Raw genomic sequence first — 57,671 nt, 5'->3', positions numbered from 1 at the left:
TCAATTAGCTGACGTGCAACCTCTTTTGGAATGCTGAATTCATCCCAACCGTTGTTCATCTTTTCCCAGAAGGCCGGGTTTTTCAGATAATCTTCGCTTTCTGGCGAGAATATTTTCTTGCCGCGCCAGAATCCGGGGCTGGAAAACAGAACCGTGTCATCAATATCGAACCCAACCGCCATTGGTGGACGCCCTGCGAGGCTATTTTCAATTTGTGCGACCGATACCCAATGGACAGGTGCCTGTTCAGCAAGTCTGGCAACGTTAGTGCCGGGATTAAGCGGTGAAGGTGAAGAGGCCAGTGCAACAGCGGAACTGTTTAGAGCGAACAATAAGCAAACGGCACTCAATGCCTGTGTGATCTTGCGCATATTTTTCCCTAAATAGTCAGTAAGTTGAAACTTTTTATTGTGATATTTGTTGAAAAAACCATCTGACCATAACGCCAGCAGTGTGAGAAAGGAAGGATTATCTGCGGCTTTTGTGAAGAAAGGGAGCAGGATCACATGAGACCAGCCCATGTTTGTTAATATTTAATAACTTAATGTATTTCCATAGAATAATAGAGCAGGCGGCTATTCAACCGCCTGCTGGCGAACCTTACATCACCGCAGCAAATGCCTTTGCCACACGCTGCACGTTTGCAGAGTTAAGCCCCGCCACGCACATACGCCCGCTGGCGATCAGGTAAACACCAAACTCTTCACGCAGTCGGTCAACCTGGGCGGCGCTTAAACCGGTATAGCTGAACATACCGCGTTGCTTAAGCAGATAATCGAAATTACGCCCCGGCATCTCAGTACTCAGCACCTGCACCAGTTGCTGACGCATTGCCAGAATACGGGTACGCATTTCTTCTACTTCTGCCAGCCAGTTGGCTTTCAACGCCTCATCATTCAGCACCGTTGCCACCACCTGCGCACCAAAATTCGGCGGACTGGAGTAAATACGGCGCACAGTGGCTTTCAATTGCCCCAGCACGCGGCCTGCGGCTTCGGCATCTTCACACACTACCGAAAGACCGCCGACACGTTCGCCGTACAGCGAGAAAATTTTCGAGAATGAATTGCTCACCAGAGCGGGCAATCCGGCACTGGCAATGGCGCGAATGGCATAGGCATCCTCGTCCATACCAGCACCAAATCCTTGATAGGCGATATCAAGGAATGGGATAAGCTCACGTGTCTTGAGGATTTCAATCACCGCATCCCACTGGTCATTGTTGAGATCGGCGCCTGTTGGGTTATGGCAACACGGATGCAACAGCACAATACTGCGGGCGGGCAGTGTTTTCAGCGTCGCCAGCAAGTCGCTAAAACGCACACCGTTGGTCGCTTCGTCATACCAGGGGTAAGTGCTCACTTCGAATCCAGCACCGGCGAATATTGCTACGTGGTTTTCCCAGGTAGGATCGCTGACCCAGACGCCTGATTCAGGGAAATAGCGTTTCAGGAAGTCAGCGCCCACTTTTAATGCCCCCGAGCCGCCGAGGGTTTGAATGGTCGCCACACGCTGTTGTTGCAACACCGGATGGTCCGCACCGAACAACAGCGGCGCAAGAGCATGGCGATAGCTGTTAAGCCCTTCCATCGGCAAATAAAGCGAAGCGCCGTGAGGCTGCGCATTCAGGCGCGCTTCCGCTTCTGCGACGGCTTTTAGTTGCGGGATAATCCCGTCTTCGTTGTAGTACAGGCCGATACTTAAATTCACTTTGTCGCCGCGAGGATCTTCTTTAAAACGCTCCATAAGCGAAAGAATCGGGTCGCCAGCGTAGGCGTCAACTTTTTGAAACACGCGATGGTTCTCCAGGTTTACAGGCAGGTGGTTAAAACACAATAAACCGGAAGATGGGGAAGATCGAGAGGATGTTTAGCAATGAGCGGCAATTAATAACGTAGCGCGGCTGATGAAAAACGCAAAACCTCCAGTGGCAAAACGACAAGAGTGTATCAATTTATTGAATTTACATTGCGTTGCTGGCCGGATAAGGCTTTCACACCACACCCGGCACAGACAATCAAATATTGCTGAACGATTAATCGACGTATTTCATCGCTACCCTTGACGTCAGGCGCGTGATAAGTTCGTAAGCACTTACTTTTGTCATTGCAGCGATTCGCTCAACCGGCAGACCTTCACCCCACAGAATCACCGGATCACCCGCTTTATCCTGCGCCTCTGGGCCTAAGTCTACGCAGATCATATCCATCGCAACTCGCCCGACGATTGGCACTTCGCGGCCATTGACCAGCACTGGCGTACCGGACGGAGCTGCGCGAGGGTAGCCATCGCCATAACCCATCGCCACAACGCCAAGACGGGTATCACGTTCGCTGATCCATGTTCCGCCATAACCTACAGGCTCCCCGGCTTTATGCCCACGCACAGCAATCAGACTGGAGGTCAGAGACATCACTGGCTGGCAACCGAAATCAGCACCGGTGGAGCCATCTTCCAGCGGCGATACACCGTAAAGAATGATGCCGGGGCGCACCCAGTCAAAATGCGACTGTGGCCATAACAAGATTCCACCCGATGCGGCGATTGAACGCTTGCCGGGCCTGCCTTCGCAAAAGGTATTGAAGATATCGAGTTGTTTCTCAGTCGCGCCGCATTTTGGCTCATCAGCGCGAGCAAAGTGGCTGACAATATTCACCGGCTGACGGACGTTTTTGCATTGCGTAAGTCGTTGATAAAACGCCTCAGCTTGTTCCGGTAACACGCCCAGTCGGTGCATACCGGTGTCGAGTTTCATCCAGACGGTAACTGGCTCCTCCAGATTAGCCTCTTCCAGAGCAGCAAGCTGTTCTTCGTTATGCACGGCGGTATGCAGATGTTCAGCGGAGATCGTCGACAAATCGTCTGCTTCAAAAAAACCTTCCAGTAACAAAATAGGTTGCGTGATGCCCCCCGCTCTAAGCCGCAGAGCTTCTTCGAGACGGGCGACGCCAAAAGCGTCAGCATCGGGGAGCGTTCGCGCGGTCTCAATCAGACCGTGACCGTAGGCGTTCGCTTTCACCACCGCAACCAGTTTACTGGCAGGTGCCAGTTCACGCAGACGTTGCAGGTTGTGTCGCAGAGCGCGGCGGTTAATCACAACAGTTGCCGCTTGCATTTGTGTTCCTTGATAAGTGTTTGCTTTAATTACCTGATTTATAAAATAATTATTACTCGTCGTCGTATTGCGGCCCTGCGTAATTATCAAAGCGCGACCATTGACCGTTAAAGGTCAGCCGTACCGTCCCGATTGGGCCGTTACGTTGTTTACCGATAATAATTTCCGCGATGCCTTTTAAATCACTGTTTTCGTGATAAACCTCATCACGATAGATAAACATGATCAAGTCCGCATCCTGCTCGATGGAGCCGGATTCACGCAGGTCAGAGTTGACCGGGCGTTTGTCGGCACGTTGTTCCAGAGAGCGGTTCAACTGCGAGAGTGCCACCACCGGCACGTTCAGCTCTTTTGCCAGCGCTTTTAGCGAGCGGGAGATTTCTGCAATTTCCAGCGTACGGTTATCGGAAAGCGCCGGTACGCGCATCAATTGCAGGTAGTCGATCATGATAAGCCCGATGCCGCCGTGCTCACGGGCAATACGGCGCGCGCGGGAACGCACTTCCGTTGGCGTCAGGCCGGAGGAATCATCGATATAGATATTACGTTTTTCGAGCAAAATGCCCATCGTGCCGGAAATGCGCGCCCAGTCTTCATCATCAAGCTGCCCGGTACGGATTTTGGTCTGGTCAACACGTGACAGTGACGCCAGAGAACGCATCATAATCTGTTCTGATGGCATCTCCAGCGAGAAGATCAATACCGGTTTATCCTGCAACATCGCCGCATTTTCAACGAGGTTCATCGCAAATGTCGTTTTACCCATCGACGGACGTGCCGCGACGATGATCAAATCCGACGGCTGCAAACCCGCGGTTTTTTTGTTGAGATCGTCGTAGCCGGTATTAACACCGGTTACACCATCGTGCGGCTGCTGGAAAAGTTGCTCAATACGCGCCACCGTGGCGTCGAGCACATCAGCGATGTTCTTCGGTCCTTCGTCTTTATTGGCACGACTTTCGGCAATTTTAAAGACGCGAGACTCAGCAAGGTCGAGCAGGTCTTCACTGGTGCGTCCTTGCGGATCAAAACCGGCTTCGGCAATCTCATTAGCAACCGAGATCATCTCACGGACAACGGCACGTTCGCGCACGATGTCGGCATATGCACTGATGTTTGCCGCACTTGGCGTATTTTTTGACAGTTCCGCCAGATAGGCAAAACCACCAACGCTGTCGAGTTGCCCCTGGCGCTCCAGCGATTCTGCCAGGGTGATCAGGTCGATGGGGCTACCGCTTTCCTGCAAACGCGCCATTTCGGTAAAGATATGACGGTGCGGACGGGTGTAGAAATCGTCTGCCACCACACGCTCGGCCACATCATCCCAGCGTTCGTTATCCAGCATTAAACCGCCCAACACCGACTGCTCCGCTTCGATCGAGTGCGGAGGCACTTTCAGCCCGGCAACTTGTGGATCGCGTTCGCGGGGTTCAGTTTGTTGTTTGTTGAAGGGTTTATTGCCTGCCATAACGAATGGTGTTACCTGATGTTGAACGGGGGACAAGAGAGTATAGCGAGAAACGGTTTCTCGCTACAGCATTTAACGCCCCTGCTTTCCGGTGGAAGCGCGAATTTGCAGGGTTGGGCGATAAACGTAATGGCTGAGCGGCGCATCAGGTTGCGCGATACGCCGTAGAATTTGCTGCGCCGCTTGTTTCCCCAGCGCCAGTGGTTCTACCGCAATGGTGGTTAACGGCGGGTTACTGTAAGCGCAAGCCGCCACGCCGTCATTACCAATCAGCGAAATATCTTTTCCGGCAAGCACCCCTCTTTCGCCTAACGCCGATTCCGCGCCAAAAGCCATGAGATCGTTATAACAAATTACTGCTGTCGGTGGCGAAGGCATATCTAACAGTTGTTGCATCAACTGGTAGCCGTTGGCCTGAGTCGGTTCAGCACGCAGCGAAAAAGCATCAGTACTCCACGGTTGTAAACCATGATGGTTCATCGCCTCCAGATATCCCTGATAACGCATATGGTGCGTAAGCCCCCCAATAAACACGATGTCCCGGTGTCCTTGTTGAATGAGATATTCCGTAGCTTCCCGGACACCTGCGTGGCTGTCCACGCCAACGTAATCGACGGGCAATTGTTGCCAGTCAAGAGGGCGCATCGTGATTAATAAGGGTGTGGAACTGTTGGCATAACGCTGTAAATCGGCTTCTGAGGTGCTGTTTACTGGACAGAGGACAATGCCCGCGACGTGGTGTTCCAGCAAGGTATCAAGTACCTGTTTTTGCCGATCGCTACGCTGGGAGGTATTGGACATTACGGTGATAAAACCGTGCTCCGCCAGCGTCATCTCAAGGCCCATTGTAAATTCAGCGAAGAAAGGGTTGGTCAAATCATCAATCACCACGCCGATAGTCAGTGATTTTTGCGAACGTAAATTGGCGGCAAAACGGTTATAGACATAGCCTAATTGCTCAATGGCTTGTTGGACTTTTTGTTGAGTCTCTTTTTTGATCAACGGACTGTCGTTGAGTACCAGCGACACGGTCGATTTCGAAACGCCAGCCGCACGAGCAACATCGGTTAATGTTACCCGCTTTCTTCCTGTATCCGACTTCGCCATGACTACTCCAATCCCCCATAAGATCAAGGCATTTACTTTATCATAATCTCCTTTTGCTCATGCGATCCGTTACCCCCGGGATCGCAGGAGATCGTCGTTTCGATCACAGATTCACACTTCGCTTATTGTTTTTTTTGCACACCAATCGTACAAATTACGCATAAATTAGATCGTTCCAATTAATTTATAATCACTATTACATTGTTATACATGCATATTTTTAATTATTTTTATATCGAAATAAGGAAATTATTATGTGCTCTGTACGCACGATCACTGCATCGGAAGCTGCAGATTTGATTGCTGATGGCGCAGTTGTCACCGTCTCCTCCTCCAGTGGAATGGGTTGCCCGGATGTCGTGCTGGCGGCAATAGGTGAACGCTTTCAACGTGCCGGACATCCGCAAAACATCACTACCATCCACCCTATCGCTGCAGGTGATATGTATGGCGTAAAAGGTGTCGATCATCTGGCGCAACCGGGCTTACTGGCAAAAGTGATCGCAGGCTCCTACCCCTCCGGGCCATCATCAATGACGCCTCCGTTAATCTGGCAAATGATCAATGACAACGCGATCCCCGCCTGGAATCTGCCTTCCGGGATCTTATTTGATATGCACCGGGAAGCCGCGGCTCATCGCCCTGGCGTGCTGACACAAACAGGTATGGATACTTATGTAGATCCCCTGTTGCAGGGCGGTGCAATGAATGAAAAAGCGGCGCAACAATCTCTGGTTGAACGTGTTCGATTTGCTAACGACGACTGGCTGTTTTTCCCCAGTATCGTGCCCCAGGTGGCTATCATTCGCGCTACTACTGCCGATGAACGCGGCAATCTGACTTATGAACATGAAGGGGCTTATCTTGGGCCACTGGAACAAGCCACCGCCGTTCGCAATAACGGTGGAATCGTAATTGCGCAAGTAAAACGGCAGGTTGCTGCCGGAAGCCTGAAACCAAAAGAGGTGCGTATTCCTGGTGTATTGGTGGATTACATCGTAATTGCACCGGAACAAACACAAACCACGCAAACGCAATACGAACCTGCTATTTCCGGCGAAATCAGTCGTCCGCTGTCAGACTTTAGTTATATGGAACATAGCCCGGCGCGGGTTATTGCCCAGCGAGTCGCGCAAGAACTACAACGTGGCGATGCGGTAAATATTGGCTTTGGTATTTCTGCCAACGTGCCGCGTATTTTGCTGGAACAAGGTCGCCACGGTGACGTCACCTGGCTGCTGGAACAAGGGGCGATTGGCGGAGTTCCACTGCTGGAATTTCAGTTCGGCTGCGCTTCTAATGCGGAAGCATTTTTGCCCTCTCCCCAGCAATTCACCTATTTCCAGGGCGGTGGCTTTGATCTCACTCTGATGTCATTTTTACAAATCGGCGCAGATGGCTCAGTAAACGTCTCGCATCTGCCCGCTCGTCCACATGTGACTGCCGGATGCGGTGGTTTTATTGATATCACTTCACATGCGAAGCGGATTATTTTCTCTGGCTTTTTCAATGCAGGTGCACAGCTACAACTGGAAGATGGCCAACTACGTATCATTAAAGAAGGCAAAGCCAAAAAACTGGTGCAAGAAGTCGCCCACGTGACGTTCTCTGGCAAACGCGCGATGGCGCGAGGTCAACAAGTGCAATACATCACTGAACGCTGCGTGTTGGAATTAACACCAGACGGGTTACTGGTCACGGAAATTGCCCCGGGTATTGAGCCTGAACGCGACATTCTCTCCCAAAGCGATGCCCCACTCCGTCTGGCAGACGATCTCAAGTTAATGAATCCCCTCTATTTTCAACAAGGAAGTGACCATGAGTAACGGCACCATTGACCTCCTGCGCAACGATTTCGTTGCCACACTGGTGATTAACCGCCCGGCGAAACTCAACGCATTAACTCCGGAGATGCTTGAACAGCTACTGACACATTGCCATACGCTGGAAACTGATTCGGAGATCCGCGTGGTACTACTGACCAGTGCCAGTGAAAAAGCATTTTGTGTCGGCGCGGATATTCATCGCTGGTCCTCTCTTTCTGCGCTCGATATGTGGCGCAACTGGATCCGTCGCGGTCATCAGGCATTTGACGCACTGGCACAACTGCCACAGCCCGTAATTGCTCTGATGCACGGCCTCGCCTATGGCGGTGGCCTGGAACTGGCTGCTACCGCCGATATCCGTATTTGTAGCGACGAAGCACGGATGGCGCTACCAGAAACCGGGCTGGCGACAGTGCCTGGCTGGTCAGGTACTCAGCGGCTGACGGCACTGATTGGGCGCTCACTGGTGAAAGAATTGATATTTACGGGCGAACCACTGGATGCGCAACGTGCACTGTCCTGCGGACTGGTAAATCGTGTTGTCGCCAGAGAAGCGTTACACGATGCCGGGCAGCAACTGGCACAACGTATCGCCCAGCGCGCTCCCATTGCTGTGCAGCTAGCCAAACAGGTTATTGATGCCGGTGAAGGTATTGCCGTGGCCTCAACGCTTGAAGCACTGGCTGGCGCTTTTTCCTCCACTACTCAAGATGCTCGTGAAGGCAGTCAGGCATTTGCCGAGAAGCGTCAACCGAACTTTAGCGCCCGATAACTTAACGTTTCATTTTGGATTTTAACAACAACGCAGAATCCCATTGATTTTGGGCGGTTCTCTTTTATCCGTCTGAAAGGAGATACATCATGCAACCTACACAACTAGCTGAAAAAACGAATGTTTCATCAGCAGATCTACGTCGCGCGGCGTGGACCTGCTCTCTCGGCAGCGCACTGGAATACTACGATTTCGCACTTTACAGCCTGGCCTCCGCCATTATTTTTGGGCCACTCTTTTTTCCTAATCAGGAACCGGGAATGGCGCTTATCGCCAGTTTTGGTACTTACTTTCTCGGGTTTGCCGTCAGACCGGTAGGCGGCATTCTCTTCGGCTCATTAGGTGATCGTCTGGGACGTAAATTTGTCCTGCTCGCAACGGTGTTGTTAATGGGGATCGCCAGCACGTTGATTGGGGTTTTACCCACCTACGAAACAGCAGGGATCTGGGCACCGATCATGCTTATCGCATTACGCCTGTTACAAGGGCTTGGCACGGGTGCGGAACAGGCTGGAGCGGCTGTACTGATGACCGAATATGCCCCCAACGGCAAACGGGGTTATTACGCTGCGCTGCCGTTCCTTGGTATTCAGATTGGCACGTTTATGGCATCTGCCGTTTACTTCATCCTGCTCCACAATGTGACAAATCTTGCCGAAACCTGGTGGTGGCGTCTGCCCTTCCTCTCCAGCGTGGTGATTATCGCGGTGGCCATTTATATTCGTCTGCATCTTAAAGAGTCACCGTCATTCGCCAAACTTGAAGCTCGCCAACAAGTTACAGAATCACCTTTACGCAATTTGCTGAAAACGTCACGCCGCAACGTCTTCGTGGGGATTGGTTTGCGCCTGGCAGAAAACGGCGGCTCTTCGATTTATCAGGCTTTAGCTATTAGCTATATCGTTGGTGTGGTTGGGCTGGATAAATCGGTCGGCACACTGTGTCTAATGTCCGCGGTGGTGGTAGGCGCAATTATGGTGCCCGTTGCTGGTTGGCTGACAGACCGCTTCGGCAGGGTTATTGTCTATCGCAGCCTGGCAATTTTTCAGCTATTGATCACCTTTCCGGTATGGTGGTCTTTCAGCCACGGCAATGTTCCGGTCACGATTGTCTCTCTTTCTCTGGCGTTGGGTGTTGGGGCATGGGGGATGTTCGGCGCTCAGGGCGCTTTCCTGCCGGAATTGTTTGGTGCCCGCCATCGTTATATTGGCGTAGCACTGGCAAGGGAAGTTTCTGCAGTTATCGCGGGTGGGATCGCCCCGCTGGTTGGCTCAGCCATCATCTCCTGGGTAATTCACACCAACGATCCAAGCGGTATTGCCGCCTGGATGCCAATTGCGATTTACCTCAGTCTGTTGACCGTTGGCACGATCATTGCGACCTTTTTTGCGCCAGAAACACGCGATCGTGATCTTGATGATCTGGCCGATGCAAGCGTGATCACCGTCTCCCGACGCAATCAAACTACGGGGTCATACCATGACGCATAATGTCTCTGAATCCATTATCGATTCCCTGATAGACGTGAAAATGCCCCATTACGCACCGCTGGCTCAGACCAGCGGGTATATCGACCTCAACGGTTCACTATTGCCAGAGTACCTTTGCAACACTCTGGTTTTGGGAAGCGGTGCCGCCGGGTGGCGTGCCGCAGTTGAGCTCAAGCGACAGAATGTCGATGTGATGGTAGCCTCCAGCAAAGCCTTCTGGGGCACTTCCGCCTGTTCTGGTTCTGATAAACAAACGCTTCACACCGCCAATACTCGTGCAAATGGTGACCATTTTCTGGCATTAAGTGACTCTCTGGCGGCGGGTGGTTCGATGGATTATGACACTGCATATGTTGAGGCCGTCGGATCAGTGAACACCTGTGAAGTACTGAAATATCTGGGTCTGGATCTGCCAGAAGATCTCTTTGGCGCAACGTTGCGTTATCAAACCGATCACGATGAGTTTGGCCGCGCAACCAGTTGCGGCCCACGCACATCGCGCCTGATGGTTAAGGTGCTGGCTCAGGAGGCAATGCGCCTTAATATCCCTCTTTGCGATCACACAACAGCGATTCGTATCCTGACCAGTGATGAAGGAGAAAATAGACGAGTCGCAGGGGTGATCGCAATCGATAAAGCCTGTCGGGATAATCCCTGGCGAATGGTAGTGATTCGCTGCCAACATCTGGTTTTAGCCACGGGCGGGCCTGGTGAACTTTATCGTGACAGTGTCTATCCGGTGAACTGCTTTAGTGCGTTGGGCATGGCACTGGAAGCAGGTATAACCCTGGTGAATCTTACGGAAAGTCAGTTTGGTATCGGTACACCGCGCAGCCAGTTTCCGTGGAATCTTTCCGGTACTTACATGCAAGCAATGCCGCGCATCTACTCGCAGGACCACTCCGGACGTCAGTATAATTTTCTGGCAGCTTATTACCCCACGACTCGTATGCTGGCCTCCGCTATATTTCGCAAAGGTTACCAATGGCCGTTTCACGCGGAACGAATGCTGGACTATGGCTCCAGCCTGCTAGATGTCGCGGTATATGAGGAGACACAAAAAGGGCGCGATGTTTTCCTCGATTTTCTGCAGGAACCGGCCCCCGCAGCGGACGGAACGCCATTCAACCTGCAGGAACTGGATGATGATGTCATCGGCTATCTGCAAGAAAATCACGCTCTGTTAGCGCAACCACTGGCTCGATTAACACAGATGAATCCACTGGCTCTTCGTTTGTATCAGATGCATGGTCATGACCTGACTGCCTCACCACTAAAATTTACGTTAAACAATCAACATCTTAATGGCGGAATTGATGTTGATATTTGGGGGCGTACCTCGCTAATTGGTTGTTATGCTGTCGGAGAAAATGCCGGAACACATGGTGTCACGCGCCCTGGTGGATCAGCGCTCAATGCCGGGCAAGTTTTTGCCCGCCGCTGTGCATTGCATATTGCTCATCAGAAAAGCCAAAACCTCCCTCTCGAGAGGCAACAAATTCTCAGTACGATTAACGAGGCGCAACAGTACCTGAATCAGGGACTGCTGCGCGACGACGTGCGAGAAGCGATACAAAATACCATGAGCCACCATGCCGCAATTTTGTGTCATACACAGGGGCTCAACGCTGCCACGCAAACCATAGCAACACTCTGTGAAGATATTCGCCGGGAAGGTATTCAAAGCGATGAAAACAGCCTCGCCCAATCTTTCCAGTGGCGGCAAAGTGCGCAACTGGCGCTGGCGGTACTGCGCTCTTTACAATGCTATATCGAAAACGGTGGAGGAAGTCGTGGTGCCAGAGCGATCTATGATGGTGAAGCCGGTATCGCACCGCAAACACCCGGTGGGCCACTCCTGACCTGGCGTTTTCGGCCTGAAAATCAGGATGCCCGGCAATTTATGATTTGTGTTTGTCTGGATGCTAATAGTTACCAAACCTGGACTCGCCCGTGCCGTGAGCGAGGCGTATTAACGCTAACCAACTTTGAGCACCAGTGGCAAAACTGGATTTTGGCGACGCTGTTTCATACTGACCAGAGATATTCCGGGTTGTGACCGCAGACCGGAAAAAATCCCCGCGTGGCCTGGCGACTACTGTTAGGCTTAAAACAGATATGTCGCTCAGTAAAGGAGTTTAAATGGCAACGCGCATCGAATTTCACAAGCATGGTGGCCCGGAAGTACTGCAAGCCGTGGAGTTTACTCCTGCCGATCCAGCAGAGAATGAAATCCAGGTCGAAAATAAAGCGATTGGCATCAATTTTATCGACACGTATATCCGCAGCGGCCTTTATCCGCCGCCATCACTGCCCAGTGGATTAGGCACCGAAGCGGCTGGCATAGTAAGTAAAGTCGGCAGTAGTGTGAAACATATTAAAGCAGGCGATCGCGTGGTCTATGCGCAGGCGGCATTAGGGGCTTACAGTTCTGTGCATAACGTCAATGCTGATAAAGCAGCGATTCTGCCAGCAGCGATCTCTTTTGAGCAAGCTGCCGCCTCGTTCCTGAAAGGCTTAACGGTTTATTATCTGCTGCGTAAAACCTATGAAATCAAACCTGACGAGCAATTCCTGTTTCATGCCGCGGCGGGTGGTGTGGGCCTGATAGCCTGTCAGTGGGCGAAAGCCTTAGGGGCGAAACTTATTGGCACCGTGAGCACCGCGCAAAAAGCACAAAGTGCCATAAAAGCCGGGGCATGGCAGGTGATTAACTATCGCGACGAAAATCTGGTCGAGCGATTAAAAGAGATCACCGACGGCAAGAAAGTGCGCGTGGTATACGATTCCGTAGGCAAAGATACCTGGGAACGGTCGCTGGATTGTCTGCAACGTCGCGGTTTAATGGTCAGTTTTGGCAACTCATCAGGCGCGGTTACCGGTGTGAACTTAGGCATTCTCAATCAGAAAGGCTCGCTGTATGTGACGCGCCCTTCCTTGCAAGGCTATATCACTACGCGAGATGAGTTAACCGAAGCCAGTAATGAACTGTTTTCATTAATTGCCAGCGGCGTGATTAAGGTCGATGTCGCGGAGCAACAAAAATATCCGCTGAAGGATGCGCGGCGCGCGCATGAGATTCTGGAAAGCCGGGCAACGCAGGGTTCCAGTCTACTGATCCCATAAAGAAATTGGGCTTCCACCTGGGAAGCCCTTTCTTTTATAGTTCGGCTGTATGTAGGGTACAGCTCGATGAATTTGTTTGACGCGCAATAGTGACAGATTTGATTATCAATTCCTATTTTGTTCTAAGGATAAAACCTTAGGTTGTGATCATCCGCACAATCCCTTAGTAACGCCAGCGGTCATAGCGCTGATATTTCGGCACTTTTGGTGCTTTAATCGTCTTGATTACCCACACTACTGCAATCGCCAACAACAGCCACGGCAACAACTTGATCATCAATGCCAGCATACCGCCGAGGAACATAATGGCCGTCGCCACAACCAGCGCGGCGATAATACCCAGCAACGAAACACCAGTGACCATCAACATGACAAAAAAGCCAATAACGAAAAGTAGTTCCAGCATGATGTTCTCCCAAAAATGAAATCTCTTGCTGCCATTACAAGAATCATGCCAAAAACTAATATATTGATTTATCAAAGAAAACGCCCCGCGACCGTGCGCAGGGCGTAGTGAATTTGACTACTTTATGGTGAAAAATTAACGCTTGTCCGCCACCAGTTTGAGCGCGTGTTCCAGCACGTTAATATCGGCACCTGCTTTATGGGCATTTTCACTTAAATAACGCCGCCACTGCCGCGCGCCAGGGATCCCCTGGAACAACCCCAACATATGGCGGGTGATATGACCGAGATACGTACCCTGGCTAAGCTCGCGTTCAATGTACGGATACATGGCTCGTACCACCGCCACCGGATCGGCATCGGTATCCGAGGAACCAAAAATCTCACGATCCACCGCCGCCAGAATGCCGGGGTTTTGATACGCCTCGCGCCCGACCATCACACCATCCATATGTTGCAAATGCGCTTTAGCCTCTTCCAGCGACTTAATACCACCGTTAATCGACATCGTCAGATGCGGGAAATCACGCTTCAGTTGATAGACGCGCGGGTAATCGAGCGGCGGGATTTCACGGTTTTCTTTCGGACTTAAACCAGAAAGCCAGGCTTTACGCGCGTGGATGATAAACATCTCGCATTCGCCTTTGCCGGAAACGGTGTTGATGAAATCACAGAGAAATTCATAACTGTCCTGATCATCAATGCCAATACGCGTTTTCACCGTCACCGGAATCGACACCACATCGCGCATCGCTTTCACGCAGTCGGCTACCAATTGCGCATTGCCCATCAGGCACGCGCCAAACATCCCGTTCTGCACCCGGTCAGATGGGCAGCCAACATTCAGGTTGATCTCATCGTATCCGCGCGCTTGTGCCAACTTCGCACATTGCGCCAGCGCCGCCGGATCGCTTCCACCCAACTGCAACGCCACCGGATGCTCTTCTTCACTGTACGCCAGGTAATCACCTTTACCGTGAATAATCGCCCCGGTGGTCACCATTTCGGTATAGAGCAACGTATTGCGGGAAAGCAGACGCAGGAAATAGCGGCAGTGTCTGTCCGTCCAGTCGAGCATAGGAGCAATCGAGAAACGGTGTGCGGGATAAGCGGTTTGTGATTCTGCTGACATGGCGATTTTTTAAGCATCCGGTGAATTTGGGGCGCTACTATAGCATAACGAATATGCGATCAGGCAATGTGACAGCTATGTCCCCTGTTCTCGGCGTTTAAGTGAGAACTATGGTAAAGTAAGGACATTCTTAACCCCACTTTGAGGTGCCCAATGGAAAAGACCACAACGCAGGAGTTATTAGCGCAGGCTGAGAAACTCTGTGCGCAGCGAAATGTGCGCCTGACCCCGCAGCGCCTGGAAGTGTTGCGTTTGATGAGTCTGCAGGAAGGGGCAATCAGCGCCTACGATCTGCTTGATTTGCTGCGTGAAGCCGAGCCGCAAGCCAAGCCGCCAACGGTTTATCGCGCACTAGATTTTCTGCTTGAGCAGGGTTTTGTACATAAGGTGGAATCCACCAACAGCTATGTGCTCTGCCATCTGTTCGATCAGCCAACTCATACCTCCGCAATGTTTATTTGCGATCGCTGCGGCGCAGTGAAAGAAGAGTGTGCGGAAGGTGTAGAAGACATCATGCATACACTGGCGGCAAAAATGGGTTTTGCCCTGCGGCATAATGTGATTGAAGCGCACGGATTATGTGCAGCGTGCGTGGAAGTAGAAGCGTGTCGCCATCATGATCAGTGCCAGCATGACCACTCTGTACAGGTGAAAAAGAAACCACGTTAAGAGGGCGTACGTCCTTGTACACATCGGGCAGGAGGGATTAATTACCAGCGGTAATCATGGCGTTTTTCCCAGCTATCAACCTCTTTCTCTGCCTGATCTTTCTGGTAACCGTAACGTTCCTGGATTTTACCCACTAACTGGTCACGTTTACCTTCAATGACCGTCATATCATCATCGGTCAGTTTTCCCCATTGCTCTTTCACTTTACCTTTGAACTGTTTCCAGTTACCGCCGACTTCGTCTTTATTCATATTCAAGTCCTCATCGTTAGGTGGTGAATGAGAGTACGCTCGCTTTTCTTCTGAACGTGGGATTAAGTGTAGTCAGGAATTTGGCTCAGGATTATTTATTCAGAATTTTTAACCATCACGTTTCAGCAAACCAGGTTCCATTGCGCCAGTGACGCCGCCAGATAGCCGCCAGAGAAAGCCCGCGCAGAGCCAGAAAGACGGTTAATGCCAACCACAACCCATGATTACCCAACCACGGCAATGTAAGTAACGTAAGTGCAAAACCTGCCGCTGCCACTGCCATGCTGTTTCGCATTTCGGCGGCGCGCGTTGCGCCAATAAACATGCCATCCAGCAGATAACACCAGACTCCCACCAGCGGCAAAATGACCTGCCAGATAAGGTAACGATCGGCCAGATTCTGAATTTGGGTTAACGAGGTCAGCAACGCGATAATGTGTTCCCCTGCCAGCAGATAAACTACAGAAAACAACAGTGCCACGACACCTGACTGGCGGCACGCTGCGCGCCAGATATCCAGCAATTGACTACCGTCACGCGCGCCATACGCCTGACCAGAATGCGCTTCAACGGCGTAGGCAAAGCCATCCAACGCATAGGCGGTGAAGGTGAGTAACGTCATCAGAACCGCGTTAACAGCGATAATATCGCTCCCCAGCCGCGCGCCAATAACCGTTATTGCACCAAAGCAGAGTTGCAACAGCAATGAGCGAAGCATGATGTCGCGGTTAAGCGCCAGTAAGCGACGGAAATTTCCTCGCCAGGCTGTTTTCAGCATTTCGCCGGAGATACCGCGCAGTTTGAGGATTTTACGTACCATGAGCAGACCAATCAGCAACGTCGCATATTCTGCAACAACCGTCGCCAGCGCTGCGCCCTGCACGTTCATATGCAGTCCCATCACCAGCCAGATATCCAGCACAATGTTGAGGATATTGCCAACCACTAACAAAATCACTGGCGCACGGGCATATTGCACACCGAGCAACCAGCCAAGCAGCACCAGATTCGCCAGCGACGCCGGGGTGCTTAGCCAACGGATTTCAAGAAAGCGCCGCGCCTGTTCCAGCACTGCTTCGCTACCGCCAACAATATGCAGCGCCAGATCGATAATCGGCGTACGCAGTAGAGCAATCAACGCCCCAGCCCCCAACGCCAACAGCAACGGCTGCACCAGCGCCCGCGCTAATGCCTGAGGATTTTGAGCACCAAAAGCCTGTGCAGTAAGCCCGGTAGTACTCATACGCAAAAACAGCAACAGCATAAAGAGAAAGCTGGTCGCCGTTGCACCAACCGCCACGCCGCCCAGATAAACCGGACTATCAAGATGACCAATAACCGCCGTATCAACCAACCCCAGCAAGGGAACGGTAATATTGGAGAAGATCATGGGTAAGGCGAGATGCCAGAGCGCTTTATCAGATGAAGTGAGGAATGCCATGCCGACAAGCCTGATGAAGAGAGATGAAAAACAAACCGCGACGCCAGGCGGCATCGCGGTATCAGAGATATATTACAGCCAGTCGCCGTTGCGAATAACCCCAACTGCCAGCCCTTCAATAGTGAAGCTCTGCTGACGAAGGTCAACGACAATCGGTTTAAACTCACTGTTTTCTGGCAGCAGTTCGACTTTATTACCCTGCTTTTTCAGACGTTTAACGGTAACTTCGTCATCAATACGCGCGACAACGACCTGACCATTACGTACATCCTGGGTTTTATGCACTGCCAGCAGATCGCCATCCATAATGCCGATATCTTTCATCGACATCCCGCTGACGCGCAGCAGGAAATCGGCATTCGGTTTGAACAGGGAAGGATCGACCTGATAATGACCTTCAATATGCTGTTGCGCCAGAAGCGGTTCACCAGCAGCCACACGGCCTACCAGCGGCAGCCCTTCTTCCTCTTCATGCAACAGACGGATCCCGCGCGATGCGCCGGAAACAATTTCAATAACGCCTTTGCGTGCCAGCGCCTTCAGATGTTCTTCAGCCGCATTTGGGGAACGGAACCCCAAACGCTGCGCGATTTCCGCACGCGTCGGCGGCATACCTGTCTGGCTGATGTGATCACGAATGAGATCAAACACCTCTTGCTGCCTGGCCGTTAACGCTTTCATTCCGCCCCCTGGGTGTATATACAGTTATGCTGTGAGTATATACAGCAAAAGGTGATTTTGGAACCATAAACTGCACAATAAACCAGAGATTTATCGAATTCTGGAAGGGTTATCCAAAATGCGACCATAACAGGATGCACCAGGTAATCACTGCGACGATAATCGCGATCAACACCGCCGCGGACCCCATATCTTTCGCTCGCCCGGAAAGCTCATGGTATTCGGAGCCAATACGGTCAACTACGGCCTCGATGGCGCTATTGAGAATTTCTACGATCATGACCAACATGACGGAGCTAATAAGCAGTACGCGGGTTATCGCGTCCACATCCAGCCAGCAGGCGATGATCACCGCCAACAATACCGCAACGCCTTCCTGACGGAATGCCGCTTCGTTGATCCATGCTGCGCGTAACCCTTTCCAGGAATAGCCAGCAGCTTTGATAATTCGAGTGAATCCAGTGGTATTATTGGCCATTGAAAGAACCTTTTTACATTATGAGCGTCAATATCAGTGTACCGTTAAATCCGATGACTCGGGTTTGCATAACGCCGCGCGAAACATGAGCGGATACCACAGAATTTCCCATGACTTTCTGCTATCCTTGCCGCGCATTTGCATTATTAACCAGAGGCTTTACATCGTTTATGTCCGGCTGGCCACGAATTTACTACAAATTACTGAATTTACCATTAAGCATCCTGGTAAAAAGCAAGTCTATTCCGGCAGATCCTGCCCCGGAACTGGGACTCGATACCTCTCGTCCAATTATGTACGTTTTACCGTACAACTCAAAAGCGGATTTGCTGACGTTGCGCGCCCAGTGTCTGGCACATGATCTGCCCGACCCATTAGAGCCGCTGGAGATCGACGGCACGCTGCTGCCACGCTATGTGTTTATTCACGGCGGGCCGCGTGTTTTCACCTATTACACGCCAAAAGAAGAATCCATTAAGCTGTTCCACGATTATCTCGACCTGCACCGCAGCAACCCGAATCTGGATGTGCAGATGGTGCCGGTATCGGTGATGTTTGGTCGTGCACCGGGGCGCGAAAAAGGCGAAGTAAACCCACCGTTGCGTATACTCAACGGCGTGCAGAAATTTTTCGCCGTACTGTGGCTTGGTCGCGACAGTTTTGTGCGTTTCTCGCCGTCAGTTTCGCTGCGTCGCATGGCTGATGAACACGGCACGGATAAAATTATCGCCCAGAAACTGGCGCGCGTGGCACGTATGCACTTTGCCCGCCAGCGCCTTGCTGCCGTGGGTCCACGCCTGCCTGCCCGTCAGGACTTGTTCAATAAGCTACTTGCCTCCCGCGCCATTGCCAAAGCGGTAGAAGATGAAGCCCGCAGCAAAAAAATCTCCCATGAAAAAGCGCAACAAAACGCTATTGCGCTGATGGAAGAGATTGCGGCGAACTTCTCTTACGAGATGATCCGCCTGACTGACCGTATTCTGGGCTTCACCTGGAACCGGCTTTATCAGGGCATCAACGTCCATAACGCCGAGCGCGTTCGCCAGTTGGCCCACGACGGTCATGAGCTGGTATATGTGCCTTGCCATCGCAGTCACATGGACTACCTGCTGCTCTCTTACGTGCTTTATCACCAGGGGCTGGTGCCGCCGCATATCGCCGCTGGGATCAACCTGAACTTCTGGCCTGCCGGGCCGATTTTCCGCCGTCTGGGTGCGTTCTTTATTCGCCGTACGTTTAAAGGCAATAAACTCTACTCCACAGTTTTCCGCGAATATCTCGGTGAACTGTTCAGCCGTGGTTATTCCGTTGAGTACTTTGTGGAGGGTGGGCGTTCGCGAACGGGGCGTCTGCTTGATCCAAAAACCGGCACCCTGTCGATGACCATTCAGGCGATGCTGCGTGGCGGTACACGCCCGATTACGCTGATTCCGATCTACATCGGTTATGAGCACGTCATGGAAGTGGGGACTTACGCCAAAGAACTGCGCGGCGCGACGAAAGAGAAAGAGAGCCTGCCACAGATGCTGCGCGGCTTAAGCAAACTGCGTAATCTTGGACAGGGCTATGTCAACTTCGGTGAACCAATGCCGTTGATGACCTATCTCAACCAGCATGTGCCGGACTGGCGCGAATCAATCGACCCCATCGAAGCGGTGCGTCCAGCCTGGTTAACGCCGACGGTGAATAACATTGCCGCCGATCTGATGGTACGCATTAACAACGCAGGGGCGGCAAACGCCATGAACCTGTGCTGTACTGCGCTTCTGGCGTCACGTCAGCGCTCACTCACCCGCGAGCAGTTAACCGAGCAACTCAACTGTTATCTCGATTTGATGCGCAACGTGCCTTACTCCGCGGATTCAACGGTGCCTTCAGCCAGCGCCAGTGAGCTTATCGATCACGCGCTGCAGATGAACAAGTTTGAAGTCGAGAAAGACACCATCGGTGACATCATCATTCTGCCGCGTGAGCAAGCGGTGCTGATGACCTACTATCGCAACAATATTGCGCATATGTTGGTTCTGCCTTCACTGATGGCGGCAATTGTAACGCAGCATCGCCACATCTCCCGCGACGTATTGATGGAGCACGTTAACGTGCTGTATCCAATGCTGAAAGCAGAGCTGTTCTTGCGCTGGGATCGCGACGAATTACCGGGTGTGATTGATGCGCTGGCGAATGAGATGCAACGTCAGGGGCTGATTACGCTGCAAGATGATGAATTGCATATCAACCCGGCGCATTCCCGCACGCTTCAGTTGCTTGCCGCAGGTGCGCGCGAAACGCTGCAACGTTATGCCATCACTTTCTGGCTGCTGAGCGCCAACCCGTCAATCAACCGCGGTACGCTGGAAAAAGAGAGCCGCACCGTGGCACAACGTCTCTCTGTGCTACACGGCATCAACGCACCGGAGTTCTTCGACAAAGCGGTGTTCAGTTCTCTGGTGCTGACGCTGCGTGATGAAGGGTATATCAGCGACAGCGGCGACGCCGAACCGGCAGAGACGATGAAGGTGTACCAGTTGCTGGCGGAGTTGATTACATCCGATGTGCGTTTGACGATTGAGAGTGCGACGCAGGGCGAAGGGTAATTGGTGAGCGTTGCCGGATGCGGCGAAACCGCCTTATCTGGCCTACCATGACCTGCAAATTCAATAAATTGCGATGTGTTATGTAGAGCTGATAAGCGCAGCGCATCAGGCAGCTTTTCACAGAAAAAAGCCGGATAATGGACTGCACCCCAAAAGTTGGACACCCAACTGATTAAGGTGCAGTCCATAATCATCCGACTTTTTTTACATCATCAGAAATGCCAGTAACTCATTGCCAGCCCTAAAAATAGTACCAGGCCAACATAGTTATTATTCATAAACGCTTTAAAGCAGGCTTCACGCTCGCGGTTGGCAATCAGTTTTTGTTGATAAACAAACAGCGCGCCCGCTACCAGAATTGACCAGTAATATCCCCAGCCTAAGCCATTTAACTCGCCAATAATCGCCATCAGTACCAGTACGCCGACCTGCAAAATGCCGATAATCAACTTATCGTATTGACCAAACAAGATTGCCGTGGACTTAATGCCAATCTTTACGTCGTCGTCACGGTCAACCATCGCGTACTGAGTATCGTAAGCCACCGCCCAGAGAATATTGGCGAGGAACATCAACCAGCAGCTTAACGGTACTGACTCACTCACTGCGGCAAAAGCCATTGGAATCGACCAGCCAAACGCCGCGCCCAGCACCACTTGCGGTAGATGGGTATAACGTTTCATAAATGGGTAAACCCATGCCAGCACCAGCGCAGCAATCGACAACAGAATGGTCATCGTATTCAGCGTCAGCACCAGTAAGAACGAAATTAGCACCAGCACCACAAACAGTGTGCGCGCCTCTTTCTCAGTCACCGCGCCACTGGGAAGCGGTCGGTTTGCCGTGCGCTTAACATGACCGTCAAACTTACGGTCAGCATAGTCATTCACTACACAACCGGCGGCGCGCATTAGCCAGACGCCAGCAACAAACACCGCCAGGATCCAGAGCTGGGGAACACCTGGTGTCGCCACCCATAGCGCCCACAAAGTTGGCCAGAGCAGCAGTAACGCGCCAATTGGCTTATCCGTACGCATTAAGCGGTGAAACGCCAGCAGCTTATTTTGCGTCAGACTCCACTCCATATTTTTTTCCTCTTAGTACAACGGTGATGCCGGTAAAAACAGTTCGGTCAGCAGCAGCGGCTTACCGCTTAATCGCAGGCGGGAACGTCGTCCCCACAGTCCGGCATCACGGCCTATCTCAATAAAGTCCCGGGTTAATGTCGATGATGTGAACAGATAGCGTCCTAACGGCGTTTTACCCAATTTTTGTAACGCCAGCTCAGGGCCACTTAACGTTGACACAGGAACGACGGTACGCCCGGCAAGCCAAGGTTCACCATCAGCACATAACAAAATTTCACGTAACCAGTAACGAGACTCTTTCGGCAGCAGCGGCAATTCTTCGGGGATTTCATTCTGCTCGACAAACCCTTCGCGGATCATCGTCACACTCACCGTTTTTCCCTGCTGTTCAAAACGTTTGGTCATGGAATCTTCCAGCAACAACCAGTCGAGCAGTTGCGGTTCCAGCGCAGGGATCTCTGCAAAATAGCGCAGCGCACGCAGTTGCGTTAACGCGGGGTGTGACATGCCGAACTCTCCGTTACATAACGTAAAGGCATTGTATCGCAGAAAAGCGTTAACGGGAGATGTAAAGCATATTAAGTGATCTAATACGCAACAATAACGCAACAATCACCAAGGGAGAGAAAAAAAGGTGCATCAGAAGACGCACCAGTTGTTGCAAAATCAGCACTGTGGGGCGTAATTACCCCTTGCCTTTTACACTGCTGATAAAGGTGGAACGGGCAGATGTCGATCCCAGACGTTCAGCTTCATCAAGCAGTTTTAACGCCTTATCAACATCACCTTTCGCGACAGCGTTTTTGATCGCGGTATTAAAATAACTTTCCGTGTCGTTGAGCATAGGTTCGCTTTTCTTCGCTGACACTGGAGCAGGCGCAGCTACGGCTGGCGCTGCCGTGTTGCCTACCGTAACCGGAGCAGGAGCGGAAGAACCAAACAGCGGCCCTACCAACACGCTGGAGCTGGAGTTGGTCTTCACTTTCAGCTTCAGCAAGCCATCAGTGGTATGACGGGCAACCGGATCTGGAATATCCGGTACCGAGTTACCAACGCCTTTGGCATAGGCTTTTGCCGGGTCGAGCAGTTGGGTCGTCTGCTGGAGATCTTTTTCAGTGGTAAAGACCAGAACATAAAGTTTTTGCTGCCCCAGTGCTGGCGTCAGGCGCATAACCCCTTCCAGGCGATCGGCACTCATGACGCCGGGTTCCTGATAGGTGAAATAACTGCTGGGGAAGAAGGCCGATGGCGTCATGTTTTGATCAAGAATCAGCACATTCGGCGCAAATACGCTGGTTTGTTTGTTCACTTCACTGGTCAGCGTCAGAGTAAGCTCGCCAATATTGGCCGGAACGCTGTATGCGGCAACCGGGCCACTGATACCAGGGATGTTCAGTTGTTGGCCGCCGGTCGCCAGTTGGGTCGTCTGAGTCTTAGATTGGTCGACCGGTGTCCAGGTTAATTGTTGCAGCGCGGCAGATGGAATGGCTGGCGCGTCGCTGGTGTTTTGCGGTACGTAGTTGACGTTGGCCAGGCTGATTCCAGGCGCACTCGCCAGCACCCCTGCTGATAAACAGAGGGCGATGAGACTTTTATTCATTTTCATTGTTTTCACCTCAAAATCTGGAGTTCAGCGGTGGCCAGGCAATAGCGCGCTAAACCCGATAAACAGAGGGGCTTACGCCCTTTATAGATAATGACAACCTGTTTTTATGCCGGATGCGGTGCAAGCACCTTATCCGGCCTACATTCGACAGCGGTTGTAGGCCTGATAAGACGCGACAGCGTCGCATCAGGCGTTGGTTGCCGGATGCGGTGCAAGCACTTTATCCGGCCTACATTCGACAGCGGTTGTAGGCCTGATAAGACGCGACAGCGTCGCATCAGGCGTTGGTTGCCGGATGCGGTGCAAGCACTTTATCCGGCCTACATTCGGCTGCGGTTGTAGGCCTGATAAGACGCGACAGCGTCGCATCAGGCGTTGGTTGCCGGATGCGGTGCAAGCACCTTATCCGGCCTACATTCGGCAGCGGTTGTAGGCCTGATAGGACACGACAGCGTCGCATCAGGCATTGGTTGCCGGATGCGGTGCAAACACTTTATCCGGCCTACATTCGGCAGCGGTTGTAGGCCTGATAAGACACGACAGCGTCGCATCAGGCGTTGGTTGCCGGATGCGGTGCAAGCACTTTATCCGGCCTACATTCGGCAGCGGTTGTAGGCCTGATAAGACGCGACAGCGTCGCATCAGGCGTTGGTTGCCGGATGCGGTGCAAGCACTTTATCCGGCCTACATTCGACAGCGGTTGTAGGCCTGATAAGACACGACAGCGTCGCATCAGGCGTTGGTTGCCGGATGCGGCGTAAACGCCTTATCCGGCCCAGGTTTTGCTATTACCACCAGATTTCCATCTGGGCACCGAAGGTCCACTCATCGCTATCGCCACGACCGAAGCTACCGCCTTCGAAGTTCGCCGGAACAGCTTTGCCGTAGTTCGGGTTAGAAGAGGAACTACCGTTGTAGTCATAACCCCATTTCTCATCCCACTTGGCGTAGGTTGCGAAGACACGAATAGCCGGGCGTGACCAGATGCTGTCGCCAGCCTGCCATTGTTGTGCGAGGGTGATTTTGTACTGGTTGTTCTTGTCGCCAGTGCGCTGGGATTCGACGTTGTCGTAGCCGATCTCCATCAAGGTACTCATGATAGGCGTCCACTTGTACATCGGACGAATACCGACGGTCCACCATTTGGTGCCGTTGTCGTTATCCCAGTTGATGTCCTGATACATACCCACGTACATCATGTCCCAATTGTCACCCATAGAAATCGCACCGTGATCCAGGATACGCAGCAGGTGACCGTTGTTGTTGATGTTGTAAGCAAAGTGTTCGTTATCAAATGCGACGCCAGACCCTTGCGACAGCCCTTTGCCCTGTGAGGTCATAGAGTCTGTTGCGTACTGAACAACAAACTTGTTAAAGCCTTTCAGGATGCTCTGGGTATGCTCGGCAGTGAACATCCAGCCATCTTTCGATGCGCCATCAACCAGACGATAGTTATCACGCAGGTTGGCACGACCGTAGTCGACACCCAGCTCTAAGGTTCCGCCCGGGTTAATTTCCATCTGCGCTAAACGCACGTCAAAGACGTCGTTCGCAGTTTCGTTGGTATAGTCATAAATATTGTTGCTGGCGAAAGAGGAAGAACCGCCCGCTTCAGAAGAACGCGTTGCTGCCAGGGAAAGTTTACCGAAACCAACGTCGATGTTTTCCAGACCGGCACCAGGACCAGAAATATCCCAGTAGTAGAAGTCGATCATATGAACGTCATGACGCTGATAGAAACGCTTACCAGCCCAAATGGTGGCACCTGGCAGCCATTCAATCAGGTTTTTCCCCTGCACATTCGCTTCACGGAAAGCCGGATCGGTGGCCTCCCAGTCATTCTGTTGTGCTACGGAATAGGCCACGTTAGTGTCGAAATAGAAGCTCTTATCGCCTTCTTTCCACACTTCCTGACCCAATTTTAATTCAGCATAAGTTTCACATTCGTTGCCAAGACGGTATTTACTTTGAGCGCCAGTGGTCTGGAAACACTGTTGTTCACCGCCGCTCCCTGTCCAGCCGATACCGGAACGAGCGTAACCGTGGAAATCCACAGCCATTGCCTGAGCAGACATTACGCCCGCTGCGACGGCAACCGCCAGAGGAAGTTTGCGCAGAGTAATCATCATTCTATCTCCTGAGTCATTGCTTTTCTTTTTTCACATCACCTGTCACAGGCTCTGTGTCTTTTGTAGGATGCTTAAACGCCCGGTTCCTGATGCAGTCGACGACATGCAGTGCCATCCTCACGGAACAGATGGCAACGCTCTGGCGGCAGGCCGATAGCGAATGTGGCACCTTCTTCTACCAACACCACGTCAGACTGGCGGTACACCAGGTTTTGACGAATAGAAGGGATCTGGATATGAATTTGCGTTTCGTTGCCAAGCTGTTCGACCACCTGAACCTCACCCTCAAGGATGACGTCAGCGATATCGCTTGGCAGTAAATGTTCCGGGCGAATGCCCAGCGACATGTTGGCACCGACCTGAACATCGCGGCTTTCAACCGGAAGCCAGACTTGCTGGAGGTTTGGCATCGGCAGCTCAACCTGGACCTGATCGATTGCGGTAGCGGTTACTTTCACCGGCAGGAAGTTCATCTTCGGTGAACCAATAAAACCGGCGACAAAGCGGTCTGCCGGATAGTGATACAGTTCAAGAGGCTTCCCGACTTGCGCCACGCGACCAGCGTCCAGCACCACGATTTTGTCGGCCAGCGTCATCGCTTCGACCTGATCGTGAGTGACGTAAATCATTGTGCGACCCAACCGTTTATGCAGACGGGAAATTTCGATACGCATCTGTACGCGCAGCGCTGCATCGAGGTTGGAAAGTGGTTCATCGAGTAAAAACACGCTTGGCTCGGCCACCAACGTACGACCAATCGCCACACGTTGACGCTGGCCACCGGAGAGCGCCTTCGGTTTGCGATCCAGCAAGTGCGCCAGTTGCAGCACTTCCGCTACCTGGTTAACACGCTGGTTGATGACCTCTTTCTTTGCGCCTGCTAATTTCAGGCCAAACGACATATTTTCTGCCACAGACAGATGGGGATAGAGCGCATAGGACTGGAACACCATGCCGACGCCGCGTTCTGCTGGCGGGGTGTCGTTCATTCGTTTTTCATCGATGAACAGGTCGCCGCTGGTGATCGTCTCAAGACCGGCAATCATGCGCAGTAAAGTGGATTTACCGCAGCCAGATGGTCCGACAAACACCACGAACTCACCTTCGTGGATGTCGAGATTGATATCTTTCGATACCACCACATCCCCCCAGGCCTTCGTTACATTTTGTAGCTGTACGCTCGCCATGCCCTTCTCCCTTCGTTACAACCTGTCATCGACAGCAACATTCATGATGCAGTGACTATGCGTCATCGGAAGATGGCTTAAATCCTCCACCCCCTGGCTTTTTTATGGGGGAGGAGGCGGGAGGATGAGAAGATGGTGTCTGCATACTAATCCGAGGAGAAGTAAGGAAATTCGTGATATTGCTTGCAAAAAACATGGCAACTTTGTGTGCGCCTCCCCGCAATACGGCTATTTCTGCGACGCAGATCACACAAAACGAGGGTGGGGCGTAGGGGCAAGGAGGATGGAAAGAGGTTGCCGTATAAAGAAACTAGAGTCCGTTCAGGCGTTTTCACAAGCACTTCACCAACAAGGACCAGAGATTATGAAAATAAAAACAGGTGCACGCATCCTCGCATTATCTGTTTTAACGACGATGATGTTTTCCGCCTCGGCTCTCGCCAAAATCGAAGAAGGTAAACTGGTAATCTGGATCAACGGCGATAAAGGCTACAACGGCCTCGCAGAAGTGGGTAAGAAATTCGAGAAAGATACCGGAATTAAAGTTACCGTTGAGCATCCAGATAAGTTGGAAGAGAAATTCCCCCAGGTTGCGGCAACTGGCGATGGTCCGGACATTATTTTCTGGGCGCACGACCGCTTTGGCGGCTATGCCCAATCTGGTCTGTTGGCTGAAATCTCCCCAGACAAAGCGTTACAGGACAAACTGTATCCTTTCACCTGGGATGCTGTTCGTTATAACGGCAAACTGATTGCTTATCCGATCGCAGTTGAAGCGTTATCGCTGATTTATAACAAAGACCTGCTGCCGAACCCACCGAAAACCTGGGAAGAAATCCCGGCTCTGGATAAAGAACTGAAAGCGAAAGGTAAGAGCGCGCTGATGTTCAACCTGCAAGAACCGTACTTCACCTGGCCACTGATTGCCGCCGACGGTGGTTATGCGTTCAAGTATGAAAACGATAAATACAACGTGAAAGACGTTGGTGTGGATAACGCTGGCGCGAAAGCGGGTCTGACCTTCCTGGTTGATCTGGTTAAAAACAAACACATGAATGCGGATACTGATTACTCCATCGCAGAGGCAGCCTTTAACAAAGGTGAAACTGCGATGACCATCAACGGTCCGTGGGCATGGTCCAACATCGATACCAGCAAAGTGAACTACGGCGTGACGCTGCTGCCGACCTTCAAGGGACAACCTTCCAAACCATTCGTTGGTGTTCTGAGTGCAGGCATTAACGCTGCCAGCCCGAACAAAGAACTGGCGAAAGAGTTCCTCGAAAACTACCTGCTGACCGACGAAGGTCTGGAAGCGGTAAATAAAGATAAACCGCTGGGTGCCGTGGCGCTGAAGTCTTACCAGGATCAGTTGGCGAAAGATCAACGCATTGCCGCCACCATGGATAACGCCAAAAACGGCGAAATCATGCCGAACATCCCGCAGATGTCCGCCTTCTGGTATGCCGTGCGTACCGCAGTGATCAACGCTGCCAGCGGTCGCCAGACTGTTGATGCCGCGCTGAAAGATGCACAGGGTCGTATCACCAAGTAATGCCGTTAAATGCCGGATGCGGCGTAAACGCCTTATCCGGCCTGGAAAACGAAACCTATGTAGGCCTGATAAGACGCACCAGCGTCGCATCAGGCATTGATTGCCGGATGCGGCGTAAACGCCTTATCCGGCCTACGAAACCGAAACCTATGTAGGCCTGATAAGACGCCTCAGCGTCGCATCAGGCAGTTGTTGTCGGATGCGGCGTAAACGCCTTATCCGGCCTACGAAACCGAAACCTATGTAGGCCTGATAAGACGCCTTAGCGTCGCATCAGGCAGTTGTTGCCGGATGCGGCGTAAACGCCTTATCCGACCTACGAAGCCGAAGCGTATGTAGGCCTGATAAGACGCGCCAGCGTCGCATCAGGCATTGATTGCCGGATGCGGCGTGAACGCCTTATCCGGCCTGGAAAACGAAACCTATGTAGGCCTGATAAGACGCACCAGCGTCGCATCAGGCAGTTGTTGCCGGATGCGGCGTAAACGCCTTATCCGACCGAAAAAACGAAACCTATGTAGGCCTGATAAGACGCCTCAGCGTCGCATCAGGCAGTTGTTGCCGGATGCGGCGTAAACGCCTTATCCGACCGAAAAAACGAAACGTATGTAGGCCTGATAAGACGCGCCAGCGTCGCATCAGGCAGTTGTTGCCGGATGCGGTGTAATCATTTATCCGTCCTGGAATGAGGAAGAACCCCATGGATGTCATTAAAAAGAAACATTGGTGGCAAAGCGACGCGCTGAAATGGTCAGTGTTAGGTCTGCTTGGCCTGCTGGTGGGTTACCTTGTAGTTTTAATGTACGCACAAGGGGAATACCTGTTCGCCATTACCACGCTGATTTTGAGTTCAGCGGGGCTGTATATTTTCGCCAACCGTAAAGCCTATGCCTGGCGCTATGTCTATCCGGGAATGGCCGGAATGGGCTTATTCGTCCTCTTCCCTCTGGTCTGCACCATCGCCATCGCCTTCACCAACTACAGCAGCACCAACCAGCTTACTTTTGAACGCGCCCAGGAAGTTCTGTTGGATCGTTCCTGGCAAGCGGGAAAAACCTATAACTTCGGTCTTTATCCGGCAGGTGATGAGTGGCAACTGGCGCTTACCGATGGTGAAACCGGCAAGAATTATCTCTCCGACGCCTTTAAATTTGGCGGCGAGCAAAAGCTACAGTTGAAAGAAAGCGTCACACTGCCTGAAGGCGAGCGCGCAAATCTGCGCGTGATTACCCAAAATCGTCAGGCACTGAGCAACATTACCGCCATTCTCCCGGATGACAACAAAGTGATGATGAGCTCCCTGCGCCAGTTCTCCGGTACGCAGCCGCTCTACACGCTGGGCGATGATGGTACGCTGACCAATAACCAGAGTGGTGTAAAGTATCGCCCTAATGACCAGACAGGCTTTTACCAGTCCATTACCGCCGACGGCAACTGGGGCGACGAAAAGTTAAGTCCGGGTTATACCGTAACCACCGGCTGGAAAAACTTTACCCGCGTCTTCACCGACGAAGGCATTCAGAAACCGTTCCTCGCGATTTTCGTCTGGACCGTGATGTTCTCACTGATCACTGTCTTTTTAACGGTGGCAGTCGGCATGGTGCTGGCTTGTCTGGTGCAATGGGAAGCGTTGCGCGGCAAAGCTATCTACCGCGTACTGCTGATTCTGCCCTACGCCGTCCCCTCATTTATTTCAATTTTGATTTTCAAAGGGTTGTTCAACCAGAGCTTCGGTGAAATCAACATGATGTTGAGCGCACTGTTTGGCGTGAAGCCCGCATGGTTCAGCGATCCAACCACTGCGCGGACGATGCTGATTATCGTCAACACCTGGCTGGGTTATCCGTACATGATGATCCTCTGCATGGGCTTGCTGAAAGCGATTCCAGACGATCTGTATGAAGCCTCTGCGATGGATGGCGCAGGCCCATTCCAGAACTTCTTTAAAATCACGCTGCCGCTGCTGATCAAGCCGCTAACACCGCTGATGATCGCCAGCTTCGCCTTTAACTTTAACAACTTCGTACTGATTCAACTGTTGACCAATGGCGGCCCGGATCGTCTTGGCACCACCACACCAGCCGGTTATACCGACCTGCTCGTTAACTACACCTACCGTATCGCCTTTGAAGGCGGCGGTGGTCAGGACTTCGGTCTGGCGGCAGCGATTGCCACGCTGATCTTCCTGCTGGTGGGTGCGTTGGCGATAGTGAACCTGAAAGCCACGCGAATGAAGTTTGATTAAGGGAGATAACAAAAATGGCAATGGTCCAACCGAAATCGCAAAAAGTACGTTTATTTATTACTCACCTGCTACTGCTACTTTTTATCGCGGCGATTATGTTCCCGCTGCTAATGGTCGTCGCCATCTCGCTGCGCCAGGGGAACTTCGCGACCGGCAGCCTGATCCCGGAGCAAATCTCGTGGGATCACTGGAAACTGGCGTTAGGTTTTAGCGTTGAACAGGCGGATGGTCGCGTTACGCCACCGCCGTTCCCGGTACTGCTGTGGCTGTGGAACTCGGTGAAAGTCGCGGGGATTTCTGCGATTGGTATTGTGGCGCTCTCCACTACCTGCGCCTACGCCTTTGCCCGTATGCGCTTCCCTGGCAAAGCGACGCTGCTGAAAGGGATGCTGATTTTCCAGATGTTCCCGGCGGTACTCTCACTGGTCGCGTTGTATGCGTTATTTGACCGCCTGGGTGAGTACATTCCGTTCATCGGCCTGAATACCCACGGCGGCGTTATCTTTGCTTACCTGGGGGGGATTGCGCTGCACGTCTGGACGATCAAAGGTTATTTCGAAACTATCGATGGCTCGCTGGAAGAAGCGGCGGCGCTGGATGGCGCGACGCCGTGGCAGGCCTTCCGCCTCGTCCTGCTGCCGCTGTCAGTACCGATTCTGGCAGTGGTGTTCATCCTGTCATTTATCGCTGCTATTACTGAAGTTCCGGTCGCGTCGCTGTTACTGCGTGATGTGAACAGTTACACCCTGGCCGTGGGTATGCAGCAATACCTCAACCCACAAAACTACCTGTGGGGTGACTTTGCTGCCGCTGCTGTGATGTCTGCATTACCGATCACCCTCGTCTTCTTGCTGGCTCAACGCTGGCTGGTCAACGGCCTGACGGCGGGTGGTGTGAAAGGTTAAAGATGTTGTTATGCCAATGTTATGCCGCTGCACCCTCAACTTACGTTATCCTAACTTGTGACTGTTATTCGGCGCTCTTCGGAGCGCCTCTTTTTTACTCCCGCTTCAGCCGTTTCGAATTACACAGCCATAGAGTGATCACCAGTAACAGGATCGCTGCAGAGTAGATCAACACATCCAGTGGCGATTTATGATCGACGATGATCAAGCGCACAATGGCGGTGATCCCGATATAGACAAAGTAACGTAAGGGAAAGTGAAATCCGGACTGAAAATACTTCACAATCAGGGCGATAAATTCGAAATAGAGAAAGTAAACCACCAGCCCTTCCACCAGCTCATATTTGCTGGTTTGTTCTGGTGCGAACAGCACATCAGCCAGATGCACCGTTTCTTTGCCGAGAAAGACAACCAGAATCAAGCCCAGGCACAACAGGCCAAGATTGAGTACGGTCTGCAAAATAGTGGAGATAAACTCCACGCGGGGACGAGATAGCGACGTCATAACAGCCCTCCAACTCAGTGGCGAGCTTCCTGTATAACGTAAAAATGTGACGGAGATCTATATTTTTTGTGTATGTTTTGTTCAACCTGGATTTAGATGGCTCCTCCCGCCAGCGCCGGATGCGGCTCCCCGTAGGCCGGATAAACCGCGCCTGACTGTGCCTCCGGCAAGACACGCGCCCCAAAAAATCACCCATTCAGGTGATTCCCAGCCACCAACAAAGCGCGAAAAATCGACAATGTTCCTCTGGAACAAATAAAACCTAACCTGATAAAGGTGGTAAAAATGAAGCCTTATTTTGCTGCTTTGTTGTTATCAGTCTCTGTTCTTCCTGCTTTTGCCGGTCCGCTCGGTACTGCTGATAAAGCCGACCTTCCGCAAAGCAATGTCTCCAGCCCAATGATGGCTCAGTCGCTCAGGCAACCAGACCTGCAACCTATATCGACGGACAGGAAGACAGAATGTTTTCGCCTTTACACACCAGATCGTAAACCGGGGGTGAACTGCGTTCCTGATGGCTCGACAGGCCATTAAGAATGAGGGTGCCAGTGATTGCGAAAGCTGGCACCTTTCCCATGACTTAACGGAAATTTACGCTACGATCGCTGGTCATATCATACAACTGGAACTTACGCCCAAGTTGCTGACCACCGTCGCGCGTCAGCGGTGTCCAACCAATTGCCGCACGACTGCGGGTCGGGCCGGACGAGAAGAGATCCAGCGGTACAGAGACATACACGCCTTTGGTGAAATCCCCTTCCCCGTACTCCTCTTTCGAAACGTTAGTGATCGTGGCATAGCCACCCACCACCACGCCGCTATCAAAACGTTTGGCAATCTCCAGCGTACCGCCTTTATCCCCTGCCAGATACTGCCCGACGCTCGCTTTGACTAACACATCCTGGGCGAAAGATGGCGTCCAGTACGCGGTCAGATGTCCGGTTTTCACGCTGTAATCGGTAAACTTCATCATATCTTTCGCGCTACGCCAGTCGCGCTGTTTCACATAGTTAGCATCCAGCCCAAACGCCCAGTTGCTATCCAGCGGACGATACAACACTTCTGCCCCCGCACCGCCAAACATGGTTTCGAGATAGCCGCCGTAGACCTGGCCATAGAAGCCGTTGCCCAGATGCTGGAAGTAGTTGGCTTGCAGGTTATTGACGTAAACATCGTTCTGCACATATTCACGAACATGAGTACGCACACGCGGCAGATGGGAGTCCTTCGGCGGGTTAGTGTAGTTAAACTTGTCGTAGTTATTCGCCAGGTTAGCAAACAGGCTGCCGGTAGTCAGCAGATGATCCGTTAGCCAAAAATCCGCCGTCCCCATCACGCCAAGCTGGTACATATAGAAATTTTCCGGGCCACCAACTGACTGATTCAGTACTGGATCGATATGGAAATCAAAGCGCGATTTGTCAAAATACCAGCCTTGTTCAGTGGACTTCGGCACCACCGGTTCGACGCGTTTTTGTGCCAACGTTGTTTCATGACCCAGCGGCTCTCCGGCAAGATGATTTTTCAGGCTGGCGACATCCGTTTCGGTGGTCACCTGCGGCATATTAAGCCGATTTTCCGTTATACGGATCATGCGGATCCCATCCGGCAGATCGTTCATCACGATCCGATTGGCACGAATGATCCCTTCGCGCGAATCGCGATATTTCACCTGCTCGCCGGTAACATACAGCGTATCGCCTTTCACCTGGATCTGCGGATCGGCAAGCCCGGCGTTGTATTTCAACAGCGTTAACTGATTCGCCACCACCGAATGCTGCAAAATGGCATCCTGCGGCTGCGGCTGGTATTGCGGTCGGGCGTTATCGTTGTACGACGGGCGCAGATCGTTAAAGTTGGTGCGCAGCGTGACGCCAAACATAAAGGTGTTGCCACGTTCATAGCTAAGGTTAACGTCGGCCCAATCGGTAACGCGATAAATCGCCCCGACGTTAAACTTACTTTTTTGCTCCAGCTTCCCAGCAAAATCCTGCTGATAATTATTGCCTTCATACTCCAGTTTCAGGCGCAGCGGCTGCCAGGGCGTCTGGTATTCCACTCCCCCAAACAGCGAGGCCGGGCCGTGGAACATCTGGCTGCCGTCGATAGAACCCGCCTGTTTATAGCTGTTATCGCGATAGCAATATTTGTCACTGGCTGAACAGAGCGGATTTTTCACGTTACCGCTGGTGCCCAGATATCCCCAACCCAGGCCGAGCGTGAAATCGAACGGCCCCCAGGCTTTGCTGGCGACCAGATATTCCGCATCAAACAGCCCCGTACCGCCGATATCCCGCGCGCCAACAGCCACCTGCGGCATCCAGTAACTCTCTTCCCACAAACGCAGTTTAAGATCGAAGGCTTTATCTTTATACGTTTGGTCGCCAGAGAACGCTTCGACGCTGCTGTACTGTCTGGTACGCACGTCGGTATAGCGCAGCGTCGTTTCCAGCCACGGGAAGAGTTGCACTGAAGCTGAGTAATAACGGTACTGATCGTTATCGCGGTAGTTGAGACTAAGCTCCCCTTCCCGCGCCATACGGGCGGTGGGCGTTTGCAACAAACCGACGCCGCCGAAATCTGATTGCGACGGCCCGATAGGCGCAGGATACGTTTCGCCGTAGCAGGCCGCGCTAATGCCCAGCGCCAGTACGCTAAGCAGATGTCTTTTTTTCATTATTGGGGTATCCGCTGCGTCAGAATCTGAAGAATGTCGGCGTTCAGGGCGTCTGGCGTCTTACTCCAGACGGAGTCCGCCAGGCCAACATAAATAATGCTGCCGGGCATCGGCTCTACGTGACGCTTGTTCCAGTAAGCCACCGGCGCTTTTTGCGTGCGACCGTCTGGATAAATAACCCATGCGTAGCTGCGATCCGCACCACTAAGCAGGTTCTGACCGGAGAGGTAACTCGCCACGTCACGACCTGGGGTAAATGGCTGATTGCCTGGACGACTAATAAGCCCAAACAACGTGACCGTTGACGGCGGAGATCCGACCCACAGCGTGTAGTTGCCCTGCAACGGCGGGTTACCGCGTTCGGCAACGCGCACCATATCGGGATCAAGATTGATTTTTTGCCTGCCCGTCACTTTCAACGCCTGAATTTGCTGGCGTAAGGTGTTAATGGCGGCGGCATCATCACCGCTGGAATCTGCGGCCAACGCCGCCAGTCGTGCCAGCAACGCCTGCTGTTGACGCAATGCCGCCGCCGTTGCCAGCTCTTCGCTAATCACCGCACCGGGCCACCAGCTATTTGCCAGTCGTGGTTGCCCCACCAGATCGATTAAATACTCTGCGCCCGTCAGCGTTTTTGCCTCGCGACTACCATTGCTAAACACCTTGACGGTTCCCGCCGCCAAGACCGATGACATCCCTACGCTCAAAAGCAACGCTGCAATTGTTTGTTTAATCATTGTTTTGCTGCCTTGATGAGCGTGGTTTTCACCGGGAAATAATCTGCACCGAGATACTGTTCCGACTGGCGAATTTGTCCTTCGCTGTCGATCCAGTAACGGTTATGCCAGCACGCCTGATCGGTGGAGACTTCTTCATCCAGCACGCGAACCGGGGTTTCATCGCTGCCGACTTTGACGGTGTCAGTACCATCCCATTTAAAGACTGAACGAGCTGTGGCGTAGCGCACCTGCTGGTACTCGGTCCAGCCCATCGTGCGAGTCCAGGTTGTGCCATCAACGATTTGTGCGGGTTTGGTCAGCGGATCGGCAGCAAGATTATTTACTTCAATCAGGTTGTCGCCACCGAGCAGGGTTTTCACCAGACGACCATGTTGCGTAACGAGGGTGGCCTGATCCTGAGTAACCCATTTTTGTTGTCCGTCTTCAGCGAAGGCCAAAACGACAAATAACTGTGGACCGCCATTAAGCTGCATATACTGGCTGGCGTAGGGCATATTTTGAATATCATCGTCCGTAAGCTGAACGCCCGGCGTACCGAACAGGCTGTCCCACAGTGAGTTGCCCAGTTCTTGAGTAGTGGCTGAACAGGCCTGTAATAACAGGCAGATAAGAATGAGTGCAGGTCGCTTCACGACTCTTCTCCAGAGGGGCAGAATAACCACACCGGAGTGTGGTTATGGTAAATCCCTTCATACCTCAAGCCACAGATGCGATGACTCGAATTATTTTGGGGATACATACTTTATTACTGAGTACTGGTGGTCGTGGTTGTTGTGGTCCCGGTATTAGAACCATCACCGCCACCGGTTGCCGCGAGCGCGACGCCCACCGCCGAGCTTACGGTGCTGACGCTGGTCGCAGAGGAACTACCCGCTGAAACCGACGTTGCTGCTGACCCTGCCGCTTCGCCCACCTGTACAGGTGCAGCCCACGCAGAAGTCACCGCAAGCGCAGATATGGCAAAAATGCCATACAGAACTTTTTTCATAATAATTTCCCTTCATTGAATGAATGGAGATTTACCCAAAAACATTTCGGGCGGGATCGAGTATACACAACTAAAGCATACGAATTACGCCGCGGGGAATTAGTGAAGGGGTTTTAGGATAATTGGAATGAATATCAACTATATATTTTTATAATATGAAAACAATCAGTTAAATCATTCAGTTAAAATAAATATAAAAATAAATTCCCTGCGTATCTTCTGAAATTAACACAGACTAAAAATATATTTTAGGATTAACCTCACGGTATGATTTTCGTTAAATCATCGGCAAGGGGATTTATCTGATAAAACAATGCCGACTTATAGTCGACATTGTTTTTAAGGTTATTTAGTCAATCGAGCTATGTATTAATTGCCGAATGCGATGTACATATCGGCATCGACCTGTAGGCCTGATAAGACGCGACCGCGTCGCATCAGGCACCGGTTGCCGGATGCGGCGTGAACGCCTTATCCGGCCTACATATCGGCATCAGAAATGCACGATGATTAACCGCGCCACGCTTTATAGCGGTTAATCAGACCATTGGTCGAGCTATCGTGGCTGCTGATTTCTTTATCATCTTTCAGCTCTGGCAGAATGCGGTTCGCCAGTTGTTTACCCAGCTCTACGCCCCACTGGTCAAAGGTGAAGATGTTCAGGATCACGCCCTGAGTAAAGATTTTGTGCTCATACAGCGCAATCAAGGCACCCAGACTGAACGGGGTGATTTCGCGCAGCAGAATGGAGTTGGTCGGGCGGTTGCCTTCGAACACTTTGAACGGCACAACATAATCGAGCGTCGCCGGATCTTTACCCTGATCACGGTATTCCTGCTCAACCACTTCGCGGGATTTACCAAACGCCAGAGCTTCGGTCTGAGCGAAGAAGTTAGACAGCAGTTTCTGGTGGTGATCAGAGAGCGGGTTATGGGTGATAGCCGGGGCGATGAAATCGCACGGCACCATTTTGGTTCCCTGGTGAATCAACTGGTAGAACGCGTGCTGACCATTCGTACCTGGTTCACCCCAAATAATCGGGCCAGTCTGGTAATCCACCACGTTACCGTTACGGTCAACGTACTTACCGTTGGATTCCATATTGCCCTGCTGGAAGTACGCCGCAAAACGGTGCATATACTGGTCGTATGGCAGAATCGCTTCAGTTTCCGCGCCAAAGAAATTGTTGTACCAGATGCCGATCAGCGCCAACAGTACAGGCAGGTTTTTCTCTGCCGGAGTAGTGGAGAAATGCTTGTCCATGGCGTGTGCACCGGAAAGCAGTTCAACGAAGTTATCAAAACCGATGGAGAGAACAATCGACAGACCAATCGCTGACCACAGAGAGTAACGACCGCCGACCCAATCCCAGAACTCGAACATGTTAGCGGTATCAATACCAAACTCGCCAACAGCTTTCGCGTTGGTGGAGAGCGCCGCAAAGTGTTTCGCAACGTGCTTCTCATCGCCAGCCGCTTTCAGGAACCAGTCACGCGCACTGTGGGCGTTGGTCATAGTTTCCTGAGTAGTGAAGGTTTTAGACGCCACCAGGAACAGGGTGGTTTCCGGATTCACTTTTTTCAGTACTTCTGCGATGTGAGTCCCATCGACGTTAGAAACGAAGTGCATGTTCAGGTGGTTTTTGTACGGGCGCAGCGCTTCAGTCACCATGTACGGACCAAGGTCAGAACCACCGATACCGATGTTTACCACGTCAGTGATTGCCTTGCCGGTATAACCTTTCCACTCACCAGAAATAATCGCTTCCGAGAAGGTTTTCATCTTCTCCAGCACCGCGTTGACTTCCGGCATCACGTCTTTGCCATCAACCAGAATCGGCGTATTGCTACGGTTACGCAGCGCCACGTGCAGTACAGCGCGGTTTTCGGTACGGTTGATCTTCTCGCCAGAGAACATCGACTTAATCGCGCCAGCCAGATCGCACTCTTTCGCCAGATCCTGTAATTTCGCCAGCGTCTCTTCGGTGATGCGGTTTTTGGAGTAATCCACCAGCATCTGATCGTCGAAGGTTGCGGAGAACTTAGAAAAACGATCGCCGTCTTTAGCAAAAAGCTCAGCGATCGTAACGTCTTTCATTTCATCGAAGTGTTTCTGTAGTGCCTGCCAGGCAGCGGTCTGCGTTGGATTGATATTTTTCATTAGCAATACTCTTCTGATATTGAGAATTGTGACTGTGGAAGATTGTAGCGCCAGTCACAGAAAAATGTGATGGTTTTAGTGTCTTTAGCTCGTTCAACCGCCGAAATGGATAAAACAGTATAGCTGTTATAAGCACAATTTCTGGCCACCAGCGCTGCATGAATAATCCGCATAATCCCAGCGTTGACACACTCCGCTACACCTTTTATTTATAAATACGGTCTGCGCCTGCACCGGTTTCTGTTTTGCCTTTGTGCCATGGTCGCTTCTTTCATTCCCTGACACGAGGTTGTTATGCCCGATATTGTTGTCTCCAAATTTGGTGGTACTAGCGTGGCTGATTTCGACGCCATGAACCGCAGCGCTGACATTGTGCTTTCTGATGTGAATGTGCGTTTAGTTGTGCTTTCCGCTTCCGCAGGGATCACCAATCTGCTGGTAGCACTAGCCGAAGGTCTGGAACCGGCTGAGCGTTTCGAAAAACTCGATGCCATTCGCAATATTCAGTTCGCTATTCTGGAACGCCTGCGTTACCCGAACGTCGTCCGTGAAGAGATTGAACGTCTACTGGAGAACATTACCATTCTGGCCGAAGCAGCGGCACTGGCAACCTCTCCGGCGTTAACAGATGAACTGGTCAGCCACGGCGAGCTGATGTCTACTCTGCTGTTTGTTGAGATCCTGCGCGAACGCAATGTTCAGGCACAATGGTTTGATGTGCGTAAAGTGATGCGTACCAATGACCGATTTGGCCGTGCGGAGCCGGATGTTACTGCACTGGCGGAACTGGCTGCGTTGCAGTTGGCCCCACGACTCAGTGAAAGTTTAATCATCACTCAGGGATTTATTGGCAGAGAAAGTAAAGGCCGTACCACAACACTTGGTCGTGGCGGCAGCGATTATACGGCAGCCTTGCTGGCGGAAGCTTTACACGCATCTCGTGTGGATATCTGGACTGACGTCCCCGGCATCTACACCACCGATCCGCGCGTGGTGCCCGCAGCAAAACGCATAGATGAAATTGCTTTTGAAGAGGCCGCTGAAATGGCGACCTTTGGCGCGAAAGTGCTGCATCCGGCAACGTTGTTGCCTGCAGTACGCAGCGATATTCCGGTATTTGTCGGCTCCAGCAAAGATCCGCGCGCTGGCGGTACGCTGGTGTGTAATACCACCGAAAATCCACCGCTATTTCGCGCCCTGGCCCTGCGCCGTAAACAAACGCTATTAACCCTACATAGCCTGAATATGCTGCATTCCCGCGGCTTCCTCGCGGAGGTTTTCGGCATCCTCGCGCGACATAATATTTCGGTGGATTTAATTACGACGTCAGAAGTAAGCGTGGCGTTAACTCTCGACACTACCGGATCAACATCTACCGGCGATACGTTGCTGACGCAATCCTTACTGATGGAGCTTTCGGCACTGTGCCGGGTAGAAGTGGAAGAAGGTCTGGCGCTGGTGGCACTGATTGGTAACGACCTGTCAAAAGCCTGCGGCGTCGGCAAAGAGGTCTTTGGCGTACTGGAACCGTTCAACATCCGCATGATTTGCTACGGCGCTTCCAGCCATAACCTGTGCTTCCTGGTGCCAGGCGCAGACGCCGATCAGGTGGTGCAGAAACTGCATAGTAATTTGTTTGAGTAAAAACAGTATGGCCCGGATGATATGCCCCGGGCCGTATTTATTTCCCCATCACTGTCGTCATCAACAGACGATCCAACTCCCTGACATCGCCTTCCCTGCTGTCCGGTAACACTGGTGGAATTTCCCCGCGCGCCAGTTCCGCACGAATAAACGCATGTAGCAATGGACGGCGCGGTCCATATTCCGCTTCTCCCGCGCGCTGTTTACGTTCCAGCAATTCATCTATTTCTGCACGTAAGGCCGCATCCAACTCACTTCCCGCCAGTAACTCAGCAAAGCGCATTGGCGGTACGCCTTTACCCGCTTCGACCCAGCGCACGGCCAGCAGCGGGCGCAGCACGTAAAAATATTTTTTCAGCCGAACTTCGTCGCCCTGCAAATAGCCTCGGAAGTTTTTCTGCGCCATCGAATAGTAATGCCAGCGTGCACGTAGCGGAGAAAACCACTTCGGCACCATCGCCTTAAGCGCCGTTATCGTTTCTTCATCCTGCTGATAGACCACCGGCGAATTCAGCCATTCAATCAGCGTCGGGTTCGCGCCTTTCAATAATCCCAGCGCCTTGCGCCACTCCCAACCTGAAACATCCAGCTCGTCGTCGATGGGCAGTTCGATAACATCGCGTGGTGACTCTACCCGCAGATACCATTCCAGCGGGTGAACATACAAAAAACGCACATCGTAATCGCTGTCTGGCGAGGCAAATCCCCAGCAGCGACTCCCCGATTCGCAGGCGTACAGCACTTTCACGCCATACCGCCATTCAATTTCCTTTAACTGCTGCGATACCCGTTCACGCATCGCAGCACTGACTCCATTTAATGGCATTTGACTCATCCTTTGATATTAACTAACCCGCGCCAGACCACTGAAAACAGAAATGTTATCAATGCGATAGCGTTATTGCGAGAAACGAGCCAGAAATGGACTCTAAGATTTAACACCTTGAATAATAAAAGATTAATTAAATTTGAACAGTTACCAGTGAATTATTTCCGTTAAATTTTTATATGTATTTATCGCTAATTAGCTAAAAACATAAAAATAAAAGAGAACGCAAATGAATCTTATCGGTTCTGCTCGCAAATGAATTCCCGTACACTGAGCTATCCGATTAACAGAGGGCACCATCATGGCACTCCCCCGCATTACTCAAAAAGAGATGACTGAGCGTGAACAGCGCGAACTGAAGACGCTGCTGGATCGAGCGCGTATTGCACATGGCCGCGTGCTGACCAACGCCGAAACCAACAGCATTAAGAAAGAGTACATCGATAAATTAATGGTTGAGCGTGAGGCTGAAGCGAAAAAAGCCCGCCAGTTGAAGAAAAAGCAGGCTTATAAACCGGATCCTGAAGCGTCATTCAGTTGGTCGGCAAATACGTCGACGCGTGGCAAACGCTGATTAACGACCTTTTTTCTTCCGCCCCGGCGAGGCGAAACGCTTGCCGTTTGATGCCGGGCGGCCACCTTTTTCCGCTGTTTTCTCCACCTTCACCACCGGGCGTTTGATGCCTGCCGTTTTCGGTTTGGCCTTCGCTTTGGGCTTCGCCTCGGAAGAGGAATTTTCAATGAGTTTAAAGAGATCGATAAGCTCATCGTCGGTTAAATCACGCCATTCACCCAGCGGAATGCCGCTTAAGCTGACGTTCATAATGCGCGTACGTTCCAGCTTTTTCACTTCGTAGCCAAAATGTTCACACATACGACGGATCTGACGGTTCAACCCTTGCACCAGGGTAATACGAAAGACAAACGGTGCTTCTTTTTTAACTTTGCACTTTTTGGTCACTGTCCCGAGGATTGGCACCCCCGCACTCATGCTGCGAATAAACTCCTCGGTAATCGGTTTATCGACCGTCACCAGATATTCTTTTTCATGGTCGTTGCCAGCACGAAGGATCTTATTGACCAGATCGCCGTGATTAGTGAGGAAAATCAGCCCCTGGGAGTCTTTATCCAGGCGACCAATCGGGAACACGCGCTTGCTGTGATTGACGAAATCGACGATGTTATCGCGCTCGCCATCTTCCGTAGTGCTGACAATGCCCACGGGCTTATTCAGGGCGATAAGCACTAAATCTTCGGCTTCCCGCGGCTCGATCAACTGACCGTTTACTTTTACAACGTCACCGGGCTTTACCTGATCGCCAATAGTGGCACGCTTGCCATTAAGGAACACATTGCCTTGCTCGATATAGCGATCCGCTTCGCGGCGTGAGCAAATTCCGCTTTCGCTGATGTATTTATTTAAACGGACTGATGAGTCGGGCAGCATAAATTCTCCTCTGAAACGCGGAATATACCTTACCTCTTAGCGAGGAAAAACAGGATTTATGCGGAATACGATAAGTTACGTACCAGCATTAATAGCCGTTTAATAGAAAATCGATAGCATCACGCAGTTCGATTCGCTGTTGACTAAGATCAGCTATACGTTCTCCCAACTCTTTTAGCGGTATTCCTGTCATCACCATGTGGTCCAGGCCAGCAATTGAAACCACCGGACAAACTTTTACAGGTGGTTTACCGCCAGATAGCTGAGCAAGTCTGACCGCCGGACAACAATGGCATGCTTTAATACATCAGCGACAGGATTTACGTGCCTCTTCCAGAATCTCGGGGGGCAGCGAAACATTGACAGATTTTTTCACCTTCGACATTGTGCGCATAATTCCCTCCATCATGATGCGCATACTCTGTCTAAAAGTAGCGTAATTAGCGAGCATTTTTCCTCCAGTTTCCTTAGAAATTTGTCGGAAAATACCGCTGTTGCGAATACCTGTCACGCCTGAACATTCAAACTTGCGAGACGCTTTCCAGAAGCAATACGCGACATCGTGAGCCATGTCAGTAAGCGGTTAAATTCACAGTGGTAGCATGCCTTCCGTGATTTCTTACTAACCGGAGAAGTAATGGAACTGCTTTTATTGAGTAACTCGACGCTGCCGGGAAAAGCCTGGCTGGAACATGCGCTGCCGCTGATTGCTGAACAGTTGCAGGGGCGCCGTTCCGCGGTGTTTATTCCTTTCGCTGGCGTAACGCAAACCTGGGATGATTACACAGCCAAAACGGCTGCAGTTCTTGCCCCACTTGGCATTTCTGTCACCGGTATTCATAGCGTTGCCGATCCTGTTGCCGCGATTGAAAATGCGGAGATCGTGATTGTCGGCGGTGGCAACACTTTCCAGTTACTGAAAGAATGCCGTGTGCGCGGTCTGCTGGCACCGATTGTTGACGTAGTGAAACGCGGCGCGCTGTATATTGGCTGGAGCGCAGGCGCTAACCTCGCTTGCCCAACCATTCGCACGACCAACGATATGCCGATTGTCGATCCGCAGGGCTTCGATGCGCTGAATCTGTTCCCGCTGCAAATCAACCCGCACTTCACCAACGCGCTGCCGGAAGGTCACAAAGGTGAAACGCGCGAGCAGCGTATTCGCGAATTACTGGTGGTAGCGCCAGAACTGACGATTATTGGTCTGCCGGAAGGTAACTGGATCACCGTAAGTAAAGGTCACGCTACGCTTGGCGGCCCGAATACCACTTATGTGTTTAAGGCCGGTGAAGAAGCCGTGCCGCTGGAAGCGGGTCACCGTTTTTAAGTGAATTGCCGGATGCATGATCCGGCATCTTGTACATAGTGCCTGATGCGACGCTTAACGCGTCTTATCAGGCCTACAGGATTCACAATATTAATACTCGTCCCGTCCCTCATCTTCATCTGGCTGTTCCAGTACGCTGTAAGCCACCGAACAAAACAGCGAGTTCAGACGCTGCATATCTCCCAATAAACCTAAATGTAGCGAACTGGTTTCAATACTCTGCACGTTTTGCTGATGCAGGCGATCGACGTGGGCATGGGAATAGCGGCGATTAAGAATGCGAAAGCGATGCTTACTGCGACGTAAACGGCGAGCGCTGGTGACATCGCCAGAGAAGAACACCGACATTGCCAGTTTTAAATTGCTGAGCAATTGCTCATAGAGCGCATCCAGTTCCTTCAACCCATCAAGCGAAAACGCCCGCCGTGCTGCCAGTGATTTGTCGGCAATTTCGCTGCCCATGCGCTCGACAATATCGGAAGCCTGCTCAAGGTTGAGCGCCATTTCGATAATCTCCGCCCAGCGACGTGATTCTTCTTCCGCCAACTCTTCTTTTGGCATCCGCGCCAGATAAAGTTTAATCGCGGTGTAGAGGACGTTGATATCATCCGCCAGCTTGCGCAACTCCTTCTCTTCACGCGGTTCGCCGTGCATCACTTTATTCAGCCCTTCCATCATCTGTTCCATCGCGTCACCGATGCGCAGTGTTTCACGGGCGGCATTCGCCAGAGCAAGGGTCGGCGTATCCAGCGCGCTGACATCCAGATGTTTTGGTTTCAGATGGGCATCCAGTTCGGGTTCATCGCGAATAATGGTTTTGCAAAACCGTGCCATCGGGTCGACAAATGGCAGCATCGCCAGACAGCGCACAAGGTTATAGAAGACGTGGAAATAGATAACCAGTTCCGCTTTCGGCAAAGGCAGTTTATCCATTGATTCTGCCAGAACGTGGACAAACGGCAGGATAATCAGGCTCCCCACCAGCTTAAAAAGCAGGCTGCCCAACGCGACACGACGTGCGGCAGCATTAGCGGCGCTATTGTTGAGCATCGCCAGCAAGCCGGAACCAAGGTTAGCGCCAATAACCAGGCAGAGCGCCACCGGGAAAGAGATAATGCCCGCAGCAGTCAGAGTCGCAGTCAGCAGTACCGCGGCAAGGCTGGAGTAGCTGATAATGGCGAACATCGCGCCAATCAGCGCATCCAGCAGAATATCGCCGGTCAGCGAGGCAAAGATCACCTGAACACCGTTCGCCTGGGTGATCGGCGTTACGGCCTGCACAATCAACTCCAGTGCCAGCAAAATCAACCCAAGGCCAATACCGACGCGGCCCAGTTGCCCGGCGCGCGACTGCTTGCGTCCGAGGAAAAAAATTACGCCGATAAAAATAAGTAGCGGCGACAACCAGGATAAATCGAAGGTGAGAACCCGCGCCATCAGCGCCGTTCCGACGTCGGCCCCCAGCACAATCACCAGCGCAGGCGCGAGAGCAACCAGATCCTGGGCAACAAACGACGTCACCAGCATGGTGGTGGCATTACTGCTCTGCACCAGTGCCGTAACGCCAATCCCCGCACAGAAGGCGAGCGGCTTTTTTTCGACGCTCCGGCTAAGGACAGTACGCAGCCGTGCGCCAAAGACACGCATTACGCCTGTTCGAACAATATGCGTCCCCCAGACCAGCAGGGCGACGGCAGAAAGCAGGTGAAGCAGTGTTAACACGAGTTCAGGTTCTCCTTATCGTTATATGTGCCTGAAACAGTTCCGGAAGCGCTTTTCCGGTCTGATATAAGTCCAGTATATGTGTTTACTATCAATAAAGAGACAGGGCACTCCGTGAGTGCCCTGTTTGTTGTAAAGAAAAGTGACAGATTTGTGAATCAGTCGGCGTCATACCCCAGATTCGGCGCCAGCCAGCGTTCAACATCAGAAACGCTCATACCTTTACGGCGGGCATAGTCTTCAACCTGATCGCGCTGAATTTGTGCCACTGCGTAGTACTTGCTGTCCGGATGGCTGAAGTACCAACCCGAAACTGATGCGCCAGGCCACATAGCGAAAGATTCCGTGAGTTTCATGCCGGTGTGTTTTTCCACTTCCAGCAGCTCCCAGATGGTGGCTTTTTCCGTATGTTCCGGGCAGGCCGGATATCCTGGTGCCGGGCGGATGCCCTGATAGTTTTCGCGGATCAGGTCTTCGTTGCTGAGATTTTCATTCGGCGCGTAGCCCCAGTAGACTTTACGCACGCGCTCATGAAGATATTCTGCAAAGGCTTCGGCTAAACGGTCGGCAAGCGCTTTCACCATGATTTTATTGTAATCATCGTGCTGCGCTTCGAAGGCATCAGCCAGCGCGTCCTCTTCCAGCCCGCCAGTTACGGCAAATGCACCGATGTAATCCGCTTTGCCGGAGAGTTTCGGTGCCACAAAATCAGCGAGGCAGTAGTTAGCAAAGCCGGTTTTTTCCGTCTGTTGGCGCAGATGGTGGCTGATATTAATCACATGCGTGCGTGTTTCATCACGATAGATTTCAATGTCGTCACCCACCCGGTTTGCCGGGAACAGGCCAACCACGCCGCGCGGATTCAGCGATTTTTCAGCGCTTAATTTATCCAGCATGTCGTTAGCGTCTTTAAACAGGCGTTTTGCCTCTTCGCCCACCACTTCATCTTCCAGAATGCGCGGATACTTTCCGGCCAGCGACCAGGTCATAAAGAACGGCGTCCAGTCGATATAGTTACGCAGCGTTTCGATGCTGGCTTCGACTTCCTGCACGCCGAGACGGTGCGCTACAGGCGGCGTATAGGCCTGCCAGTCAAAAGCGAAATCGTTATCGCGCGCCACTTCCAGCGTGACCGGTGGCGTGCGCGGTTTCTTGCGCCCGTGCTGAATACGCACGGTTTCGTACTCTTTGCGGGTACGAGCGACAAAGTCGTCACGCTGAGTGTCGGAAAGCAGCGCCGCCACAACACCAACGGTGCGCGAGGCGTTTTGCACGTAAACCGTCGGGCCGCTGTAGTTTTGCTCGATTTTCACCGCTGTATGCGCTTTTGAGGTAGTCGCGCCGCCAATCAGTAGCGGAATGGTGAAGCCCTGACGCTCCATCTCTTTCGCCACGTTGACCATTTCGTCCAGCGACGGCGTGATCAGCCCCGAAAGACCAATCAAATCAGCATTCACCTCTTTGGCAGTGCGGAGGATTTTTTCCGCTGGCACCATCACGCCGAGATCGACAATTTCATAGTTGTTACATTGCAGCACCACACCAACAATATTTTTACCGATATCGTGCACGTCACCCTTCACGGTGGCGATCACCATCTTACCGTTGGTTTTACCCTGCTCTTTGCTGGCTTCAATATACGGTTCGAGATACGCCACCGCCTGCTTCATAACGCGTGCCGATTTCACCACCTGCGGCAAAAACATTTTCCCTTCACCAAACAGGTCACCGACGACGTTCATTCCGTCCATCAGCGGCCCTTCAATCACTTCAATCGGGCGAGCGGCTTGTTGACGAGCTTCTTCGGTGTCCTGTTCGATAAACTCAGTAATGCCTTTGACCAACGAGTACTCCAGGCGTTTCTTCACGTCCCACGAGCGCCACTCCGCCTGTTGGGCGTTGGCGGTGTCGTCGGTTTTACTGCCGCGATATTTTTCGGCAAGTTCCAGTAAACGCTCTGTACCATCGTCGCGACGGTTAAGGATCACATCTTCCACCGCGTCGCGCAGTTCCGCAGGCAGATCGTCGTAAATCGCCAGTTGTCCGGCGTTGACGATCCCCATATCCATACCGTTACGGATGGCGTAGTAGAGGAACACCGCGTGAATAGCTTCGCGCACCGGGTCGTTGCCACGGAACGAGAAGGAAACGTTGGAGACGCCACCGGAGATGAGTGCGTGCGGCAGTTCGCGTTTGATGTCTTCGCACGCGCCGATGAAATCCTGCGCGTAATTGTTATGCTCTTCAATCCCGGTGGCGACAGCGAAGATGTTCGGGTCGAAAATGATATCTTCCGGCGGGAAGCCGACTTCCTCGGTGAGGATTTTGTACGCCCGACGGCAAATCTCGATTTTCCGTGCGCGGGTATCGGCCTGGCCCTGTTCGTCAAAGGCCATTACCACCACCGCCGCACCGTAACGGCGTAATAATTTGGCATGATGGATAAAGGTTTCAACGCCCTCTTTCATCGAGATAGAGTTAACAATGCCTTTGCCCTGAATACACTTCAGTCCTTTTTCGATGACGTCCCATTTCGAAGAATCGATCATAATCGGCACGCGAGCGATATCCGGCTCGCCAGCAATCAGACTGAGGAAACGCACCATCGCCGCTTCGGCGTCGAGCATCCCTTCATCCATGTTGATATCGATAATCTGCGCGCCGTTTTCCACCTGCTGACGCGCCACGTCCAGCGCCTCGCTATATTTCTCTTCTTTGATCAGGCGTTTGAACTTAGCGGAACCGGTTACATTAGTTCGTTCACCAACGTTAACAAACAAACTATCGTCGCCAATGTTCAGCGGCTCCAGTCCGGACAAACGGCAGGCTACGGGGATATCAGGCAGCTTGCGCGGTGCTAATCCTTCAACTGCACGGCTCATCGCAGCAATATGTTGTGGCGTCGTGCCACAGCAGCCGCCGACAATATTCAGGAAACCCGATTCAGCCCATTCGCGAATCTGTTTCGCCATTGTGTCAGCATCGAGATCGTATTCACCAAAGGCGTTTGGCAGTCCGGCATTCGGGTGCGCGGTGACGTAGCATTCGGCAATACGCGAAAGTTCCTGCACGTACTGACGCAGTTCGTCTGGCCCCAGTGCGCAGTTGAGGCCAAAGGTCAGCGCTTCGGCATGCCGCAGGGAGTTGTAAAATGCCTCGGTTGTCTGACCGGAGAGCGTGCGCCCGGAGGCGTCGGTAATGGTGCCGGAAATCATAATCGGCAACTCAACACCCAGCGCTTCAAACTCGGTTTTCACCGCAAAGACCGCCGCTTTCGCGTTAAGAGTGTCGAAAACAGTTTCAATCAGAATCAGGTCTACACCGCCTTCCACCAGCGCTTTGGTGGATTCACGATAAGCCGCCACCAGTTGGTCAAAGGTGATATTGCGAAATGCCGGATCGTTTACATCCGGAGAAATAGATGCTGTGCGATTGGTTGGGCCGAGAACACCAGCAACGTAGCGTGGTTTCCCCGGCGTGCGGGCGGTCCACTCGTCAGCGCAGGCACGTGCCAGTTTCGCTGCTGCAAAGTTGATTTCTGCTGACAGGGATTCCATCTGGTAATCCGCCATCGCAATAGTCGTGGAGTTGAAGGTGTTGGTTTCGATGATATCCGCGCCCGCTTCAAAGTAAGCGTTGTGGATCGCGGCAATCACATCAGGTTTACTGAGTACCAGCAGGTCGTTGTTGCCTTTTAGATCGCACGGCCAGTCGGCAAAACGCTCACCGCGAAAATCGGCTTCGTTCAGACGATAATTCTGGATCATGGTGCCCATACCGCCGTCCAGCACCAGAATACGTTCATTTAACTGCGCACGCAGTTGTTCAACTTTGCTGCTCACACTTGCTCCCGACACGCTCAACCCAGATTTAATAAAAATTCAACAAACCATACTGGCACAAACGCATCAGTGGTAAAAGCGACCACTACGCAACATGAGATTTGTTCAACATTAACTCATCGGATCAGTACAGCAACTGTTGCATTAGTTAACAATAGAAATGAAAATGATTTCCACGATACAGAAAAAGGAGGCTGTCATGGTCGCACCCATTCCCGCAAAACGCGGTAGAAAACCTGCCGCAACCAGCGCCCCCGCGACTGGACAGGTTCAGTCTTTAACGCGTGGCCTGAAATTACTGGAGTGGATTGCCGAATCCAATGGCAGTGTGGCACTAACCGAACTGGCACAGCAAGCCGGATTACCCAATTCCACCACCCACCGTCTGCTAACCACTATGCAACAACAGGGCTTTGTGCGTCAGGTCGGTGAGCTGGGTCACTGGGCGATCGGCGCGCATGCATTTATGGTCGGTAGCAGTTTTCTCCAGAGCCGTAATTTGTTAGCTATTGTCCATCCTATACTGCGCGATCTGATGGAAGAATCTGGCGAAACGGTCAATATGGCGGTGCTCGATCAAAGCGATCACGAGGCGATTATTATCGATCAGGTGCAGTGTACGCATCTGATGCGAATGTCCGCCCCTATTGGCGGTAAATTGCCGATGCATGCTTCCGGTGCCGGTAAAGCCTTTTTGGCTCAACTGAGTGAAGAACAGGTGACAAAGCTGCTGCATCGCAAAGGGTTACATGCCTATACCCACGCGACGCTGGTTTCTCCTGTGCATTTAAAAGAAGACCTCGCGCAGACACGCAAACGCGGTTATTCATTTGATGATGAAGAACATGCGCTGGGACTGCGTTGCCTGGCTGCGTGTATTTTCGATGAACACCGCGAACCGTTTGCCGCAATTTCAATTTCCGGGCCGATTTCACGTATTACCGATGACCGCGTGACTGAGTTTGGCGCGATGGTAATTAAAGCGGCGAAGGAAGTAACGCTGGCGTATGGTGGAATGCGGTGACTTTTCGCCTCTGATTTATACAAACCGCACGCTAAACCGCTGTCTGCGCCGATATGCATAAACATCTTCCACATGTCCTTCGCGGATGCGGTTTTGTAGAGCGCGCCAGTAATCGGCGCGGAACAGGTCGGCGTGCATTTCCTCGAACAGTGGACCAATGCGTGGGTCGGCGCATAGCCAGTGGCGGAACTCTTCCGGGAAAACATCGCCCGGCGAGACGCTATACCACGGTTCGCTGGCGAGTTCGTCTTCCGGGTAGCGCGGCGGTGGGATGTCGCGGAAATTCACTTCCGTCATGTAGCAAATTTCATCGTAATCATAAAACACCACGCGCCCGTGTCGGGTGACGCCAAAGTTTTTAAACAGCATATCACCGGGGAAAATATTGGCGGCGGCAAGCTGGCGAATAGCGTTGCCGTACTCTTCTATAGCATCACGCAGTTGCTGACCCTCAACCTGTTCAAGCCAAATATTGAGAGGCACCATCCGCCGTTCGATATAGAGATGGCGAATCACAATTTGTTCGCCCAGATCGGTGATTTTTTCTGGCGCTTCCTGAAGCAGCAAATCCATTAATGACGGGGAAATATGTCGCTTCTCCAGTACAAAGTTTTCAAACTCCTGGGTATCCGCCATCCTTCCTACGCGATCGTGCTCTTTTACCAGTTGATAGCAGGCGCGGACGTGAGCCGCTGACATCTCTTTCTGCGGGGCGAATTTGTCTTTGATGACTTTGAATACCCGATCAAAGCCCGGCAGCGTGAACACCAGCATGACCATCCCACGAATGCCCGGCGCTTCAATAAACTGCTCATTACATCCTTGTAAATAAACGAGATATTCACGGTAACTTTCGGTTTTGGCATGCTTCTGGCAACCGATAGCCATATACAGTTCTGCGGTAGTTTTACCCGGCAGAATCTCCCGTAGCCACTCGACCAGTGCGGCAGGCAGCGGCGCGTAAACCATAAAATAGGATCGCGCGAAGCCAAAGACGATGCTCGCTTCGGCGGTCGTCGTCAGGCAGGTATCAATAAACAACTCGCCGTCGTCCGTCTGGTGGATCGGCAGCAAAAATGGCAACGTGCCGGAAGGCGTTATCAGTTTGCCCACCAGCCAGGCGGCTTTATTACGGTAAAACAGTTCGTTCGCCACCTGTAGATGACTTTCAGCGAGGTTATCTGTCCCCAGCGTTTCCGTCAGATGAAGAATGATATAGTTGATATCACGGCTTTTATTCTGCCAGCACAGGCGTAGCGGCAAGTCGCTAATAACGCGCATCAGCAGTGATTCCCAGCTGTGATCGGGGTAAAAGTCTTTGGCCAGCGGGCGCGGAATGGTACGAAAGCGGCGTTCCGGCTGGGAGCTAAAGATAAAAAGCCGCTCGGGAGTAAGCGAGCGGTGGTCAAATAACCGACAGTATACGGAGTTGAAAAAACTCTCCGCAATCTCGAAGCGCGGGTAGTCCGGCAATAGCCGGGTGTAATGCTCTTTGACGTGCAGTAAAAATGCCGCATTCGTGCTTTGGCCGTTGGTAATGCAGCGTAACTGCTCCACCACCAGACCCACGTGATGATCGTAAAGATGGATACGATTTTTCATCGCCTGCTGGACAGCGTGCCAGTCGGCCTGTTCGAAACGCTGCTGCGCCCCGGAAGTCACTTCGAGGAATCGACCATACTGGGCATCGAAACCCTGCAAAATTGTTTGTGCAATCAGTAATTCCAGGCCACGCGGCATTTGTTGCCCTCATCGGGAGCTGTGAATTGCCGGATAAGACGCACAAGCGTCACATCAGGCGTTGATTGCCGGATGCGGCGTAAACGCCTTATCCGGCCTACGCGTCTGCAACATTTGTAGGCCTGATAAGACGCGCAAGCGTCGCATCAGGCGCTCATTGCCGGATGTGGCGTGAACGCATTATCCGGTCTACGAGTCTGCAACATTTGTAGGCCTGATAAGACGCGCAAGCGTCGCATCAGGCGCTCATTGCCGGATGCGGCGTGAACGCATTATCCGGTCTACGCGCCTGCAACATTTGTAGGCCTGATAAGACGCGTCAGCGTCGCATCAGGCGCTCATTGCCGGATGCGGCGTAAACGCCTTATCCGGCCTACGCGTCTGCAACATTTGTAGACCTGATAAGACGCGCAAGCGTCGCATCAGGCGCTCATTGCCGGATGCGGCGTGAACGCATTATCCGGTCTACGCGCCTGCAACATTTGTAGGCCTGATAAGACGCGCAAGCGTCGCATCAGGCGCTCATTGCCGGATGCGGCGTAAACGCCTTATCCGGCCTACGCGTCTGCAACATTTGTAGACCTGATAAGACGCGCAAGCGTCGCATCAGGTGCTCATTGCCGGATGCGGCGTAAACGCATTATCCGGTCTACGCGTCTGCAACATTTGTAGGCCTGATAAGACGCGCAAGCGTCGCATCAGGCGCTCATTGCCGGGTGCGGCGTAAACGCATTATCCGGCCTACGCGTCTGCAACATTTGTAGGCCTGATAAGACGCGCAAGCGTCGCATCAGGCGCTCATTGCCGGATGCGGCGTAAACGCATTATCCGGCCTACGCGTCTGCAACATTTGTAGGCCTGATAAGACGCGTCAGCGTCGCATCAGGCGCTCATTGCCGGATGCGGCGTAAACGCATTATCCGGTCTACAGCCAACAACAATTGTCGGTTGCTTAGAACTGCGATTCTTCGGTAGAGCCGGTCAGTGCGGTAACCGACGATGTGCCACCCTGAATAATGGTCGTCACTTTATCGAAATAACCCGTACCCACTTCCTGCTGGTGAGAAACGAAGGTGTAGCCATCTTTCGCAGCAGCAAATTCCGGCTGCTGCACTTTCTCAACATAATGCTTCATCCCCTCGCCCTGCGCATAGGCGTTTGCCAGGTCGAACATGTTGAACCACATGCTGTGGATACCCGCCAGGGTGATAAACTGGAATTTGTAACCCATATCCGACAATTGCTGCTGGAAGCTGGCAATAGTTTTGTCGTCGAGATTTTTCTGCCAGTTGAACGACGGCGAGCAGTTGTAGGCTAACAGCTTGCCTGGATATTTCGCATGAATAGCGTCGGCAAAACGGCGCGCCAGTTCCAGATCTGGCGTAGAGGTTTCACACCAAACCAGGTCAGCATATGGCGCATAAGCCAGGCCACGGCTGATAGCTTGTTCAATGCCCGCATGGGTACGGAAGAAACCTTCATTAGTGCGTTCACCAGTGATGAATTCGCTGTCGTACGGATCGCAATCGGAGGTGATCAGATCCGCCGCATCGGCATCGGTACGAGCAACCAACAGGGTCGGAACTCCTGTAACATCCGCAGCCAGACGCGCCGCGACCAGTTTCTGGATCGCTTCCTGGGTTGGCACCAGCACTTTACCGCCCATGTGACCGCATTTTTTCACTGACGCCAACTGATCTTCGAAGTGAACTGCCGCTGCACCGGCTTCAATCATCGCTTTCATCAGCTCAAAAGCATTCAGGACACCACCAAAACCGGCTTCAGCATCGGCAACGATCGGCAGGAAATAATCAACATAACGCGGATCGCCCGGCTCAATACCTGCGGACCACTGGATCTGATCAGCTCGACGGAAGGTGTTATTGATCCGCTCCACTACCGCTGGCACTGAATTTGCCGGATAAAGTGACTGGTCCGGATACATGCTGGCCGCCAGGTTAGCATCCGCCGCTACCTGCCAGCCAGACAGGTAAACCGCTTCAATACCCGCTTTCGCCTGTTGCAGCGCCTGACCGCCAGTCAGTGCGCCGAGGCTGTTGATATAGCCTTTTTTCGATTCACCGTGCAGCAGTCGCCACATTTTTGCCGCGCCCAGTTGTGCCAGCGTGCATTCCGGATTGACCGAGCCGCGTAATTTCACCACGTCCTCCGCGCTGTATGGGCGGGTAATACCTTCCCAGCGCGGTTGAGTCCACTCTTTCTGTAATTCTTCAATTTGTTGTGTACGGGTTTTCATGTGCAGATGCTCCATAGTTATGTGGTGGTTTACGCTAACAGGCGGTAGCCTGGCAGGGTCAGGAAATCAATTAACTCATCGGAAGTGGTGATCTGTTCCATCAGGCGAGCAGCATCATCGAAGCGCCCACTATTGAAACGTTGTTCGCCCAATTCATGGGCAATCTCTTTCATCTCTTCAGCCAACATCTGGCGGAACAGTGCTTTGGTCACCGGTTTGCCATTGCTCAACGTTTTTTGATGGTGGATCCATTGCCAGATAGAGGTGCGGGAAATCTCTGCCGTTGCTGCGTCTTCCATCAGACCATAAATCGGCACACAGCCGTTGCCGGAGATCCATGCTTCGATGTACTGCACGGCCACACGAATATTGGCGCGCATGCCTTCTTCGGTACGCTCACCGTCACAAGGAGCCAGCAGTTGTTCGGCAGTAACCGGTGCATCTTGCTCGCGCAGGACTTCTAACTGGTTTTTACGAGAGCCGAGGATGTCGTTAAATACCGCCATTGCGGTATCAGCAAGGCCTGGATGGGCGATCCACGTACCATCGTGACCGTTGTTGGCTTCTAGTGCTTTATCCGCTTTTACCTTGTTGAGCACCTGATTATTGCGCTCTTCATCTTTACTCGGGATAAAGGCCGCCATGCCGCCCATCGCGAATGCACCGCGTTTATGGCAGGTTTTAATCAGCAGACGTGAATAGGCACTGAGGAACGGTTTATCCATTGTCACTGCCTGGCGGTCTGGCAGGACGCGATCGGGATAGTTTTTTAATGTTTTGATATAGCTAAAGATGTAATCCCAGCGACCGCAGTTCAGACCGACAATATGGTCGCGCAGTGCGTGAAGGATTTCATCCATCTGGAATACAGCAGGCAAGGTTTCAATGAGTAACGTTGCCTTGATGGTGCCGCGCGGCAGGTTAAAGCGACCTTCTGCGTAAGTGAAGACTTCGCTCCACCATGCAGCTTCCTGCCAGGACTGAGTTTTTGGCAGATAAAAATAAGGACCACTGCCCTTTGCCAGCAGCGCCTGGTAGTTGTGGAAGAAGTAGAGAGCAAAATCAAGCAGGCTGCCAGGGATTGCTTCACCACGCCAGGTAACATGTTTTTCCGGCAAGTGCAGGCCGCGTACCCGACAAATCAAAACCGCCGGATTGGGCTTGAGTTGATAAATTTTACCTGCTTCGTTGGTGTAACTGATGGTGCCGTTAACCGCATCGCGCAGGTTAATTTGCCCGTCGATCACTTTGTTCCAGTCCGGGGCCAGTGAATCCTCGAAGTCAGCCATGAAGACTTTCACATTAGCGTTTAGCGCGTTAATCACCATCTTGCGCTCAACGGGTCCGGTTATCTCTACCCGGCGATCTTGTAAGTCCACAGGAATTCCGCGAATCTTCCAATTACTTTCTCGAATGGAAGTTGTTTCCGAAATAAAATCAGGTAACGTCCCGTTATCGATATCCTGCTGTTGCTGAATGCGCGCTGCCAGAAGTTTATTGCGTTGTGGCGTAAAATGCGTCACCAGCTCAGTCAGAAATTCTACCGCTTCGGCGGTGAGAACTTGCTTCTCCTGCTCGCCATACGGCCTTATGAAAGCCAGTTCATCGGTTGTTGTTGCCTGTTGAGTCATCGTGCAGCTCCTCGTCATGGATCCGAATACTTCCCCACTGTGAACGAAGGATCGTTGTGCGCTTTTCGTTCAGCACAACTAAGACTACTCATTTAAAATGCAAAATCAAAAACAATTTCCATTTTTACTTTAATTATCAATTAACCTATTGATAACAATAATAATAAAATTAATTCACTTGATGAGTGACGTTTCAGAAATAAAAAAGGCACCCGAAGGTGCCTGATGTAATGTGCTGAATCGCTTAACGATCGATCGCCGCAGAAGATTAATCCAGCGTTGGATTCATGTGGCGTAGATCGTATGGCGTAATCTGGTAGACGTAATAGTTGAGCCAGTTGGTAAACAGCAAATTACCGTGACTACGCCAGCTCGCACACGGTTTGTTTTGCGGATCGTTATGCGGGAAATAGTTATACGGTACATCCGGAGTTAGTCCGGCTTCTACATCGCGGAAATATTCCTGCGCCAGTGTTTGCGCATCGTATTCGGGATGGCCCGTCACAAAGGCAATGCGCTTGTCTTTGCTGGCAAACAAATACGCATCCCCTTCTTCTGTCTCTGCCAGAATCTCCAGATCGGTGTAATCACGAATCAACGCTGCAGGAAAGTCTGCATATCGCGAATGCGGTGCCAGAAATGAATCATCAAATCCACGCGTCAGAAGCGCATGAGGATGGAGAATGTGGTGCTCGTATACACCCGAAAGTTTGTCGGTGCGGGTTTGCTTGGGTATACCGTAGAGAATATTAAGCGCGGCCTGAACCGCCCAACAGACAAATAATGTCGAGGTGACGTGATCTCTCGACCACTCCAATACCTGTTTGATCTGCGGCCAGTAAGCGACGTCATTAAACTCCACCAGACCCAGCGGCGCGCCAGTTACAATCAGACCATCAAAGTTCTGTTCCTGTATATCTTCAAAGTTGCAGTAGAAGTTGTTCAGATGCTCTGCAGGCGTGTTGCGCGACTCGCGAGAATCGATGCGCAACAACTGAATATCGACCTGCAAAGGAGAGTTTGAAAGCAGGCGTAAAAACTGATTTTCAGTTTCGATCTTCTTCGGCATCAGGTTAAGGATAAGCACCTTTAGCGGACGAATTTCCTGACCAGACGCGCGCGAAGTTGTCATCACAAAGACGTTTTCTTCACGCAAGAAATTGACGGCGGGTAGCTCGTCCGGCACACGAATCGGCATAACCTGATTACCTCACTACATACGTTTAAACGTTTAGACATCCAGATAGCTGAAGATAACCAGAAAATTCGCCAATGTCGAGCCTGCATGTTCAAGGTGAGAAAGTTTCAAGAAAAAGGCTGAGTTAGAATATAAGCATGAATAAAAGGAGTGGAAATGGTTATTAGAATTCGCCTGAGGAAGGGGAAAAACTGGTTTCGATCTGGTGTCGTTCTGTCGATGCTACCCACCATTTTTTGTCTGCAGGCTATCGGGTCGAACTGGAAGAGCTGGTGAGTTCGTTTCTGCCAGAAGCACCGCTGTGGGTTGCGGTTAATGAGCGGGATCAACCGATTGGGTTTATGTTGCTAAGCGGGCAGCATATGGATGCGCTATTTGTCGATTCTGATGCGCGCGGGTATGGCGTAGGTCGACTACTGGTGGAACATGCGCTCTCGATGGCCACGGAACTGACAACCAACGTTAATGAGCAAAATGATCAAGCAGTAGGATTCTATAAGAAGATGGGATTTAACGTTACCGGGCGTTCGGAAGTCGACGAGCTGGGGAAACCGTATCCGCTACTGAATCTGGCGTATGTGGGGGAATAATGCGCTGCTGACCCCTACCGTAACCCTGCGCAGGACAGATAAGGCTCGCCAGCATCGCATCCGGCATTTTTTCCGCACCA

Annotated in this window: 47 protein-coding genes (1 of these 47 running past the window's edge); 16 read left to right on the top strand and 31 right to left on the bottom strand. The window is 52.0% G+C overall.

Going from position 1 to position 57,671, the window contains the following annotated elements:
• From aphA to C7B16_RS15425, 5 genes are all read right to left on the bottom strand, one after another.
• A protein-coding gene (gene aphA / locus C7B16_RS15445; RefSeq protein WP_010377498.1) for an acid phosphatase AphA crosses the window boundary here: on the bottom strand, window positions 1–371 show its 5' portion. The gene continues 343 nt to the left of window position 1, outside the view; only the first 371 of its 714 coding nucleotides appear in the window; it begins with the start codon at window positions 369–371; the stop codon falls past the left edge of the window.
• A gap of 229 nt (window positions 372–600) precedes the next feature.
• A complete protein-coding gene (tyrB, locus tag C7B16_RS15440; protein ID WP_016249470.1) occupies window positions 601–1,794 on the bottom strand; it encodes an aromatic amino acid transaminase in 1,194 nt (397 codons plus the stop codon).
• Between the two features lie 241 nt (window positions 1,795–2,035).
• Window positions 2,036–3,115 carry an alanine racemase gene (gene alr / locus C7B16_RS15435; protein ID WP_001147291.1) on the bottom strand — a complete coding sequence of 360 codons (1,080 nt, stop codon included), beginning with the start codon at window positions 3,113–3,115 and terminating at the stop codon, window positions 2,036–2,038.
• A 52-nt stretch (window positions 3,116–3,167) separates the two neighbouring features.
• The gene (dnaB, locus tag C7B16_RS15430; RefSeq protein ID WP_001517572.1) at window positions 3,168–4,583 is read right to left on the bottom strand and encodes a replicative DNA helicase; all 1,416 of its coding nucleotides are present in this window, start codon (window positions 4,581–4,583) and stop codon (window positions 3,168–3,170) included.
• Between the two features lie 72 nt (window positions 4,584–4,655).
• Window positions 4,656–5,690: a LacI family DNA-binding transcriptional regulator gene (locus C7B16_RS15425; RefSeq protein WP_001129779.1), complete on the bottom strand. Its 1,035-nt coding sequence runs from the start codon at window positions 5,688–5,690 to the stop codon at window positions 4,656–4,658.
• Window positions 5,691–5,944: 254 nt separating this feature from the next.
• On the opposite strand from C7B16_RS15425, the gene C7B16_RS15420 reads away from it, so the two are divergent.
• From C7B16_RS15420 to C7B16_RS15400, 5 genes are all read left to right on the top strand, one after another.
• Window positions 5,945–7,516, top strand: coding sequence for an acyl CoA:acetate/3-ketoacid CoA transferase (locus C7B16_RS15420; protein WP_000337274.1), 1,572 nt, complete (start codon window positions 5,945–5,947; stop codon window positions 7,514–7,516).
• Complete coding sequence (locus tag C7B16_RS15415; RefSeq protein ID WP_000064839.1) at window positions 7,509–8,288, top strand: enoyl-CoA hydratase/isomerase family protein; 780 nt, start codon at window positions 7,509–7,511, stop codon at window positions 8,286–8,288. The genes C7B16_RS15420 and C7B16_RS15415 overlap by 8 nt, the downstream gene beginning before the upstream one ends.
• An 89-nt stretch (window positions 8,289–8,377) precedes the next feature.
• On the top strand, window positions 8,378–9,778 hold the full coding sequence (locus tag C7B16_RS15410; RefSeq protein ID WP_107179878.1) for an MFS transporter: 1,401 nt from the start codon (window positions 8,378–8,380) through the stop codon (window positions 9,776–9,778).
• Entirely contained in the window at window positions 9,768–11,837 is a 2,070-nt protein-coding gene (locus C7B16_RS15405; RefSeq protein ID WP_107179877.1) for an FAD-binding protein, read from the top strand. Before C7B16_RS15410 ends, C7B16_RS15405 begins: the two co-directional genes overlap by 11 nt.
• An 83-nt stretch (window positions 11,838–11,920) precedes the next feature.
• Window positions 11,921–12,904 carry a quinone oxidoreductase gene (locus C7B16_RS15400; RefSeq protein ID WP_000235536.1) on the top strand — a complete coding sequence of 328 codons (984 nt, stop codon included), beginning with the start codon at window positions 11,921–11,923 and terminating at the stop codon, window positions 12,902–12,904.
• 163 nt (window positions 12,905–13,067) lie between these two features.
• Here the strand turns inward: C7B16_RS15400 and pspG are convergent, their stop codons facing one another.
• Together pspG and dusA are read right to left on the bottom strand one after the other, a co-directional pair.
• Complete coding sequence (pspG, locus tag C7B16_RS15395; protein ID WP_000891405.1) at window positions 13,068–13,310, bottom strand: envelope stress response protein PspG; 243 nt, start codon at window positions 13,308–13,310, stop codon at window positions 13,068–13,070.
• Between the two features lie 135 nt (window positions 13,311–13,445).
• Window positions 13,446–14,441: a tRNA dihydrouridine(20/20a) synthase DusA gene (dusA, locus tag C7B16_RS15390; protein WP_001272039.1), complete on the bottom strand. Its 996-nt coding sequence runs from the start codon at window positions 14,439–14,441 to the stop codon at window positions 13,446–13,448.
• A gap of 153 nt (window positions 14,442–14,594) precedes the next feature.
• On the opposite strand from dusA, the gene zur reads away from it, so the two are divergent.
• Window positions 14,595–15,110 (top strand): zinc uptake transcriptional repressor Zur, encoded by a 516-nt coding sequence (zur, locus tag C7B16_RS15385; RefSeq protein ID WP_000416265.1) that lies wholly within the window; start codon window positions 14,595–14,597, stop codon window positions 15,108–15,110.
• A 41-nt stretch (window positions 15,111–15,151) separates the two neighbouring features.
• Here the strand turns inward: zur and C7B16_RS15380 are convergent, their stop codons facing one another.
• From C7B16_RS15380 to dgkA, 4 genes are all read right to left on the bottom strand, one after another.
• The gene (locus tag C7B16_RS15380; RefSeq protein WP_001030602.1) at window positions 15,152–15,361 is read right to left on the bottom strand and encodes a CsbD family protein; all 210 of its coding nucleotides are present in this window, start codon (window positions 15,359–15,361) and stop codon (window positions 15,152–15,154) included.
• Between the two features lie 115 nt (window positions 15,362–15,476).
• The gene (gene dinF / locus C7B16_RS15375) at window positions 15,477–16,802 is read right to left on the bottom strand and encodes an MATE family efflux transporter DinF (protein ID WP_143192606.1); all 1,326 of its coding nucleotides are present in this window, start codon (window positions 16,800–16,802) and stop codon (window positions 15,477–15,479) included.
• A gap of 72 nt (window positions 16,803–16,874) precedes the next feature.
• A complete protein-coding gene (lexA, locus tag C7B16_RS15370; protein ID WP_000646076.1) occupies window positions 16,875–17,483 on the bottom strand; it encodes a transcriptional repressor LexA in 609 nt (202 codons plus the stop codon).
• Window positions 17,484–17,592: 109 nt separating this feature from the next.
• Window positions 17,593–17,961 (bottom strand): diacylglycerol kinase, encoded by a 369-nt coding sequence (gene dgkA, locus C7B16_RS15365; RefSeq protein ID WP_000002905.1) that lies wholly within the window; start codon window positions 17,959–17,961, stop codon window positions 17,593–17,595.
• 170 nt (window positions 17,962–18,131) lie between these two features.
• Here dgkA and plsB point away from each other — a divergent pair, with 170 nt between their 5' ends.
• Window positions 18,132–20,555 (top strand): glycerol-3-phosphate 1-O-acyltransferase PlsB, encoded by a 2,424-nt coding sequence (plsB, locus tag C7B16_RS15360; protein ID WP_001517568.1) that lies wholly within the window; start codon window positions 18,132–18,134, stop codon window positions 20,553–20,555.
• A gap of 212 nt (window positions 20,556–20,767) precedes the next feature.
• Here the strand turns inward: plsB and ubiA are convergent, their stop codons facing one another.
• The 5 genes from ubiA to malK all read right to left on the bottom strand — a co-directional run bounded on the left by ubiA (window position 20,768) and on the right by malK (window position 26,565).
• A complete protein-coding gene (gene ubiA, locus C7B16_RS15355; protein ID WP_000455236.1) occupies window positions 20,768–21,640 on the bottom strand; it encodes a 4-hydroxybenzoate octaprenyltransferase in 873 nt (290 codons plus the stop codon).
• Between the two features lie 12 nt (window positions 21,641–21,652).
• Window positions 21,653–22,150, bottom strand: a complete 498-nt coding sequence (ubiC, locus tag C7B16_RS15350; RefSeq protein WP_000019214.1) for a chorismate lyase — start codon at window positions 22,148–22,150, stop codon at window positions 21,653–21,655.
• Between the two features lie 178 nt (window positions 22,151–22,328).
• The gene (gene malM / locus C7B16_RS15340; RefSeq protein WP_001517567.1) at window positions 22,329–23,249 is read right to left on the bottom strand and encodes a maltose operon protein MalM; all 921 of its coding nucleotides are present in this window, start codon (window positions 23,247–23,249) and stop codon (window positions 22,329–22,331) included.
• Window positions 23,250–24,037: 788 nt separating this feature from the next.
• Complete coding sequence (gene lamB / locus C7B16_RS15335) at window positions 24,038–25,378, bottom strand: maltoporin LamB (RefSeq protein WP_001517566.1); 1,341 nt, start codon at window positions 25,376–25,378, stop codon at window positions 24,038–24,040.
• A 71-nt stretch (window positions 25,379–25,449) separates the two neighbouring features.
• A complete protein-coding gene (gene malK / locus C7B16_RS15330; RefSeq protein WP_000179158.1) occupies window positions 25,450–26,565 on the bottom strand; it encodes a maltose/maltodextrin ABC transporter ATP-binding protein MalK in 1,116 nt (371 codons plus the stop codon).
• A 364-nt stretch (window positions 26,566–26,929) separates the two neighbouring features.
• Between malK and malE the strand changes: the two genes are divergently transcribed.
• The 3 genes from malE (at window position 26,930) to malG (ending at window position 31,270) form a co-directional block, all read left to right on the top strand.
• Complete coding sequence (gene malE / locus C7B16_RS15320) at window positions 26,930–28,120, top strand: maltose/maltodextrin ABC transporter substrate-binding protein MalE (RefSeq protein ID WP_000695404.1); 1,191 nt, start codon at window positions 26,930–26,932, stop codon at window positions 28,118–28,120.
• Between the two features lie 700 nt (window positions 28,121–28,820).
• Window positions 28,821–30,365: a maltose ABC transporter permease MalF gene (gene malF, locus C7B16_RS15315; protein ID WP_061090595.1), complete on the top strand. Its 1,545-nt coding sequence runs from the start codon at window positions 28,821–28,823 to the stop codon at window positions 30,363–30,365.
• Between the two features lie 14 nt (window positions 30,366–30,379).
• A complete protein-coding gene (gene malG, locus C7B16_RS15310) occupies window positions 30,380–31,270 on the top strand; it encodes a maltose ABC transporter permease MalG (protein ID WP_001252091.1) in 891 nt (296 codons plus the stop codon).
• Window positions 31,271–31,364: 94 nt separating this feature from the next.
• Here the strand turns inward: malG and psiE are convergent, their stop codons facing one another.
• Window positions 31,365–31,775 carry a phosphate-starvation-inducible protein PsiE gene (psiE, locus tag C7B16_RS15305; protein ID WP_000202902.1) on the bottom strand — a complete coding sequence of 137 codons (411 nt, stop codon included), beginning with the start codon at window positions 31,773–31,775 and terminating at the stop codon, window positions 31,365–31,367.
• 255 nt (window positions 31,776–32,030) lie between these two features.
• Here psiE and C7B16_RS15300 point away from each other — a divergent pair, with 255 nt between their 5' ends.
• Window positions 32,031–32,309 (top strand): hypothetical protein, encoded by a 279-nt coding sequence (locus tag C7B16_RS15300; RefSeq protein WP_000804022.1) that lies wholly within the window; start codon window positions 32,031–32,033, stop codon window positions 32,307–32,309.
• A 46-nt stretch (window positions 32,310–32,355) separates the two neighbouring features.
• Here C7B16_RS15300 and C7B16_RS15295 read toward each other — a convergent pair whose 3' ends face one another.
• From C7B16_RS15295 to pgi, 5 genes are all read right to left on the bottom strand, one after another.
• Window positions 32,356–34,452 carry a YjbH domain-containing protein gene (locus C7B16_RS15295; protein ID WP_107179875.1) on the bottom strand — a complete coding sequence of 699 codons (2,097 nt, stop codon included), beginning with the start codon at window positions 34,450–34,452 and terminating at the stop codon, window positions 32,356–32,358.
• Window positions 34,452–35,189, bottom strand: a complete 738-nt coding sequence (locus C7B16_RS15290; protein WP_016262767.1) for a capsule biosynthesis GfcC D2 domain-containing protein — start codon at window positions 35,187–35,189, stop codon at window positions 34,452–34,454. Before C7B16_RS15290 ends, C7B16_RS15295 begins: the two co-directional genes overlap by 1 nt.
• A complete protein-coding gene (locus C7B16_RS15285; RefSeq protein WP_001517554.1) occupies window positions 35,186–35,824 on the bottom strand; it encodes a YjbF family lipoprotein in 639 nt (212 codons plus the stop codon). The genes C7B16_RS15290 and C7B16_RS15285 overlap by 4 nt, the downstream gene beginning before the upstream one ends.
• Window positions 35,825–35,937: 113 nt before the next feature.
• Entirely contained in the window at window positions 35,938–36,180 is a 243-nt protein-coding gene (gene yjbE, locus C7B16_RS15280; RefSeq protein ID WP_000757338.1) for an exopolysaccharide production protein YjbE, read from the bottom strand.
• 510 nt (window positions 36,181–36,690) lie between these two features.
• Window positions 36,691–38,340 (bottom strand): glucose-6-phosphate isomerase, encoded by a 1,650-nt coding sequence (pgi, locus tag C7B16_RS15275; RefSeq protein ID WP_000790017.1) that lies wholly within the window; start codon window positions 38,338–38,340, stop codon window positions 36,691–36,693.
• A 294-nt stretch (window positions 38,341–38,634) separates the two neighbouring features.
• Here pgi and lysC point away from each other — a divergent pair, with 294 nt between their 5' ends.
• Window positions 38,635–39,984 (top strand): lysine-sensitive aspartokinase 3, encoded by a 1,350-nt coding sequence (lysC, locus tag C7B16_RS15270; protein WP_001517553.1) that lies wholly within the window; start codon window positions 38,635–38,637, stop codon window positions 39,982–39,984.
• Between the two features lie 37 nt (window positions 39,985–40,021).
• Here the strand turns inward: lysC and C7B16_RS15265 are convergent, their stop codons facing one another.
• Window positions 40,022–40,810: a nucleotidyltransferase domain-containing protein gene (locus C7B16_RS15265; RefSeq protein ID WP_107179874.1), complete on the bottom strand. Its 789-nt coding sequence runs from the start codon at window positions 40,808–40,810 to the stop codon at window positions 40,022–40,024.
• 304 nt (window positions 40,811–41,114) lie between these two features.
• Here C7B16_RS15265 and C7B16_RS15260 point away from each other — a divergent pair, with 304 nt between their 5' ends.
• Window positions 41,115–41,387 carry a DUF3811 domain-containing protein gene (locus C7B16_RS15260; protein ID WP_001207629.1) on the top strand — a complete coding sequence of 91 codons (273 nt, stop codon included), beginning with the start codon at window positions 41,115–41,117 and terminating at the stop codon, window positions 41,385–41,387.
• Here C7B16_RS15260 and rluF read toward each other — a convergent pair whose 3' ends face one another.
• Together rluF and C7B16_RS25325 are read right to left on the bottom strand one after the other, a co-directional pair.
• Complete coding sequence (gene rluF / locus C7B16_RS15255; RefSeq protein WP_001517551.1) at window positions 41,388–42,260, bottom strand: 23S rRNA pseudouridine(2604) synthase RluF; 873 nt, start codon at window positions 42,258–42,260, stop codon at window positions 41,388–41,390.
• An 88-nt stretch (window positions 42,261–42,348) separates the two neighbouring features.
• The gene (locus C7B16_RS25325; protein ID WP_228929306.1) at window positions 42,349–42,486 is read right to left on the bottom strand and encodes a CcdB family protein; all 138 of its coding nucleotides are present in this window, start codon (window positions 42,484–42,486) and stop codon (window positions 42,349–42,351) included.
• Between the two features lie 411 nt (window positions 42,487–42,897).
• Here C7B16_RS25325 and pepE point away from each other — a divergent pair, with 411 nt between their 5' ends.
• A complete protein-coding gene (pepE, locus tag C7B16_RS15240) occupies window positions 42,898–43,587 on the top strand; it encodes a dipeptidase PepE (protein WP_000421749.1) in 690 nt (229 codons plus the stop codon).
• A gap of 90 nt (window positions 43,588–43,677) precedes the next feature.
• Here pepE and C7B16_RS15235 read toward each other — a convergent pair whose 3' ends face one another.
• Window positions 43,678–45,309 (bottom strand): Na/Pi cotransporter family protein, encoded by a 1,632-nt coding sequence (locus C7B16_RS15235; protein WP_001517548.1) that lies wholly within the window; start codon window positions 45,307–45,309, stop codon window positions 43,678–43,680.
• A 158-nt stretch (window positions 45,310–45,467) separates the two neighbouring features.
• The gene (metH, locus tag C7B16_RS15230; RefSeq protein ID WP_016249460.1) at window positions 45,468–49,151 is read right to left on the bottom strand and encodes a methionine synthase; all 3,684 of its coding nucleotides are present in this window, start codon (window positions 49,149–49,151) and stop codon (window positions 45,468–45,470) included.
• 199 nt (window positions 49,152–49,350) lie between these two features.
• On the opposite strand from metH, the gene iclR reads away from it, so the two are divergent.
• Window positions 49,351–50,175 (top strand): glyoxylate bypass operon transcriptional repressor IclR, encoded by an 825-nt coding sequence (gene iclR, locus C7B16_RS15225; RefSeq protein ID WP_000226393.1) that lies wholly within the window; start codon window positions 49,351–49,353, stop codon window positions 50,173–50,175.
• A 15-nt stretch (window positions 50,176–50,190) separates the two neighbouring features.
• On the opposite strand, the gene aceK is transcribed toward iclR, so the two are convergent.
• From aceK to metA, 4 genes are all read right to left on the bottom strand, one after another.
• Window positions 50,191–51,915 (bottom strand): bifunctional isocitrate dehydrogenase kinase/phosphatase, encoded by a 1,725-nt coding sequence (gene aceK / locus C7B16_RS15220; protein WP_105270164.1) that lies wholly within the window; start codon window positions 51,913–51,915, stop codon window positions 50,191–50,193.
• Between the two features lie 952 nt (window positions 51,916–52,867).
• Window positions 52,868–54,172, bottom strand: coding sequence for an isocitrate lyase (gene aceA, locus C7B16_RS15215; RefSeq protein WP_000857846.1), 1,305 nt, complete (start codon window positions 54,170–54,172; stop codon window positions 52,868–52,870).
• Between the two features lie 29 nt (window positions 54,173–54,201).
• Window positions 54,202–55,803 (bottom strand): malate synthase A, encoded by a 1,602-nt coding sequence (gene aceB / locus C7B16_RS15210; RefSeq protein WP_107179873.1) that lies wholly within the window; start codon window positions 55,801–55,803, stop codon window positions 54,202–54,204.
• A gap of 268 nt (window positions 55,804–56,071) precedes the next feature.
• Window positions 56,072–57,001, bottom strand: coding sequence for a homoserine O-acetyltransferase MetA (metA, locus tag C7B16_RS15205; RefSeq protein WP_001122799.1), 930 nt, complete (start codon window positions 56,999–57,001; stop codon window positions 56,072–56,074).
• A 191-nt stretch (window positions 57,002–57,192) separates the two neighbouring features.
• On the opposite strand from metA, the gene C7B16_RS15200 reads away from it, so the two are divergent.
• Entirely contained in the window at window positions 57,193–57,591 is a 399-nt protein-coding gene (locus C7B16_RS15200; protein WP_107179872.1) for an acetyltransferase, read from the top strand.
• The last annotated feature ends 80 nt before the right edge of the window (window positions 57,592–57,671 follow it).

The organism is Escherichia sp. 20412-1, assembly GCF_003027595.1.
Lineage (GTDB): Bacteria > Pseudomonadota > Gammaproteobacteria > Enterobacterales > Enterobacteriaceae > Escherichia > Escherichia marmotae.
Note: the sequence above shows the minus strand (reverse complement) of the source record. Positions and strands in the feature narration are given on the sequence as shown.

Coding starts and splice junctions, on each gene's coding strand:
- alr (WP_001147291.1), bottom strand. CDS start 3,115: ATGCAAGCGGCAACTGTTGTGATTAACCGCCGCGCTCTGCGACACAAC.
- dnaB (WP_001517572.1), bottom strand. CDS start 4,583: ATGGCAGGCAATAAACCCTTCAACAAACAACAAACTGAACCCCGCGAA.
- C7B16_RS15425 (WP_001129779.1), bottom strand. CDS start 5,690: ATGGCGAAGTCGGATACAGGAAGAAAGCGGGTAACATTAACCGATGTT.
- C7B16_RS15420 (WP_000337274.1), top strand. CDS start 5,945: ATGTGCTCTGTACGCACGATCACTGCATCGGAAGCTGCAGATTTGATT.
- C7B16_RS15415 (WP_000064839.1), top strand. CDS start 7,509: ATGAGTAACGGCACCATTGACCTCCTGCGCAACGATTTCGTTGCCACA.
- C7B16_RS15410 (WP_107179878.1), top strand. CDS start 8,378: ATGCAACCTACACAACTAGCTGAAAAAACGAATGTTTCATCAGCAGAT.
- C7B16_RS15405 (WP_107179877.1), top strand. CDS start 9,768: ATGACGCATAATGTCTCTGAATCCATTATCGATTCCCTGATAGACGTG.
- C7B16_RS15400 (WP_000235536.1), top strand. CDS start 11,921: ATGGCAACGCGCATCGAATTTCACAAGCATGGTGGCCCGGAAGTACTG.
- pspG (WP_000891405.1), bottom strand. CDS start 13,310: ATGCTGGAACTACTTTTCGTTATTGGCTTTTTTGTCATGTTGATGGTC.
- dusA (WP_001272039.1), bottom strand. CDS start 14,441: ATGTCAGCAGAATCACAAACCGCTTATCCCGCACACCGTTTCTCGATT.
- zur (WP_000416265.1), top strand. CDS start 14,595: ATGGAAAAGACCACAACGCAGGAGTTATTAGCGCAGGCTGAGAAACTC.
- C7B16_RS15380 (WP_001030602.1), bottom strand. CDS start 15,361: ATGAATAAAGACGAAGTCGGCGGTAACTGGAAACAGTTCAAAGGTAAA.
- dinF (WP_143192606.1), bottom strand. CDS start 16,802: ATGGCATTCCTCACTTCATCTGATAAAGCGCTCTGGCATCTCGCCTTA.
- lexA (WP_000646076.1), bottom strand. CDS start 17,483: ATGAAAGCGTTAACGGCCAGGCAGCAAGAGGTGTTTGATCTCATTCGT.
- dgkA (WP_000002905.1), bottom strand. CDS start 17,961: ATGGCCAATAATACCACTGGATTCACTCGAATTATCAAAGCTGCTGGC.
- plsB (WP_001517568.1), top strand. CDS start 18,132: ATGTCCGGCTGGCCACGAATTTACTACAAATTACTGAATTTACCATTA.
- ubiA (WP_000455236.1), bottom strand. CDS start 21,640: ATGGAGTGGAGTCTGACGCAAAATAAGCTGCTGGCGTTTCACCGCTTA.
- ubiC (WP_000019214.1), bottom strand. CDS start 22,150: ATGTCACACCCCGCGTTAACGCAACTGCGTGCGCTGCGCTATTTTGCA.
- malM (WP_001517567.1), bottom strand. CDS start 23,249: ATGAAAATGAATAAAAGTCTCATCGCCCTCTGTTTATCAGCAGGGGTG.
- lamB (WP_001517566.1), bottom strand. CDS start 25,378: ATGATGATTACTCTGCGCAAACTTCCTCTGGCGGTTGCCGTCGCAGCG.
- malK (WP_000179158.1), bottom strand. CDS start 26,565: ATGGCGAGCGTACAGCTACAAAATGTAACGAAGGCCTGGGGGGATGTG.
- malE (WP_000695404.1), top strand. CDS start 26,930: ATGAAAATAAAAACAGGTGCACGCATCCTCGCATTATCTGTTTTAACG.
- malF (WP_061090595.1), top strand. CDS start 28,821: ATGGATGTCATTAAAAAGAAACATTGGTGGCAAAGCGACGCGCTGAAA.
- malG (WP_001252091.1), top strand. CDS start 30,380: ATGGCAATGGTCCAACCGAAATCGCAAAAAGTACGTTTATTTATTACT.
- psiE (WP_000202902.1), bottom strand. CDS start 31,775: ATGACGTCGCTATCTCGTCCCCGCGTGGAGTTTATCTCCACTATTTTG.
- C7B16_RS15295 (WP_107179875.1), bottom strand. CDS start 34,452: ATGAAAAAAAGACATCTGCTTAGCGTACTGGCGCTGGGCATTAGCGCG.
- C7B16_RS15290 (WP_016262767.1), bottom strand. CDS start 35,189: ATGATTAAACAAACAATTGCAGCGTTGCTTTTGAGCGTAGGGATGTCA.
- yjbE (WP_000757338.1), bottom strand. CDS start 36,180: ATGAAAAAAGTTCTGTATGGCATTTTTGCCATATCTGCGCTTGCGGTG.
- pgi (WP_000790017.1), bottom strand. CDS start 38,340: ATGAAAAATATCAATCCAACGCAGACCGCTGCCTGGCAGGCACTACAG.
- lysC (WP_001517553.1), top strand. CDS start 38,635: ATGCCCGATATTGTTGTCTCCAAATTTGGTGGTACTAGCGTGGCTGAT.
- C7B16_RS15265 (WP_107179874.1), bottom strand. CDS start 40,810: ATGCCATTAAATGGAGTCAGTGCTGCGATGCGTGAACGGGTATCGCAG.
- C7B16_RS15260 (WP_001207629.1), top strand. CDS start 41,115: ATGGCACTCCCCCGCATTACTCAAAAAGAGATGACTGAGCGTGAACAG.
- rluF (WP_001517551.1), bottom strand. CDS start 42,260: ATGCTGCCCGACTCATCAGTCCGTTTAAATAAATACATCAGCGAAAGC.
- pepE (WP_000421749.1), top strand. CDS start 42,898: ATGGAACTGCTTTTATTGAGTAACTCGACGCTGCCGGGAAAAGCCTGG.
- iclR (WP_000226393.1), top strand. CDS start 49,351: ATGGTCGCACCCATTCCCGCAAAACGCGGTAGAAAACCTGCCGCAACC.
- aceK (WP_105270164.1), bottom strand. CDS start 51,915: ATGCCGCGTGGCCTGGAATTACTGATTGCACAAACAATTTTGCAGGGT.
- aceA (WP_000857846.1), bottom strand. CDS start 54,172: ATGAAAACCCGTACACAACAAATTGAAGAATTACAGAAAGAGTGGACT.
- aceB (WP_107179873.1), bottom strand. CDS start 55,803: ATGACTCAACAGGCAACAACAACCGATGAACTGGCTTTCATAAGGCCG.
- metA (WP_001122799.1), bottom strand. CDS start 57,001: ATGCCGATTCGTGTGCCGGACGAGCTACCCGCCGTCAATTTCTTGCGT.